The 57671-nt window shown below is 68.0% G+C and carries 52 protein-coding genes and 3 pseudogenes (2 of these 55 only partly in view); 32 read left to right on the plus strand and 23 right to left on the minus strand.

Going from position 1 to position 57671, the window contains the following annotated elements; genetic code table 11:
• Positions 1 to 479: the start of an AI-2E family transporter gene (locus ACYR7D_RS05010; protein ID WP_459548451.1), read on the minus strand. The gene continues 856 nt to the left of window position 1, outside the view; the window shows 479 of its 1335 coding nt (coding positions 1-479); the start codon lies at positions 477 to 479; its stop codon lies off the left edge, out of view.
• A gap of 168 nt (positions 480 to 647) precedes the next feature.
• Here ACYR7D_RS05010 and ACYR7D_RS05015 point away from each other — a divergent pair, with 168 nt between their 5' ends.
• The 3 genes from ACYR7D_RS05015 to ACYR7D_RS05025 all read left to right on the plus strand — a co-directional run bounded on the left by ACYR7D_RS05015 (position 648) and on the right by ACYR7D_RS05025 (position 3762).
• Positions 648 to 2132 (plus strand): adenylate/guanylate cyclase domain-containing protein, encoded by a 1485-nt coding sequence (locus ACYR7D_RS05015; protein ID WP_459550028.1) that lies wholly within the window; start codon positions 648 to 650, stop codon positions 2130 to 2132.
• Between the two features lie 94 nt (positions 2133 to 2226).
• A complete protein-coding gene (locus tag ACYR7D_RS05020; protein WP_459548452.1) occupies positions 2227 to 3330 on the plus strand; it encodes a lysylphosphatidylglycerol synthase transmembrane domain-containing protein in 1104 nt (367 codons plus the stop codon).
• Positions 3331 to 3393: 63 nt separating this feature from the next.
• Entirely contained in the window at positions 3394 to 3762 is a 369-nt protein-coding gene (locus ACYR7D_RS05025) for a DUF3054 domain-containing protein (protein ID WP_459548453.1), read from the plus strand.
• A gap of 14 nt (positions 3763 to 3776) precedes the next feature.
• Here ACYR7D_RS05025 and ACYR7D_RS05030 read toward each other — a convergent pair whose 3' ends face one another.
• Entirely contained in the window at positions 3777 to 5450 is a 1674-nt protein-coding gene (locus ACYR7D_RS05030) for an NTF2-like N-terminal transpeptidase domain-containing protein (RefSeq protein WP_459548454.1), read from the minus strand.
• Positions 5451 to 5760: 310 nt separating this feature from the next.
• Between ACYR7D_RS05030 and aroQ the strand changes: the two genes are divergently transcribed.
• Positions 5761 to 6234: a type II 3-dehydroquinate dehydratase gene (gene aroQ, locus ACYR7D_RS05035; protein ID WP_459548455.1), complete on the plus strand. Its 474-nt coding sequence runs from the start codon at positions 5761 to 5763 to the stop codon at positions 6232 to 6234.
• A gap of 6 nt (positions 6235 to 6240) precedes the next feature.
• Here the strand turns inward: aroQ and ACYR7D_RS05040 are convergent, their stop codons facing one another.
• Positions 6241 to 6696, minus strand: coding sequence for a nitroreductase family deazaflavin-dependent oxidoreductase (locus ACYR7D_RS05040; RefSeq protein ID WP_459548456.1), 456 nt, complete (start codon positions 6694 to 6696; stop codon positions 6241 to 6243).
• 198 nt (positions 6697 to 6894) lie between these two features.
• On the opposite strand from ACYR7D_RS05040, the gene ACYR7D_RS05045 reads away from it, so the two are divergent.
• Positions 6895 to 7992, plus strand: a complete 1098-nt coding sequence (locus tag ACYR7D_RS05045) for a zinc-binding dehydrogenase (protein WP_459548457.1) — start codon at positions 6895 to 6897, stop codon at positions 7990 to 7992.
• A gap of 81 nt (positions 7993 to 8073) precedes the next feature.
• Positions 8074 to 8385: a GNAT family N-acetyltransferase gene (locus ACYR7D_RS05050; RefSeq protein ID WP_459548458.1), complete on the plus strand. Its 312-nt coding sequence runs from the start codon at positions 8074 to 8076 to the stop codon at positions 8383 to 8385.
• A gap of 10 nt (positions 8386 to 8395) precedes the next feature.
• Here ACYR7D_RS05050 and ACYR7D_RS05055 read toward each other — a convergent pair whose 3' ends face one another.
• Positions 8396 to 9157, minus strand: coding sequence for a lysophospholipid acyltransferase family protein (locus ACYR7D_RS05055; protein ID WP_459548459.1), 762 nt, complete (start codon positions 9155 to 9157; stop codon positions 8396 to 8398).
• 127 nt (positions 9158 to 9284) lie between these two features.
• Here ACYR7D_RS05055 and ACYR7D_RS05060 point away from each other — a divergent pair, with 127 nt between their 5' ends.
• Positions 9285 to 9944 (plus strand): YqgE/AlgH family protein, encoded by a 660-nt coding sequence (locus ACYR7D_RS05060; RefSeq protein WP_459548460.1) that lies wholly within the window; start codon positions 9285 to 9287, stop codon positions 9942 to 9944.
• Here the strand turns inward: ACYR7D_RS05060 and ACYR7D_RS05065 are convergent.
• Positions 9941 to 10348 (minus strand): hypothetical protein, encoded by a 408-nt coding sequence (locus ACYR7D_RS05065; RefSeq protein WP_459548461.1) that lies wholly within the window; start codon positions 10346 to 10348, stop codon positions 9941 to 9943. The genes ACYR7D_RS05060 and ACYR7D_RS05065 overlap by 4 nt on opposite strands.
• 37 nt (positions 10349 to 10385) lie before the next feature.
• Positions 10386 to 11060 carry a GAP family protein gene (locus ACYR7D_RS05070; RefSeq protein ID WP_459548462.1) on the minus strand — a complete coding sequence of 225 codons (675 nt, stop codon included), beginning with the start codon at positions 11058 to 11060 and terminating at the stop codon, positions 10386 to 10388.
• Between the two features lie 253 nt (positions 11061 to 11313).
• Between ACYR7D_RS05070 and ACYR7D_RS05075 the strand changes: the two genes are divergently transcribed.
• Positions 11314 to 12144, plus strand: a complete 831-nt coding sequence (locus ACYR7D_RS05075; protein WP_459548463.1) for a glycoside hydrolase family 25 protein — start codon at positions 11314 to 11316, stop codon at positions 12142 to 12144.
• 59 nt (positions 12145 to 12203) lie between these two features.
• Here the strand turns inward: ACYR7D_RS05075 and ACYR7D_RS05080 are convergent, their stop codons facing one another.
• Together ACYR7D_RS05080 and leuS are read right to left on the minus strand one after the other, a co-directional pair.
• A complete protein-coding gene (locus ACYR7D_RS05080) occupies positions 12204 to 14243 on the minus strand; it encodes a PhoX family protein (protein WP_459548464.1) in 2040 nt (679 codons plus the stop codon).
• Between the two features lie 130 nt (positions 14244 to 14373).
• A complete protein-coding gene (leuS, locus tag ACYR7D_RS05085; RefSeq protein ID WP_459548465.1) occupies positions 14374 to 17268 on the minus strand; it encodes a leucine--tRNA ligase in 2895 nt (964 codons plus the stop codon).
• 348 nt (positions 17269 to 17616) lie between these two features.
• On the opposite strand from leuS, the gene ACYR7D_RS05090 reads away from it, so the two are divergent.
• Positions 17617 to 18039, plus strand: a complete 423-nt coding sequence (locus tag ACYR7D_RS05090) for an SdpI family protein (protein WP_459548466.1) — start codon at positions 17617 to 17619, stop codon at positions 18037 to 18039.
• A 7-nt stretch (positions 18040 to 18046) separates the two neighbouring features.
• On the opposite strand, the gene ggh is transcribed toward ACYR7D_RS05090, so the two are convergent.
• Complete coding sequence (gene ggh, locus ACYR7D_RS05095; RefSeq protein WP_459548467.1) at positions 18047 to 19384, minus strand: glucosylglycerate hydrolase; 1338 nt, start codon at positions 19382 to 19384, stop codon at positions 18047 to 18049.
• Between the two features lie 224 nt (positions 19385 to 19608).
• Between ggh and ACYR7D_RS05100 the strand changes: the two genes are divergently transcribed.
• On the plus strand, positions 19609 to 20307 hold the full coding sequence (locus ACYR7D_RS05100) for an SDR family oxidoreductase (RefSeq protein WP_459548468.1): 699 nt from the start codon (positions 19609 to 19611) through the stop codon (positions 20305 to 20307).
• A gap of 34 nt (positions 20308 to 20341) precedes the next feature.
• On the opposite strand, the gene ACYR7D_RS05105 is transcribed toward ACYR7D_RS05100, so the two are convergent.
• Positions 20342 to 20641: a hypothetical protein gene (locus ACYR7D_RS05105; protein WP_459548469.1), complete on the minus strand. Its 300-nt coding sequence runs from the start codon at positions 20639 to 20641 to the stop codon at positions 20342 to 20344.
• Between the two features lie 487 nt (positions 20642 to 21128).
• Between ACYR7D_RS05105 and ACYR7D_RS05110 the strand changes: the two genes are divergently transcribed.
• On the plus strand, positions 21129 to 21767 hold the full coding sequence (locus ACYR7D_RS05110) for an ammonium transporter (protein ID WP_459548470.1): 639 nt from the start codon (positions 21129 to 21131) through the stop codon (positions 21765 to 21767).
• Positions 21768 to 22000: 233 nt separating this feature from the next.
• Here ACYR7D_RS05110 and ACYR7D_RS05115 read toward each other — a convergent pair whose 3' ends face one another.
• Entirely contained in the window at positions 22001 to 22795 is a 795-nt protein-coding gene (locus ACYR7D_RS05115) for an LLM class F420-dependent oxidoreductase (RefSeq protein ID WP_459548471.1), read from the minus strand.
• Positions 22796 to 23062: 267 nt separating this feature from the next.
• Between ACYR7D_RS05115 and ACYR7D_RS05120 the strand changes: the two genes are divergently transcribed.
• Positions 23063 to 23890 carry an alpha/beta fold hydrolase gene (locus ACYR7D_RS05120; protein ID WP_459548472.1) on the plus strand — a complete coding sequence of 276 codons (828 nt, stop codon included), beginning with the start codon at positions 23063 to 23065 and terminating at the stop codon, positions 23888 to 23890.
• Between the two features lie 88 nt (positions 23891 to 23978).
• On the opposite strand, the gene ACYR7D_RS05125 is transcribed toward ACYR7D_RS05120, so the two are convergent.
• From ACYR7D_RS05125 to ACYR7D_RS05140, 4 genes are read right to left on the minus strand one after another with little or no spacing between them, the layout of a single operon-like run.
• Positions 23979 to 25406: an MmgE/PrpD family protein gene (locus tag ACYR7D_RS05125; protein WP_459548473.1), complete on the minus strand. Its 1428-nt coding sequence runs from the start codon at positions 25404 to 25406 to the stop codon at positions 23979 to 23981.
• On the minus strand, positions 25403 to 26242 hold the full coding sequence (locus tag ACYR7D_RS05130) for a cyclase family protein (RefSeq protein WP_459548474.1): 840 nt from the start codon (positions 26240 to 26242) through the stop codon (positions 25403 to 25405). The genes ACYR7D_RS05125 and ACYR7D_RS05130 overlap by 4 nt, the downstream gene beginning before the upstream one ends.
• The gene (locus ACYR7D_RS05135; protein WP_459548475.1) at positions 26239 to 27081 is read right to left on the minus strand and encodes an HpcH/HpaI aldolase/citrate lyase family protein; all 843 of its coding nucleotides are present in this window, start codon (positions 27079 to 27081) and stop codon (positions 26239 to 26241) included. The genes ACYR7D_RS05130 and ACYR7D_RS05135 overlap by 4 nt, the downstream gene beginning before the upstream one ends.
• Entirely contained in the window at positions 27078 to 27869 is a 792-nt protein-coding gene (locus ACYR7D_RS05140) for an IclR family transcriptional regulator (protein ID WP_459548476.1), read from the minus strand. The genes ACYR7D_RS05135 and ACYR7D_RS05140 overlap by 4 nt, the downstream gene beginning before the upstream one ends.
• A 241-nt stretch (positions 27870 to 28110) precedes the next feature.
• Between ACYR7D_RS05140 and ACYR7D_RS05145 the strand changes: the two genes are divergently transcribed.
• The 8 genes and pseudogenes from ACYR7D_RS05145 to ACYR7D_RS05180 all read left to right on the plus strand — a co-directional run bounded on the left by ACYR7D_RS05145 (position 28111) and on the right by ACYR7D_RS05180 (position 36000).
• Positions 28111 to 29478 carry an FAD-dependent oxidoreductase gene (locus ACYR7D_RS05145; protein ID WP_459548477.1) on the plus strand — a complete coding sequence of 456 codons (1368 nt, stop codon included), beginning with the start codon at positions 28111 to 28113 and terminating at the stop codon, positions 29476 to 29478.
• 37 nt (positions 29479 to 29515) lie between these two features.
• On the plus strand, positions 29516 to 30976 hold the full coding sequence (locus ACYR7D_RS05150; RefSeq protein ID WP_459548478.1) for a dihydroorotase: 1461 nt from the start codon (positions 29516 to 29518) through the stop codon (positions 30974 to 30976).
• Positions 30977 to 31032: 56 nt separating this feature from the next.
• Positions 31033 to 32202 carry a CaiB/BaiF CoA transferase family protein gene (locus ACYR7D_RS05155; RefSeq protein ID WP_459550029.1) on the plus strand — a complete coding sequence of 390 codons (1170 nt, stop codon included), beginning with the start codon at positions 31033 to 31035 and terminating at the stop codon, positions 32200 to 32202.
• Between the two features lie 31 nt (positions 32203 to 32233).
• A complete protein-coding gene (locus tag ACYR7D_RS05160; RefSeq protein WP_459548479.1) occupies positions 32234 to 33535 on the plus strand; it encodes an MFS transporter in 1302 nt (433 codons plus the stop codon).
• 106 nt (positions 33536 to 33641) lie between these two features.
• Positions 33642 to 33769, plus strand: a pseudogene (locus tag ACYR7D_RS05165) (hydroxylase); the annotation flags it as partial.
• A pseudogene (locus ACYR7D_RS05170) lies at positions 33760 to 33921 on the plus strand (hydroxylase); the annotation flags it as partial. The pseudogenes ACYR7D_RS05165 and ACYR7D_RS05170, both read left to right, overlap by 10 nt.
• 174 nt (positions 33922 to 34095) lie before the next feature.
• Positions 34096 to 34623: a hypothetical protein gene (locus tag ACYR7D_RS05175; protein ID WP_459548480.1), complete on the plus strand. Its 528-nt coding sequence runs from the start codon at positions 34096 to 34098 to the stop codon at positions 34621 to 34623.
• Between the two features lie 303 nt (positions 34624 to 34926).
• Positions 34927 to 36000 carry an ABC transporter ATP-binding protein gene (locus ACYR7D_RS05180; protein ID WP_459548481.1) on the plus strand — a complete coding sequence of 358 codons (1074 nt, stop codon included), beginning with the start codon at positions 34927 to 34929 and terminating at the stop codon, positions 35998 to 36000.
• Between the two features lie 39 nt (positions 36001 to 36039).
• Here the strand turns inward: ACYR7D_RS05180 and ACYR7D_RS05185 are convergent, their stop codons facing one another.
• Positions 36040 to 36525, minus strand: coding sequence for a winged helix-turn-helix transcriptional regulator (locus ACYR7D_RS05185; RefSeq protein ID WP_459550030.1), 486 nt, complete (start codon positions 36523 to 36525; stop codon positions 36040 to 36042).
• Between the two features lie 115 nt (positions 36526 to 36640).
• Here ACYR7D_RS05185 and ACYR7D_RS05190 point away from each other — a divergent pair, with 115 nt between their 5' ends.
• Complete coding sequence (locus ACYR7D_RS05190) at positions 36641 to 37846, plus strand: thiolase family protein (RefSeq protein WP_459550031.1); 1206 nt, start codon at positions 36641 to 36643, stop codon at positions 37844 to 37846.
• Between the two features lie 35 nt (positions 37847 to 37881).
• Complete coding sequence (locus tag ACYR7D_RS05195) at positions 37882 to 38862, plus strand: o-succinylbenzoate synthase (RefSeq protein ID WP_459548482.1); 981 nt, start codon at positions 37882 to 37884, stop codon at positions 38860 to 38862.
• Between the two features lie 104 nt (positions 38863 to 38966).
• Here the strand turns inward: ACYR7D_RS05195 and ACYR7D_RS05200 are convergent, their stop codons facing one another.
• Together ACYR7D_RS05200 and ACYR7D_RS05205 are read right to left on the minus strand one after the other, a co-directional pair.
• Positions 38967 to 39479 (minus strand): TIGR04338 family metallohydrolase, encoded by a 513-nt coding sequence (locus tag ACYR7D_RS05200; RefSeq protein ID WP_459548483.1) that lies wholly within the window; start codon positions 39477 to 39479, stop codon positions 38967 to 38969.
• Positions 39480 to 39570: 91 nt separating this feature from the next.
• Positions 39571 to 40440, minus strand: a complete 870-nt coding sequence (locus ACYR7D_RS05205; RefSeq protein ID WP_459548484.1) for a DUF2786 domain-containing protein — start codon at positions 40438 to 40440, stop codon at positions 39571 to 39573.
• A gap of 171 nt (positions 40441 to 40611) precedes the next feature.
• On the opposite strand from ACYR7D_RS05205, the gene ACYR7D_RS05210 reads away from it, so the two are divergent.
• From ACYR7D_RS05210 to ACYR7D_RS05240, 7 genes and pseudogenes are all read left to right on the plus strand, one after another.
• On the plus strand, positions 40612 to 41895 hold the full coding sequence (locus tag ACYR7D_RS05210; RefSeq protein ID WP_459548485.1) for an ABC transporter substrate-binding protein: 1284 nt from the start codon (positions 40612 to 40614) through the stop codon (positions 41893 to 41895).
• A 43-nt stretch (positions 41896 to 41938) separates the two neighbouring features.
• Positions 41939 to 42973 carry a carbohydrate ABC transporter permease gene (locus tag ACYR7D_RS05215; RefSeq protein ID WP_459548486.1) on the plus strand — a complete coding sequence of 345 codons (1035 nt, stop codon included), beginning with the start codon at positions 41939 to 41941 and terminating at the stop codon, positions 42971 to 42973.
• Complete coding sequence (locus ACYR7D_RS05220) at positions 42970 to 43863, plus strand: carbohydrate ABC transporter permease (protein WP_459548487.1); 894 nt, start codon at positions 42970 to 42972, stop codon at positions 43861 to 43863. Before ACYR7D_RS05215 ends, ACYR7D_RS05220 begins: the two co-directional genes overlap by 4 nt.
• 62 nt (positions 43864 to 43925) lie before the next feature.
• Positions 43926 to 46262 (plus strand): transglycosylase domain-containing protein, encoded by a 2337-nt coding sequence (locus tag ACYR7D_RS05225; RefSeq protein WP_459548488.1) that lies wholly within the window; start codon positions 43926 to 43928, stop codon positions 46260 to 46262.
• Positions 46263 to 46439: 177 nt separating this feature from the next.
• On the plus strand, positions 46440 to 46901 hold the full coding sequence (locus ACYR7D_RS05230; protein WP_459548489.1) for a GyrI-like domain-containing protein: 462 nt from the start codon (positions 46440 to 46442) through the stop codon (positions 46899 to 46901).
• A gap of 8 nt (positions 46902 to 46909) precedes the next feature.
• Positions 46910 to 47335, plus strand: coding sequence for a GyrI-like domain-containing protein (locus ACYR7D_RS05235; protein WP_459548490.1), 426 nt, complete (start codon positions 46910 to 46912; stop codon positions 47333 to 47335).
• Between the two features lie 71 nt (positions 47336 to 47406).
• Positions 47407 to 47808, plus strand: a pseudogene (locus ACYR7D_RS05240) (ATP-binding cassette domain-containing protein); the annotation flags it as partial.
• A gap of 447 nt (positions 47809 to 48255) precedes the next feature.
• Here ACYR7D_RS05240 and ACYR7D_RS05245 read toward each other — a convergent pair.
• From ACYR7D_RS05245 to ACYR7D_RS05260, 4 genes are all read right to left on the minus strand, one after another.
• Entirely contained in the window at positions 48256 to 49347 is a 1092-nt protein-coding gene (locus ACYR7D_RS05245) for an inositol-3-phosphate synthase (protein ID WP_459548491.1), read from the minus strand.
• Entirely contained in the window at positions 49340 to 49900 is a 561-nt protein-coding gene (locus ACYR7D_RS05250) for a PadR family transcriptional regulator (protein ID WP_459548492.1), read from the minus strand. Before ACYR7D_RS05250 ends, ACYR7D_RS05245 begins: the two co-directional genes overlap by 8 nt.
• 150 nt (positions 49901 to 50050) lie before the next feature.
• On the minus strand, positions 50051 to 50860 hold the full coding sequence (locus tag ACYR7D_RS05255) for a DUF1707 SHOCT-like domain-containing protein (protein ID WP_459548493.1): 810 nt from the start codon (positions 50858 to 50860) through the stop codon (positions 50051 to 50053).
• 11 nt (positions 50861 to 50871) lie between these two features.
• Positions 50872 to 51969: a DUF1707 SHOCT-like domain-containing protein gene (locus tag ACYR7D_RS05260; RefSeq protein WP_459548494.1), complete on the minus strand. Its 1098-nt coding sequence runs from the start codon at positions 51967 to 51969 to the stop codon at positions 50872 to 50874.
• Positions 51970 to 52213: 244 nt separating this feature from the next.
• Between ACYR7D_RS05260 and ACYR7D_RS05265 the strand changes: the two genes are divergently transcribed.
• From ACYR7D_RS05265 to ACYR7D_RS05275, 3 genes are all read left to right on the plus strand, one after another.
• Entirely contained in the window at positions 52214 to 52672 is a 459-nt protein-coding gene (locus tag ACYR7D_RS05265) for a DUF5318 domain-containing protein (RefSeq protein WP_459548495.1), read from the plus strand.
• 538 nt (positions 52673 to 53210) lie between these two features.
• Positions 53211 to 55676, plus strand: a complete 2466-nt coding sequence (locus tag ACYR7D_RS05270) for a transglycosylase domain-containing protein (RefSeq protein WP_459548496.1) — start codon at positions 53211 to 53213, stop codon at positions 55674 to 55676.
• A gap of 113 nt (positions 55677 to 55789) precedes the next feature.
• Positions 55790 to 57586 (plus strand): glycosyltransferase family 87 protein, encoded by a 1797-nt coding sequence (locus ACYR7D_RS05275; protein ID WP_459550032.1) that lies wholly within the window; start codon positions 55790 to 55792, stop codon positions 57584 to 57586.
• A 45-nt stretch (positions 57587 to 57631) separates the two neighbouring features.
• Here ACYR7D_RS05275 and ACYR7D_RS05280 read toward each other — a convergent pair whose 3' ends face one another.
• Positions 57632 to 57671 carry the 3' end of a TerD family protein gene (locus tag ACYR7D_RS05280; protein ID WP_459548497.1) on the minus strand. Its footprint extends 1556 nt past the window's final position, so 40 of the gene's 1596 nt are visible here — the last part of the coding sequence; its start codon lies beyond the right edge, outside the window; the stop codon is at positions 57632 to 57634.

Here is a 57671-nt window from a genome sequence, read left to right on the forward strand (position 1 = left end):
GCGGTGGTGAGCGCGCCACTGGTGAGCGTGTCCTGGTTGGACTGGATGGCGCGGATCGCGGCGTCACCGGCGGTGCGGATCTGCTCGTCACTCAGGTGCAGCGGGCCGTTGATGAGCCAGTCCTGCACCTTGTGGATACTGTTGGTGAATTCGTCGGACAGCTGGGGGACACCCACCACGAACTGTTCCACCACGAAGGTCACCACACCCGCGACCAACCCGAGCGAACCGACCAGCGCGACGAAGACGCCGATCCCGCGCGGCACTCCGCGGCGCTGCGTCCAATCCACCAGCGGGCCCAGGAGCGCCGCCGCCAGCAGAGCGATGGCCAGGGGTATCACCACGGTATCGAGCCGCCGGACCGCCGCCGCGACGACCGCCACCAGGGCGAAGATCACCAACAGCCGCCAGGCCCATTCCGCTGCTTGCCGGACGATGGGGTGAACGGCGTCTGCGGCGGATGGTTTCGGCTCGGTCACCCGGCCGAGCCTACTGAGCGCGGCCGGGCAAAACCCATACCCAGGCCACGCACGGCCGGAACGGAGGCGCGGATACTCGGCGGCCCCCAACCCGGGCACGCCGGTGCACCGGTGCCGGACGCTAGATTGGTACCCGTGTCAGCGCCATTGGAAGCGGTCAAACAGACCATGCATACGCGCTGGCCCCTGTACCTGACCTCGATGCTGCTCACGAACGCGTTCGGCGCGGTCCTCGTCTGGGCGTTCATCCAATACGGTCTGCCGGTACCCGAAGGCGAAGAGCCGGGGACCCGCCGGATCGGGTTGCTCGTTCCCGCCGTGGTGTTCCTCACCGGCGGGGTCCTCAGTGTGCTCGCCTCGGCGCTGATGCTGCGACCGGTGATGCGCTGGCAGATGCGCGGCGGACCGCCGAGCCGCCAGGAGCAGATGGCCGCTCTGCACGCCCCGCTGCGGCAGGCGATTCTGCATCTGGCCCTGTGGATCCTCGGCGGCGGTGTGCTGGCCACGGCCATCATCTCCGAAACACCGGCCCTGGCCGGTACGGTGATCATCACCGAATGTATGGCCGCCACCATCGTGTTCGGTTTCACCTACATGCTCGGCGAGCGGATTCTGCGCCCGGTGGCGGCAGAGGCGCTCACCGCCGGCCGGTTCGACCACACCCTGACCCCCGGTGTCGGTACCCGTATGGCCATGACCTGGGGTATGGGCACCTTCGCCCCCACCATCGCGATCGTGCTGCTGTGCGTCACCCAGATCTCGTCGGAGGTCAAATTCTCCGCGCAATCGCTGGCGGTATCGATCCTGTTGCTCTGCGGGGTCGTGATCATGCAGGCACTGGCACTGTCCATGCTCACCGCCTCGAGTATCTCCGATCCGGTGCGCCAGCTCAGCCAGGCCATCGATCAGGTGCAGAACGGTGCGCGCGATGTGCAGGTCGAGGTGTTCGACGGTAGTGAGATCGGGCTCCTGCAGGTCGGTTTCAACCGGATGATGGAGGAGGCCGCCACCCGGCAGCGGTTACAGGAGCTGTTCGGTCAGCACGTCGGGGCCGAGGTGGCCCAGCGCGCGCTCGACTACGGCACCGAGCTCGGTGGGGAGACCCGGTTCGTGGCGGTGCTCTTCGTGGACATGGTCGGTTCCACGGCTACCGCGGCGGAGCATCCGCCGACCGAGGTGGTGAGCCTGCTGAACGAATTCTTCCGGGTGGTGGTCGATGTCATCGACCACCACCACGGATTCGTGAACAAATTCGTCGGTGATGCCGCCCTCGCGATATTCGGCGCCCCGCTGGATCGGCCCGACGCGCCGACCGCCGCGCTGGCCGCCGCCCGGGAGCTCCGCGAGGCACTGCGGCCGATTTCCGGTCTCGATATCGGTATCGGGGTTTCCGCCGGGTTGGCGGTCGCGGGCAATATCGGGGCGGCGAATCGTTTCGAATACACGGTTATCGGCGACCCGGTGAACGAGGCATCCCGGCTCACCGAACTCGCCAAGGATCATCCGGGCCGGGTGCTGGCCTCGGGTTCGGCACTGTATTTCGCCGAGGAGAGCGAGCAACGTCACTGGACCTCCGGTGACGAGGTGGAGCTTCGGGGGCGACGCCGCAAAACCCGGCTGTCCTGGCCGCGTGACTCCACTGATCAGGCCTGAGACCACCCACTTCGCCGGTGGCGAGCGCGAGCGGGGGTGGCCGCGGCCGAGCAGGTGACGGACCGCGGACCCCCACGTCCATTAGGCTGAGCCCGTGACGGCCAACGGTGATCCAGCGGAGACTTCTGCTGCGCGCCCGGCCGGGGAAGCGGCACGCCGCATCGGCCGCCGCCGGAAATTCCGCTGGATCAAATGGCTGGCCGTTTCGATCGTGCTGCTCCTCCTGATCGGTGAAGCCGTCTATCTGTGGCCACGATTACACGAATCGTGGCGCAAGCTCACCGAGATCCACTGGGGTTGGGTCGCGGCCTGTATCGCCTTGCAGATGCTGTCGATGGCGGGTTTCGGCCGGGTCCAGAAACAGCTGCTGCACGCGGGCGGTGTCCGAGTGGAACAGCGTAGATCGGTGGCCGTCGTCTACGGCGCCACCGCCATGTCGGTGACCCTGCCCGCCGGGCAGGTGTTCTCCACGGCCTTCACCTACCGGCAGACCCGGCGCTGGGGCGCCAGCCCGGTGGTCGCCTCGTGGCAGCTCGTGTTCTCCGGCGTGGTTTCCGCGGTTGGCCTGGCACTGGTCGGTGTGCTGGGCACCGTGCTGGCGGGTGGCCGGGTCGGTCCGGTCAATCTCGTCGTATCGGTCGCCGCGGTGGTCGCGCTGGTGTGGGCGGGCAACTACGCGTCGCGGCATCCGGGCACCCTCGAAGGTACGTTGCGCCGGGGCCTGGCCCTGGTCAACCGGGTACGCAAACGTCCGGCGGCCACCGGAGCGGACAAACTGCGGGAAATGCTGGACCAGGTCGAATCGGTGGATCTGAGTTCCCGGGACGGCGCCTGGGTGACATGGTGGGCGGTGATCCACCGGTTGGCCGATATCGCCTGCCTGGGGGCGGCCTGCTACGCGATCGGCGGCGATCCACGCTGGGCGGGGCTGCTGATCGCCTTCGCCGCGGGTAAGGCGGTGGGTTCGATTCCGTTCGCTCCGGGCGGCATCGTCTACGTGGACGCGACGCTGATCTACGGGCTGACCGCGGCCGCCGGGCTGCCCGCGGCCCAGGCCGTCGCCGCCGCCTTCGTCTATCGGCTGGTGAGCTTCGTCCTGATCGCGATCATCGGCTGGATCGTCTTCGCCTTCCTGTTCCGCACCCGTAACGCCGAGGACGACGAATACGAGCGGGAGTTCTCTCAGCGCAACGGGTGAGCCCACGCCGGTGGAACCGCCGGGACCGGAGCTCCGCCGGCCCCGGATACTAGGCTGCGACGGGTGAGAAGGTTCGGGCCGATCGCCGTCGATGTGCTGCTGGTGGTGCTGTTCTGCGTTATCGGACGGCGCAGTCATGAGGAGGCGGTGTTCACCGGCCTGCTGCATACGGTGTGGCCGTTCGCGGCCGGGCTGGCGGTCGGGTGGACCGCCGCCGTTCTGCTGGATCGCCGCCGGCCCGGTGATGAGCCTTTCGACGGAACCCGGCTCCTGCCGGCCGGAGTGCTGATCTGGGCGAGCACCCTGGTCGTGGGCATGCTGCTGCGGGTGGTCGCGGGGCAGGGCACGGCGATCAGCTTCATCGTGGTGGCGGGCCTGGTGCTGGCATTGTTCCTGCTGGGCTGGCGGGGGGCCGCCCGGGTGTTCGGGTGAAACCTCTCCGTCGCTCATTCGTCCGGTTTCGCGAGAGTCTGCAGCATCCGTTCACCCATCCGGACGACCATATCGCCGCTGTCGACATCGGCTATATGGATCGCGAAGGACAGATCGCCCATGTTCGCGATGAGCCAGCCGTCGTCCCCTGCCCTGGCCGAGAAGCCGGTGACATCACGGAACCCGCGCAACCGCGCCATATGCGGCGCCTTCATCCCCTCGCGCAATACCGCGCGCAGGGCATCGGTTACCGGTGCCGGTAGCGGACCCACGGGCGCGTCCGTTTCCGCGGGCCGGCCCCGTTCGAGCATCGGGGGGCGCAGGGCACCGTCGGTGATGGCCGCCGCCGCGATGGCCATACCGAAGGGGCTGACCAGCAGGGCATCCGAGGCACCGCCCTGACGGACCGGTTCGGCACTGCCCGCGCCCACGGGGCGGCCGGTCACCTCCTCGAGGCCGGGTACCCGGAAGTCCACACCGACCCCGAGCGCGGCCGCCGCCTCCACGACCTCCTGATCGGTGACGTCCTGGGGCGCTTTGCCTTTGGCCGCCGCTGCCGCCTTGCGGAAGAGGTCGATGGCGCCGCCCACGGGGTACAGCCCGGTGAAGGCGACCGGCCCCTGGGCGGTGGAGTAGTTGTTCTGCGCGGCGGCCACCACGGCCCCCGTGGACGGTTGGGTCACCACGATCGAGGCCGGTGTCCCCACGCTGACGACCGCCTCCTCGGCGGCGCGTTGCAGCCGTTGGTCCATGGTGCCGGCGATATCGGGGCCGGCCGGGCCCTGATGGCCGGCCAGCTGTTTGACGAAGCGCCCGTCCTCGAACAGTTGTACGGCCCAACCGGAATGCTTGTCCTGGCTCTCCTCCCAGACATTACGCAGGGCGTCCAGCATGGGTGAGAAGATCCGGCGATCGGAAACGATGAGCCGCGGTTCCTTCTCCATCACCACGCCCGGGATGGGCGCCATCTCCGGTTCCAGGATCGCGAAATCGCCCTCCCGCAGGCTGACCGCCGTGATCGGCTTCCCACCGGCTTCCGCCAGATCCTCGCGCAGCGTTTCCCCGGTGATCAGCGGGGCCACCGGTTCGATCGCCCGGGCGAGAGCGTCGGTGGAGGCCACTTGATCGGGCATACGCGCCGGATCGAGTTTGATGACGTTGATGATCTGCTGGGTCATCAACGGTTTGCCGATATTGTCCACCACTCGCGGGGCCGGGTCGGGGGTGGTGCGCACCAGCTGAACCGAGCGGTTCTGCGCGAGTTGCGGCATCACCACCGCGGGGTCCCAGGAGATCCGCCAGCCGTTGGCGAGTTTGCGTACGGAACCCTCCAGTCCGTACGACCAGGTCTTCCGCTCGCCGAAACTCCATTCCACATCGAGACTGAAGATTCCCGATTCGGCATCGAGTTCGATGAATTGCGTTTTCTCGTAGTCGACCGTGCCGGACTCGAGTCCACTGAACATTTGCTCGAGCGTTGCCGAGGCCGCGGAGGGGTAGGAGGTGAGTTCGGCCGCACCCGCGTGATCATGTTCGTCGAGCAGTTCGGTGAATTGGTCGACGACCTTTTCGGGGCCGGCCGTCTCGGTACCGGACCCGCACGCTCCCATCGCGATCACCAGAGCCGCCACCCCCGTAAGGGCCAATGCGCCCCGGAAGCGAAAGCGGCGGGATCCCCACACATCCATGTCGCCCACTCTTCACTCTTGCCACTCCAGTAACAAGACCACCGTACCTGAAAAAAGCCTGCTTGCGACTGATCGCAAACCCGAAACCATACCCGGCACCACCGTGTGCAGTTGTGTCCGTACCCAACTCACCGCGAGGCGGGCCGTGATCGTTCGTCGGGGCGTCCGCGGACACCCGGCGTCGCTACGCTACCGATCGATCCGAACCGGTGCGCCGTTACCCCGGAAGTCCGCATTCGATGAAGAAATACCCCGTAACGGTAACCCAGAACCCTTCGGCCGTGCGGGAGGTGTCGGTAGGGTTGCTGCCATGTCAGATGCCGCCGTCCCGCAAACCTCGAGCAGCCCGATTCTGGTTCTGAACGGGCCGAATCTGAATATGCTCGGCACTCGGCAGCCCGAAGTCTACGGGTCGGAAACCCTCGACGATGTAATCGAATTGTGCCGTATGACCGCGGCCGCCCACGGCCGGAAGATCACCCATTTCCAGTCGAACTCCGAGGGCGCGCTCATCGACCGTGTGCACGAGGCGCGCGGTGCGGTTTCGGCGATCGTCGTGAACCCCGGCGGACTCACCCACACCTCGGTCGCGCTCCGTGACGCGCTGGTCATTCCGGAGGTGCCGATCGTCGAGGTGCACATCAGCAATGTGCATGCCCGCGAGGAGTTCCGGCACCGCTCCTATATTTCCCCCATCGCCGAGGCGGTGATCGCCGGAATGGGCAGCTACGGCTATGCGGCCGCCATCGAGTTCCTACTCACCCGGACGTTGGCACCCGCCTGAGCGCCGTCAGTTCGCGCGTTCGATACGGAAGACCGGAAAGCCGGGGGCCGCCTCGGCGAGCTGCGCGTCGGAGGCGTTCGCGGTGATTCCTTCGAAGAAACGACCGACCTCCCAGCCCCAGCGTTTCAGGTAGAGGCGCAGCAGCGGCACCTTGTCGGCATCGGCGACCTCCGCGGCGGTGAAGGCTTCGGCCCGGCGACCGAGCCGCAGCTCGCCCGCTCCGGCCGCTCGCAGGTTGCGCACCCACTGGGTGTGCCCACGCGGGGCCACGAGATAGCGCTGCCCGTCCGCCGCGGTCATCACGTTCACCGGGACGGTCCGCCATTCTCCGGATTTGCGGCCGCGTACCGCCAGCAACCGGGATCCGGCGACGCTGATACCGAGGCGGGACAGCGCCGTCATGAACCGGCCGAAAACCGAATCGAAGCCGGCGGGAGCGAGGTAGCGAGTGGTGGCGGACATCTTCTTACTCCTTTGTGAGCAGTGCTCTCTACTGTGAACAACGATCGCACCCTTCCCCACGCTTGTCAAGAGCAGTGCTCTCTCTTCTTGGGGTCCGATTCACGATCCGCCGGCGGAACCACCGAACGGAGACGGGAATTTCTGAGACGGTGGTCGGGCGCACCGGAAACCGGTGACCGCAACGGCGAAGGAGAACGCATGCTGGCCGCGATTTTCGACGGAAACGAACCCCGGCTCGTCGTCGAGGACATCCCGGTGCCCGTCCCGCGGCGCGGGGAGGTGCTCCTGCGGGTCACCGCCTGCGGGGTATGCCACACCGACCTGCACGTACTCAGATCGGAAGTGAAGTTCCCAGCACCCGCGGTACTGGGTCACGAGGTCTCCGGAATCGTCGAACGACTCGGCGACGGAGTCGACGATATCGCCGTAGGCGACAGCGTGGTGTGCAGCTTCATCATGCCGTGCGGGAGCTGCCGCCACTGCGTACGCGGCGCGGAAGACCTGTGCGAGAAGTTCTTCGCGCACAACCGGTTGAACGGCACCCTGTACGACGGGACCACCCGGCTGGCGCGCGCCGACGGAACCCCGCTGGCCATGTACTCGATGGGCGGGCTCGCCGAATACTGCGTGGTGCCGGCCTCCGATGTCTTCGTGGTGCCCGACGGCGTCGGCCTGGAAGCGGTATCGATCCTGGGCTGCAGTTCGTTCACCGCCCTCGGCGCGGTACGCACCGCCGAACTCGCCCTCGGCGACCGGATCGCGGTGGTCGCGGCGGGCGGTGTGGGATCCTCGATCGTGCAGTTCGCGGCGGCGACCGGGGTCGCGCAGATCATCGCCATCGATATCAGCGACGAGAAACTGTCCGCCGTCGCCGGGCTCGGCGCCACCCATACGATCAACTCCCGGACCGAGGACGTCGCGACCCGGGTCCGCGAACTCACCGGTGGACACGGTGTGAACGTGGCCTTCGAGGCACTCGGCAGCCCGGCCACCTTCGCGACCGCGCTGGACATCCTCGACGACGGCGGACGAGCCGTGGTGGTGGGTATCGCCCCCGCGGGTTCCACCGGGGCGATCGACCTCGCCCGCCTGGTCCGCCGCAAACTGGAGATCCGCGGCTCCTACGGCGCGAAGGCCCGCACCGATATGCCCGCCCTGCTCCGCATGGTCGCGGCGGATACGGTACGACCGCAGGATGTGATCACCCGCCGTTACCCCCTCGACCGGGTCGACGAGGCGTACGGAGCGCTGGCGCGCGGCGAGATCGTGGGCCGCGCGATCATCGAAATGTCTTGAAATCGCTACGGAATCCGACTCGCCGGGCCGGGCCGGGCGGATGGATGCGAAAAATCGGGGCCGACCGAGTAACGTCGAGCCATGCCGACGGAGGTCCGCAACAACACCGCATTGGAACGCTTCGAGATCACGGTCGACGGCGAGGTCGCGGGCTACACCGAGTACCAGGAGACCGTCGGTGAGCGCGCGTTCGTACACACCGAAATCGACCCGCGCTTCGACGGGCAGGGCTATGCCCGCACCTTGGTCGAGGCCGCGCTGGAGGCCACACGCGCCGACGGCTTCGGCGCGCTGCCCATGTGCCGGGTGGTCCAGCACTTCATCGAGACCCGGCCCCAGTACCTGTCGATGGTGCCGCACTGGGCGCGTGACAGGCTCGGGCTGCCGCAGTAGCCGGCCGGCCTCAATAGGCGGCGACCGCTCCGTCCAGCGCCTGCTGCAGCTCGAGGCGCACCATACGGGCGATCTCCGCCGGACGGGCCGGTAGCTCCGTGCGCGGCATACCGAAGTGGAAACTCGCCCCCTTCGCCTCGTCCTTCGTCGGCTCGACCGCCGGGTCGGGCCGGCGCCCGTAGCTCAGGCCCAGAGCGAGCAGCACGGGCCGGACGCCGAGTTTGGCGGTCCGGAACGCGATATGCCCGATACCCGTACCGATCGGCTGCACCTGGGCCGGGTCCACGTCGTTGCAGGTTCCCTCGGGGAATATGGCCAGGCTGTCGCCATCGGCCAGCCGCTCGGCGCAGATATCCATCATCCGCTGCCCGGCCGCGTTCACCGCCCGCACACCGTGATCACTGCCGCGGAACACCGGGATACCGCCCATCATGTCGATACGGCGGCGCAGTTTCTCCTCTTCGAACAACTCGTCCTTGGCCAGTACCCGGGTCCGCCCGATGAGGGGGCGCAGTTCGCTACGCCAAGCCGCCGCGGCGAGGGTGTAGGGATCCAACCGGGAGAGGTGGTTGACCGCGATGAGCAGCGGGGTACGGGCCCGGACCAGCTCGGCGATCGCGGCCCGGGCACCGGCGGCGTAGCTGATCCGCGGCCGGTAACGCCGCCCCAGTAGGGCGTAGGCCCCCATGGCCTGGATCCGGTTCTGCCGGTGCGCACGGTAGAAGTCGTAGACGTCGTCGCTGTTGCCGAGGAGCACCTCAGGGGATCGCATACGGATGACTCTACGAGGCTCTTCCGCCGTGTCCAGGCAGCCGGGAACCGTCGACCGCGTGAACTCCGCGGGAACCGAAGAGACGATCGGAGCGGCGTAATCGGCGGATAGCTGCGATGATGGCCTGGTGGCGCAGGCAGATGACCCCGATGATCGCAAGACCCGGGGCGGCCGCGGTGACGGGAACGATCCCGGGCCGGGTCGTCGCGGCAACCGGCAGGGTGAGCAGGTGGTACGGGCCGGTACCCTGCTCGTCTCCTCCACCGAACTGGCCGAGCCCACGTTCCGCCGCACCGTCGTGTACATCATCGAGCACAACGACGCCGGAACGCTGGGAGTGGTGCTGAACCGCCCGAGCGATACCGCGGTGCAGGACGTGCTGCCGCAGTGGACAGAGATATCCGCTCAGCCGCGCACCCTGTTCGTCGGCGGGCCGGTCAAACGCGATGCCGCCCTCTGCCTGGGAACGGTACGGGTCGGGTGCTCCATCGACGAGGTACCGGGACTGCGCCGGGTGGACGGCCGCGTGGTGCTGGTGGATCTGGACGCCGACCCGGAGCGCATCGGCCCGCTGGTCGAGGGTGTGCGGATCTTCGCCGGATACGCCGGCTGGACCTTCGGCCAGCTGGACAGCGAACTGGCCAACGACGACTGGATCGTGGTCTCCGCCCTGCCCAACGATCCGATCGCCGGCCGGCGCACCGATATGTGGGCTCAGGTGCTGCGTCGTCAGCCGTTGCCGCTTTCCCTGCTGGCGACCCACCCGATCGAAGTGGAACGCAACTAGGGCGGCGGGGCCGGACAGCCGTGGAGACCTTCGGACCGGCGGGGTTTCCCGCTCCGTAGGTTCCGGTATCCCGGCGCGTGGGCCCGCCGGGCCAGGATGCGCAGCAGGCTGGTGGTGAACGCGCGATCGGCGTCCGCGCCTGCCAGCCGGCCGCTACCGCGCTCCTCGCTCGCGGCATGGGCGAGATGGATGGCGACGACGAGCAGCCAGCCGGTGGGAAGCCGGCTGTCGAATTCGCCCGCGTCCTGTCCGCCTCCGTCACGGTGACGAGTACCGGCGATCTCGACCCCGCCGAGGTCCGTACGGCCCTCGAAGCCGCCGGGTACGAGCCGACCGGCCCCTGACAACCCCGGAGAGCGCTCGAAACATGTGCGGGTGCGGGTTTCCCACCGAACGACGAGCACGATCGACACCGCTCGGGCCGGCCGGACCACGAGGCGGTTACGGCCGCGCGTTGACGAAGGCGTCGAAGATCAGGGCCGCACCCAGTACGGCGAACAGGATCCGGACCGCGAGGGGTCCGTAACGGGCGAATACGCGCACCACCCGCCGATAGGTCCGTTGCGCCCGGCGCGTACGCCGCAGCGACAGCGCGAGCACCAGCAGCGGAGGCAGTAGCGCCAGCGCACAGTAGGCCAGCACTATCAGGAGCCAGCCCGCGGGTAGGGGCCGGTGGGAGGAGAGCATGGCCAGCGCCGTGAGATACGGAATGGCGGTAGGGGCCTGCGCCAACCCGATCACCGCACCCGCCAGCGCGAGCATCGACTTACGCCGGCGCAGCGCGGTGGCCCAGGCCGGCGGGGTGGTGGGACCGGTGGCGCGAATACCCGCCAACGCGAGCAGAATGCCGCCGCCCGCCAGTTCACCCCAGAAGCGGATCCTGGGAGTGACACGGAAATCCAGTAATTCGGTCAGCCAGGTCAGCCCGAGCACCGTGGCGATTCCGAAAGCCGTGGTGACGAGGAACACTCCGCCGATGAACGCCAGCCCGCTCGGTAGCGGTGAGCGGCGCGCCATCCGGCTGTCGACGATCACCGCAGTGGTAACCCCTATCAGCAGCACATCGAGGGAATCCAGGAACGCGAACCCGGCCATCGCAAACAGAAGAGTCACCATGTCACGAGGGAGTTTATTGACGGCGCCGCCGATGAACACAGCCGCGAAACAAACACCGACACGCGCGCGCGGAAAACTCCGATCCGCAGGCCGGGGCGGCCACACTGTCAGTGCTCGAAGGCCTCCCGGCCACTGAACCGCGCCGCAGAAGAGCCGTCGGTCCGGATCCGGGACGAGCCTGGCACCACGAAAACCAATCATCCGGAGAAGCGCACCACCCGTACCCCGTGACCTGCCCTGGAGGCACACAGCGATGAGAGTGCTCTTTGGTTTTCCGTCCGCGTCCGAACTCGGCAGAAGCTTTTCCGTTCCGGCCCGGGTACGTGCCGCGTGCCGCCTACGCGGACCTGCCCGTAGGCGGCCGGCCGCCAGGCTGGCGGCGGTCGCGATCGCCGCGGGGCTGGGTTTTTCTCCCATCCCGGCGGGAGCCGAACCCACCGGCCCCGACGTATCGTCCTGGCAGCACGGGGGCGGACGGCCGATCGACTGGTTCGCGGTACGTGCCGCCGGGCACCGTTTCGCCGTGGTCAAGGCGACCGAGGGACTGAGCTATATCAACCCGTACTTCATCCAGGACAGCCTGCAGATGCGGCTCGCCGGAATAGCGCGGGGCACTTACCATTACGCGCACCCCGATCTGCCACCCGAACCGCAGGCCGCCCTGTACGCGGCAGTGGTCCTCGGTCAGAACGGCCCGCTGGACCTGCCACCGGTTCTGGACCTGGAACATTCCGGAGGGCTGCCGCCGGATGCGCTGATCGCTTGGACACACCGCTACCTCGATACGGTGGAGGCGCTGACCGGCCGGGTACCGATCATCTACACCTATCCGCATTTCTGGCGCACGGCCATGGCCGACAGCCACCGGTTCCACCGATACCCGCTGTGGATCGCCGATTACCGCGGCCGGCCCGCGCCCGAGGTGCCCGGCGGCTGGCCGGCCTGGACTTTCTGGCAGCAAACCGATTCGGGATCGATTCCCGGCATCCACGGCAACACCGATGTGAACGTCTACAGCGGAGCACAGGGAGATTTCGCCCGATTCGCCCGGATGAACGGGCTCACCGGCAGTGGCAGCGGCTGACGGCTCCGATCCGGCGCGGCGCCGGCTGAGGACACGGCCGGCGGCGCACCTCCCCGCGCCTACACCCCGATCCGGCCGCCGCCGGACTTCCAGACCGCCACCACAGCGGGCCGCGGCTGGGCGGTGCCACCGTCCGGCCAGTGTGAGGCGGGCCGCTCCACCGAGGCGTCGTCGGTTTCGCCCGGATGCTGCACACACACCACGACCCGTTCCTCGGTGATCACCGGGCCGCAGGTTTCGGCACCGATCGGCACCGACAGGAACTGTTTGGTTTCGCCCCGGCGATCGCCGTCGAGGACCACCGCGAACAGCCCGTCGTTGGCGTCCAGGGCATTGCCGTCGGTGCTGATCCACAGATTGCCGTAGGGATCGAACGCCAGATTGTCCGGGCAGGAGATCGGGCTCACCCCGGTTTTGTCGTACCCGGCGAAATAAGTGTCGGCGGCTGCCGGGTCACCGCACACCAGCAGCAGCGACCAGGTGAAGTCGGTGCCGGCGTGGTCGTCGGTGATCTCGAGCACCTGACCGTTCTTGTTCTCGTTGCGCGGATTGGCCTCGTCCGCGGGGGCCGCGCCGTCGGTACCGCGCCGGGTGTTGTTGGTCAGCGCCACATACACCTTGCCGGTTTTCGGGTTGGCCTCGAAATCCTCGGGCCGGTCCATCTTGGTGGCGCCGACCCTGTCGCCGGCCAGCCGGGTGAACACCGCGACCTCCTCGGCTGTCATCCCGTCCACCAGCGATTCACCGCGACCGTCCGCACCGGTACGCAGAATGGGGATCCACTGCCCGGTACCGGTGAAGCCCCGGTCCGACGGCACGGCACCCGAGCCGTCGATCCGGTCGGGGTGATCACCGGACAGTTTCGCCACGTAGAGGGTGCCGGCATCCAGGATGGTCAGATTGTGGCGGCGGGCGGCCGCACCGGTACCGGGCTCCATCTTGCGCGAGGAAACGAACTTGTACATGTAGTCGAAGCGTTCGTCGTCACCGCTGTAAGCGACCACGGTGCCGTCAGCGGTCACGTGGATATTCGCGGCCTCGTGCTTGAACCGGCCGAGCGCCGTGTGTTTGACGGGGGTGGAAGAGGGATCCCACGGGTCGATCTCCACCACCCAGCCGAAACGGTTGGATTCGTTGGGTTCGGCGGTGATATCGAAGCGCCGGTCGAACTTCTCCCAGTGATGCGGGGCATCGGATTCACCGATGCCGTACCGTTCCAGCCGCGCGGCGGTCACGGGATCGGCCGCTTCGCCCACGAAGTAGGCGTTGAAGTTCTCTTCGCCCGAGAGCACTGTGCCCCACGGGGTGACGCCGCCGGAGCAGTTGCTGATCGTGCCCAGCACCTTGGTCCCGGTGGGGTCGGCGGAGGTCCGCACCAGGGCACTACCGGCGGCCGGGCCGGTCAGGCGGAACTCGGTGGTGGCGGTGATACGCCGGTTGTACTTCCCGAAAACGGGCGTGAGCCGGCCGGTACCGGGCTCACCACGCACCTCGACCACGGAAAGCCCGTGCGCGGCCATCGCGATATCGACCTGTTCCCGGGTGATCGCCTCGGGGCGGTATCCGGGAAACATGAATTGTTCGGTGGTGTACTCGTGATTCACCACCAGCAGATACCTGCCCGGCTGTCCCTCGATCGGCAGCAGTCCGGCGAAATCGTTGTTGTAACCGAACTGCCTGGCCTGGGCGCCGGAGGTCTGCCGGAAGAAATCGAATTCGGGGGCGTCTTCGAACAGCGGATCACCCCAGCGGATCACCACGTCCTGCTCGTAACCCTCCGGCACGACCAGAGCGTCCTCGGTGTTCGGCGCGACCGGCGGGAACCCTGTTCCCATATTCTCCGTGTCCGCGGCCGTCCCGGCCTCGGCGCCGTCGCCGCAGGCGGCCAACGCCCCCGCCGCACCGATGGCGACCACCGCGGCGGCCCCGCCCCGCAACAGGCGGCGCCGCGAGATCCCGGCCACGATCTCACCGAAATACGTATTCGGCGAGGTATTGGGCACACCGTGGAAGCAGGCGTTGCCGCATTTGTACCGGCAGGTCACGCGCGAGCGGGAACCGGCCGGCTCGCCGGCGACGAAGAGCGCTAGAGGTTTCACAGTGGACTCCTGTTCCGGTCTGAACGCACGCACGCTAACCGACGCAGGCAAGACCCAGGAGTCCACCGGATTAACTACCGGCCAACAGGTTGCCCAGGGATTGCCCGGCAACCGGATCACCGGCGCCGGTTCACGCCACGATGTTCACCAGCCGGCCCGGCACCACGATCAGCTTGCGCGGCGCCTTGCCGTTCAGCAAAGCCGTGATCTTCTCGTCAGCCAGCGCCGCCGCCTCGATCGCCGCCTGATCGGCCTCCGGATCCACCTGGATCCTGCTGCGGACCTTCCCGTTCACCTGGATCGGATATTCCACGGTCTCCGCGGTCAGCAGCGCGGGGTCGGCGACCGGGAACGGACCGTGCGCCAGCGAATGGGTGTGGCCCAGGCGTTCCCACAGTTCCTCGGTCATATGCGGAGCCAGCGGGGCCAGCATCAGCACCACCGGCTCCACCGCGGAACGCGGGGCTCCCTGGGGATACGCCTTGGTCAAATGGTTGGTGAGCTCGATCAGTTTCGCGCCGGCCGTATTGTCACGCATGGCCGCCAGATCCTCGTCCACACCGGCGATGGTGCGGTGCAGCAGCCGCAGCGTCTCATCGGTGGGATTGTCCTCGGTGACCCGGACCGCACCGGTCTCCTCGTCCACCACCAGCCGCCAGACGCGCTGCAGGAAACGATGCGCGCCGATGACATCCTTGGTCGCCCACGGCCGCGAGGTGTCCAGCGGGCCCATCGACATCTCGTAGAAACGGAAGGTATCGGCACCGTACAGATCGCAGATCTCATCCGGGGCGATGGCATTCTTCAGCGATTTGCCGATCTTGCCGTACTCCTGGTTCACCTCCACCTCGGTACCCGAGGCGTCCGTCCAGTAGAACCTGCCGTCGCGTTCGGTCACCTCGGCGGCCGGGACATAGGCCCCCCGCGCATCGGTGTAGGCGTAGGCCTGGATGTAGCCCTGATTGAACAGGCGGCGATACGGTTCGCTGCCGCTCACCTCACCCAGGTCGAACAGCACCTTCTGCCAGAACCGGGCGTACAGCAGGTGCAGCACCGCATGCTCCACACCACCCACGTACAGATCCACACCACCTGGATCGGCGGCGCCGTGCTCCGCGGGGCGCGGCCCCAGCCAGTAGTTCTCGTTCTCCTTCGCGCAGAACGCTTCACCATTGGTGGGGTCGGCGTAGCGCAGCTGATACCAGGAGCTACCCGCCCAGTTGGGCATCACATTGGTATCGCGCCGGTAGCGCCGCGGACCGTCGCCCAGATCCAGCTCCACCTCGACCCAGTCGGTGGCCTTGGCCAGAGGCGGCGAGGGCTCGGAATCCGCGTCGTCCGGATCGAAGGTGACCGGAGCGAAATCGTCCATTTCGGGCAGCTGGACCGGCAGCATCGACTCCGGCAGCGCATGCGGGGCGCCGGATTCGTCGTAGACGATCGGGAACGGTTCACCCCAGTACCGCTGACGGGCGAACAGCCAGTCGCGCAACTTGTACTGCACCGTGCCCGCGCCGCGTCCGTCGGCTTCCAGCCGGGCGATCACCGCGGCCTTGGCATCCGCGATGGACAGACCGTCCAGATAGTCGGAGTTGATGGCCGGGCCGTCGCCGGTGTAGGCCGCACCGTCGAACCCGGCGGGCGGCTGCACGGTGCGGATGATCGGCAGGCCGAAGGCGGTTGCGAAATCCCAGTCGCGCTGATCCTGACCCGGTACCGCCATGATCGCGCCGGTACCGTAACCACTCAGCACATAGTCGGCGATGAAAACCGGGATTCGGGCGCCGTTGACCGGGTTGGTGGCATGGGTGCCCAGGAAAACGCCGGTCTTCTCCCTGTTCTCCTGCCGTTCCAGGTCCGATTTGGCGGCAACGGCCTTCCGGTACGCCGCGACCGCGGCCGCCGGTGTCGCGGCGCCGGCGGTCCAGCGGGGGTCGGTGTCCTCCGGCCAGGCCGCCGCGGTCAACCGGTCGACCATCTCGTGCTCGGGAGCCAGCACCATATAGGTGGCGCCGAACAGGGTGTCGGGACGTGTGGTGAAAACCTCGACATCCCCCGCATCGGTGGCGAACTCCACCCGGGCACCACGCGAACGCCCGATCCAGTTGCGCTGCATGGCCTTCACGTTCTCCGGCCAGTCCACGTACTCGAGATCGTCGATCAGCCGGTCCGCATAGGCGGTGATCCGCATCATCCACTGCCACAACCGCTTCCGGAACACTGGGAAATTGCCGCGTTCACTACGGCCGTCGGCGGTGACCTCTTCGTTCGACAGCACCGTCCCCAGACCCGGGCACCAGTTCACCACCGAATCGGTCTGGTACACCAGCCGATACGAGTCGAGCACGGCACCGCGTTCGGCAGCGGTCATACTCGCCCAATCCTTGCCGTCCGGGGCCGGGCGGGCGCCCGTGGCGAACTGCCGCTCCAGCTCCGCGATCGGCCGCGCGCGATCGGCCTCCTGGTCGTACCAAGCGTTGTAGATACGCAGGAAGATCCACTGTGTCCACCGGTAGTACTCGGGGTCGGTGGTGGCGAACGAGCGCCGCCGGTCGTGCCCCAGGCCCAGCCGATCCAGCTGCCGCCGCATGGTGGCGATATTGGATTCGGTGGTATCCCGCGGATGCGCGCCGGTCTGCACGGCGTACTGCTCGGCGGGCAGACCGAAGGCGTCGTAGCCCAGCGCGTGCAGCACATTGCGGCCGCGCATCCGGTGATAGCGGGCGAACACGTCGGTGGCGATATAGCCCAGCGGATGACCGACATGCAGCCCGGCGCCCGACGGGTAGGGGAACATGTCCTGGACGAACAGTTTGTCCGCGGGAACCTCGCCGGCGAGCGGACCGACCGGGTTGGGCGCGTGGAAGGTGCCGCGCTCGTTCCAGCGCTGCTGCCAGCGTCGTTCGATCTCCCCCGCGAGTGCGGCGGTATACCGGTGGGCAGGTGTATCGGCGGCCCGGCCCTGGGTGGCGCCGTTGTCTACCGAGCTCTGCCCGGCGGTCTCGGTTGCGCGGGTGTCCTGCACGGTCCTGCCTTCTCTAGCTGCCGATGGGGGGAGAAATCCGTCGTCGAACAGCGTAAGACGTAGCCCCTGACTAGCCCAAAAGGTGGGGGCGTGGGCAGGTGAGGGGCCCGGAAGGAAAGAGAGTCGGCTCGATCACAAGGGGGTGTGGGTACAGGGGATCGCGGCGCGGGTGCGCTCGTCTCATGGTTTCCGTTTTTCCGATGGTCCGCCTACGTGGTTCGGGGCCCGTCTCGGGTCTGGAGCGAAGGAGCGCAGCGACTGAGCGAAGGAGTGAAGACCCGAGACACAAGGGGGCCCCGAACCCGCGGCGCCGCAGGCGCCGCAAATAAACACTGCTAGGCTGACCTGGTGTTTGTTGTCGCGATACTGCTCTTCGTCTTGGCCGTGGTAGCCCTGGCGACGGGCGTGCTGGGCCTCCTCGGTCGTCTTCCCGGTAATCGCTATATCGGGGTGCACACCGAGGCCGCGCTGCGCGACGAGACCGCGTTCCGTACCGCCAACCGGGTGGCCGCCCCTACCTCGATCACCGCCGGTGCGTTGCTGGCCGCGGGCGCGCTGGTCGTGCTGGCATCGGGCGGGCTCACCGCTGTGCTGGTGGCCGTGGGTGTGTTGGTGATCGCGCTGTTCACCCTCGGTGCCGGGGCCACCGCGGGCGCTCGCGCCGCCGAGGCCGTGGCCCCGCCGGTGGAGACCGGTGGCTGCGGTGGCTCCTGCGGGGGTTGTTCGCTGAAGAACACCTGCGAACCGGCCGCGAATTCGCAGCCGGCCTGACGGCCGCTCAGCCCAGCCAGTCCAGGACCGAGGCTGCCGTCCACGACTGCTGCATACTCCCCAGTGGTTCCCCGGTGAACGGTTCGTAGTACTCGGCGAAGCTTCCGTCGCTGGCTTGCCGCAGAGCTTCGGCACGCAGCATGAAGGCGCGTTCGGCCCATCCGCGGTGGGCGAATACCCAGGAGAACAGCCAGCTCATCACGGGCCAGACCGGCCCGCGCCAGTATTCGCGCGGCCGGAAATCCTTCGAGACCGGGGAAGTGGACGGTGGCAGCGCGTAGCGCAGGTCCGGGTGGCCGCAGAAACGCGGGCCCTCGAACAGGCGCAGCAGGTTGCGTTCGGTGGCTCGGGGCAGGCCACCGCTGATGAGCGGCGCGAACATGGCGAGGGTCTCGGTGGTGATCCAGCGGTTCAGGCGCGTGTCGTAATCGCGGGCCGCCCCGGTGCGCGCGTCCGTGGTGGCCACGACCCCGGCGCGGAACCGCTCGGCCCAGCCGAACAGTTCGCGGGTATCGGCTTTGGGCTGGTGATACTCCTCACCGATCTGTCCCAGCACTTCGCAGGCCAGGGAGAAGATCGCGGTGACGAACACGTCCTCGACCGCGAAACTCATCACCGAACTCAATGTGTCGTCGTCGTAGCGGGACCGCCGCATCTGTTCCACCAGCCACAGGTACCGGTCGTATTCCCGGTCGGTGGGCCGCTGGGTCGGGTCGGAGACGACGAGCACGTCCTCCCGCCGGTAGGGCGGCAGATCACCGGGTACGACGTGCTCGTAGGCCCGGTCCCAGCGCGGCGAATTGTCCATACCCGATTCCCACCCGTGGTAGAGGGTGATCCGGCCGCTACCCCGGGGGTCGCGGGCGTGGGCGAGCCAGCGGTGCCAGCGCACCAGATCGGGCCAGCGGCGGTTGAGGAATTCTTCGGCGACCGCGCGGGTGGTGCGGCCGTGCCGTCGCGCATGGTCGAGGATCCGCTGGACGGCGATGGCATGTACCGGCGGCTGGGTGATACCGGAGGTGTCCGGTCCGTCCGGGGCGTTGGCCGCGAGCAGCCGGCATTCCCAGCGGGCCGGGCCGGGGAAGTAGCCGTCGACCCCGTTGGCGAAGACGATATGCGGGATCATCCCGTTCTTCCATTGCGCCGAGAGCAGGGTGTCGAGTTCGATCACCGCGCGTTCGACGCTCAGCGGTGCCAAGCCCACCGCCACGAATGCCGCGTCCCAGCTCCACATATGCGGATACAGCCGGGGTGCGGCGCTGGTCATGGTCCCCAAATCGTTGCCACGCAGCAGATAGGCCGCGCGGGCGGCGAGCTGCGTAGGGGTGAAACCCGGGTGTGCCATGGCTATATCTTGCTGGTTGGGGTGGTACCACGTCCGTTCGGTGCGGATGATCGCCATATCTACCGGTTTCCGGTTTCGGCGTGATGTGCCCGGTATTTCCGCCGCGCTACGACATCGGGTGGGCCTCGCGTCCGGCGGCCGATGCAGACGCGGGTGTGGTAGGCCATATCAGCGGAGGTGCGGTATTCGTTCCGCGGACCCGGGTGAGAAGGAGGAGTGGCGATATGCGGGACAGCGCGCCGCGAGGGGCGGACCGGCCCCTGGCATTGATCACCGGCGGTGGCCGGGGCCTGGGCGCCGCGATCGCCCGTGAGCTGGCCCCGGATCACGCCTTGTTACTGGGCGGGCGGACGGCCGCGGGTTTGGAACCCATCCTGTCCGAACTGCCGGATGCCACCGGCTGGCCGGTGGACCTCACGGACTATCCGGCGGTCGCCGCGGCCGCGCAACCCATCGAACGGCTCGAGGTACTGGTGCACAATGCGGGTATCGCCGATCTGGGGACGATCGCCGAGTCCACGGTGCGGCAGTGGCGCGAGACCCTCGAGGCCAATCTGATCGCCGTAGCCGAGCTCACCCGGGTGCTGTTACCGGCGTTACGGGCGGCGAACGGACATGTGGTGTTGATCAATTCGGGGGCGGGGTTACGCGCCAACGCGGGATGGGCGAGCTATGCGGCCAGTAAGTTCGGATTGCGCGCTTTCGGGGACGCGTTGCGGCTGGAGGAACCCTCGATCCGGGTGACCTCGGTCCATCCGGGCCGTATCGACACCGATATGCAGCGCGCGATCGTCGCCGGTGAGGGACGCCCTTACGAACCGGATCATTTCCTGCGACCCGAGACTGTCGCCCGCGCGGTGCGTACGGCGATCGATACGCCCCGCGACGGGCATCCGACCGAGATCGTGCTCCGGCCTCGCTGACGGTGTGCCCGGCGCGTCCGGCACCGGGCATCGGTCAGTGTTCGTCGTAGTGGCCGTCGTGGGGGGCGTGCCGGTGGCCGTCGTGGATGTAGTCGACGTGGTCGCCGTGCGGGACCGCGACATGCCCGCAGCCCTCACCGTGCACGTGTTCGTGGGTCCCACCGTGCTCGTGATGCTCCGCGGCTTCGCATTCGTCGTAGTGGTCCGCGTGCTCGCGATGCAGGTGACCGTCGTGGACGTAGTCGACGTGGTCGCCGTGCGGGACCGCGACATGCCCGCAGTCGGGGCCGTGCACATGGGTGTGATCGGTGTGCTGAGCGTGTGCCGTTGCCATCGGTGTTCCTTCTTTCCTCGGAGCGGGTCAGCGGGAACTACGCACTCCCTCACATTACCAAGTGCGCATCAATGCAGATAGCTATGAATTCACCGAGGTCACCGTAACGTCGATGGGATACGACCCCCGGTACAGTGGGGACGACGCGCCGAGGGCCGTGATACCTCGCCCCGGCAGCTTGTTCCCCGGCCGGGGTTCCCGCCGGGCAGGATCGCCGCGCATTCCCGCGCGATCATGCGCGAGCCTTCTCCGGCGCATCTCCCCGAGCAACCGCGGCGCAGCAGAGTACCCGAAACATCCCATCATTAAACATTTCCGGGAATAAATTACTTCATTCCCGTGTCGTTCCAGTTCCGGGCGCGTAACGTCCGTGTCGTTCGAAACCACCGCCCCCCGAACAGCTTCGGGTCCGGCGGCATCAGATGACGCGTTTGTTCTGGCCGGAAACCTCTGGCAATACCGTGATGAAGATCGGACATACCTACCCATGATGATCCGCAAGATCGTTGCGGCCGTTGTGCCGCTGCTGGCCACCACCACCGTCGGTGCTGCGGTCGTGCACGCAGAGCCCCCCACACCGGATATCGGTTACCGCACCGAGTTGGTCGGCAGCACCGTGGTCACCACGCTCACCCACGGCACCTTCGAATCGGCCGGCGAAAACGTCGATATCCTCGACGAATCCGGCGCCACCGTGATGTCGCTACCCCTGGCCGTACGGGAGGGCGGCACCGAATACCCACTGCCCCACGCGATCCGAGAAGACGGCCGGGTGCTCGAACTGACGGCGGTCAAGGACGTCGCCGCGGCCCGGCCGGCCGCCGAACCGGTGGCCTCACCGCAGGAGAACTATGCCGCCCAGGTGAACTTTGCCTCGCAATTCGGACTCGCCTCCGCCGTCGGCGGTTTCATCGGCACGGCCATCGGCGCCCTCGTCGGCCTCACGGGCATAGTCGGCGGCCCGACCGTGGTCGCCAGTGTGATCGCGGGAGCCACCATCGGTGGCATCATCGGCACCCTGGTGGTCGGGGGTCCGACGCTGATCATCGCCGGTATCGACCTGATCAACACCCTGGTCGCCGCCCCCGGGACCACTCAGTGGGCGGCGAATCAGCAGGGCCGCTGATCGTTTCGGTATCGCACCGCGGGCCCCGGAGAACGCAAGCCCGCGGTAACCGGTCCACCGAGCCGGCGTGCGGGCGGCACCTCACGCGCACGCCGGCTCATCGGGGCGACACCTCGTAGGACCCGGAAACATTGCCGCGGAGAAACTTCCACGCCTACGGGTGTGCCCGTTCGAGGGGTCGGGCAGCACGGCCGGACACTGTTCCTTCGGTGCCCGGCCGGACGGAAGAACGCTCAGGCGATACCGGTGACCGGTTCCGGATTCGTCCGGTCCCGCCAGGCCAGCGCCTCCCGCACCTGGCTGAGGTCGTAGTCCGGGCCGGTGATCCCCACGGTGAACAGGGTCGCGCCCGCGTCCAGATAGGCGGGGGCGGCCTCCGTGCCGGGCCAGGCGACCGACCGCTCGATCTTCTGGGGGGCGGTGCCCACCCGAGCACAGTGCTCGTCGAGCACCTGGCTCTTGTGGGTGAACACCTCCAGCTCGCCGAAGCTGTGCCAGATATCGGCGTATTCGGCCACCAGTCGCAACGTCTTCTTCTCCCCGCCGCCCCCGATGAGGATCGGGATCTCCCGGACGGGCTGCGGGTTCAGCTTCGTCAGCCGGCCGGTGATCCGCGGCAGGTACTCCTTCAGCAGATCCAGCCGGCTCCCGGCGGTGCCGAACTCGTAGCCGTACTCCTCGTAGTCGCGCTCGAACCAGCCCGACCCGATACCCAGGATCAGCCGGCCGCCGCTGATCCGGTCGACGGTGCGGGCCATATCCGCCAGCAGATCGGGATTGCGGTAGCCGCCGCCGGTCACCAGCGCACCGATCTCGACCCGTTCGGTCTGCTCGGCGAACGCGCCGAGCATGGTCCAGCATTCGTAGTGGGCGCCGTCGGGGTTCCCGTACAGCGGGTAGAAATGATCCCAGTTGAACACGATGTCCACCCCGGCGTCCTCGGCCCGCAAAACCGCGTCGCGGATGAGTCCGTAGTCGGGGGCGTGCTGGGGCTGAAGTTGGACTCCGATCCGAACCGGTCGGCTCATTCTCTCGACTCCTCGTCGTCGGCTTGATCTCCCGGATCCGAGGCTACCGGCGCGAACTCCCCCGGGTGCGGTGGAAACGGCACCCGACCTCGCACCGGCCGAGGAGTCCACGCCCGGTTTCTTTCCGAAATTCCGTTAGCGCATGGATTGCGTAACGGATGAATACATTCCTTCGCGGCGAGTTTTTCGTCGGTAGCATTTCGTCAGCAGCTCGTTGTCACGACCTGGGGCAGGTCGGCGATCACGCACAGAAGGAGAACCCCGCTCATGCCTGTGTGCACGACTCGCGACGATGTGAAAATCTATTACAAGGATTGGGGCCACGGCCGCCCGGTGGTGTTCCTCCACGGCTGGCCGCTCGACGCGGACGCCTGGGACGAGCAGATGAAATTCGTGGCCGATCGCGGGTACCGGGGTATCGCACACGACCGCCGCGGACACGGGCGATCGGACCAGCCGTGGCGCGGCTACGATTTCGATACTTTCGCCGACGATCTGAACGACCTGATCACCGGCCTCGATCTGCGCGACGTAACGCTGGTGGCGCATAGTATGGGCGGCGGTGAGCTCGCCCGCTACATCGGCCGGCACGGCACCGGGCGAGTGCACTCGGCGGTGCTGCTCTCGGCGATTCCACCCCTGATGATCCAGAAGGAAAACAATCCCGAAGGCGTCCCGGAAAAGGTTTTCGAGGAAATCAGGACCGGAATTCTCAATGAGCGGTCGCAATTCTGGAAGGACACCTCGGAGGTTTTCTTCGGCGCGAACCGGCCGGGCAACAGGGTAACTCCGGGAAATCGCGACGCGTTCTGGTTCATGGCGATGCACGAGAGTATCGAGGCGGGCGTGAAATGCGTCGACGCGTTCGCCTATACGGATTTCACCGAGGATCTGCGGAAATTCGATGTCCCCACGCTGATCGTGCACGGCGACGACGATCAGGTGGTCCCTCTCGAGGCCACGGGCCGCAAAGCCGCACAGCTCATCCCCGAGGCCACGCTGAAGGTATACGAGGGTAGTTCGCACGGTATCGCGCTCGTTCCCGGGGACAAGGAGCGCTTCGACGACGACCTACTGGAATTCCTCGACCGCTGAGCGGGCAGCGGACCGCGTTCCGTGGCCACTCCACGGGAACACGGTCCGGCCCACAGCGCCGGGAACGCGGCGGAAAGGTCGCGGCTCGTCAACCACGCACGAGCGACATGAGCGGTTCGAGCGAATCGGCCGAAGGCAGTGCGAGGGCCTGCTCGGCGACCGCGCCCGCGGTCTGCGTGGCCAATCGCCCGTCGACGTTGAGATCGAACTTCAGGGTGAGTTCGGCGTCGGAGAGCGGGTTGGCCGGACCACCGCGATTGTGGTCCACCCGGGCCTCGTGCCAGGCACCGTCGCGGGTGCGTACCCGGAGTACAGCGGGAAACTGGTGCGGGTAGATCTCGTCGCACCGATCGTCCCGGCGGCTCACCACGCGGGCCGCCAGTTCCAGCGTGCGTGGGTCCCGGGCCGCCTCGTCGGTGAAATCGGCGTGGCCCACGCCCAGGCCGGAGCCACCGAGCAGGGCGCGCGCCACGGTGAACGGTCCCGAGAACGCGGCGTGATACCCGGATTCCGGAGCCGCCTTGGCCGCGGGCGGTTCGGCGATGGTGCGCAACACCGGCCCCGGCACACCGAGCACGATTTCCTCGATCTCCGCCGGGTCGAGCCCGTTGCCGCGGAGCGCGCGGGCGGCATCGATCCCGGCATGGGTGAAGTGGTTGCACGGATAGGGCTTGAAGAAGATTCCGGGCAGTTCCCAGTGCTCACCCAGCTTCTCGACCACTTTCGCGGCATCGGCCCGCTCCCCGCAGAACGCGTACAGGAAACCGAACCGGCCCTCGATCACCGTCGGCGGGCCGGTGAGCCCGTGCCGGGCGAATTCCGCCGCCGTCACGCCCGAATGCGCCGCCCAGCCGCAATGCGCGCGTTTGACCGTGCCGCCGGTCCGGTTGGCTTCGAGCAGACCCGCGCCGAAACTGGCGGCGATACCCATGGCATCGGCGATACCTTCGGCGTCCAGGCCGTACAGCATCGCCGCGGCGGCGGCCGAGCCCACGGCACCACAGATCGACGTAGCGTGCTGACCGCGTTCGAAGAATTCGGAATTACCGAGTTCTTCGTCGTAACCACCCATACCCAGGCGCACCGCGATCTCGATGCCCACACCCGCCGCGTCCAGTACGGCCGCGCCCGGCGCGCCGGTGGCCTCGCCGACGGCGAGCGCGGCGGGGACCACCGACGCGGACGGATGCAGGACGGACGGCAGATGTGTGTCGTCGGAATCCATCGAATGCGCGAGCGTGCCGTTCACCAGAGCGGCGGTCGCCGCCGGAAAACGCTCCCCGGTGCCGATACCGGTGGCGGCGGGGGCGCCGGCCCAGCCGCGCGCTACCGCGGTGACGGCACGAGCGGACGGCTGCCCCTGCGCGGCGAGTGAGTTGCCGAGGACATCGAGCACGCGGCGGGCCACATCCTTGCGCAGTTCCGCGGGCAGTCCGTCGACGCGGATCCGCTGCGCCAGGGCAGCGAGGCGACCCACGACGGTACCCTGCAGATCGTGACGGGTAGCGGTGCTCATGAGGTCACCACCGCGACAGGACGCACCGGCGATCCGGTACCGCCGGTGATCCGCAACGGCGCCATGACGAAGGTGAACTCGGTGAGTCCGCGGGCACTGGCATCCTCGAGGTTCAGATGTTCGATGATATGGATTCCGTTCTCCACCAAGAGAACCCGGTGCACCGGCAATACACTGTGCCCCTTGCCCGGCGGGATGTGCTCGAAGGCGGTGGTATCCGCGCCGGCGGCCACGATTCCCGCGGCGGCCAGCCACTGTGCCGCGCTCACATCCGCGCCCGGTACCCCGTCCTGCTGCCCGAGGTAACGCTGCGCGTCCTCGAAATGCCGGGCCCAGCCGGTGCGGATGAGCACGACGTCGCCGCGGCGCGGGCTCACTCCGGCGGCGTCGGCGGCGTCACGCAGATCCTGCTCGGTGATCGCGCGACCCGCCTCGAGCGAATCGACCCCGCGCACCCGCGCCACATCCAGGAGCAGGCCCCGGCACAGCACGAACGGGATGGTTTCCGCGCCCAGCTGCGTGAACCGGCCACCGCGCTGGGCCTCGTCGGCATCGATACCGCCGTGCAGCTTGCCCTCGTGACTCACATGCGAAAGGGCATCGACATGTGTGCCGACGTGGCCGCCGGTCACGATGATCTCGTTGGAGGCCGATCCGCCGTCCGGGCGGACCATATCGCCGTGCCGGCGGATGAGGGTCATCCGGAAGCCCGGATGGTTGGGGGAACACGGCATCCCCGTCGTATGCGGATGCCCCAGCTCGACGATATCCAGCCGGTTGCCCACCACGGCGTTCAGCAGGGCGTCCGGGCCTGTGGTAACGGTCTGTTCGGTCATGCTCTCACTCCTCGTACTGCGGTGGCCCGAGCCCGTTCGAGAACCACCCGGGCGTTCGCGACGACGGCGGGATCGATGAATCTGCCGTCGTCGTCGAGGACCGCGGATTCCCCCGCCGCCGTGGAGGCGGCCGCGCGGTCCACGATCCGCCGGGCCCGTTCCTGTTCTTCCGGCGCCGGCGTATAGGCCTGATTGACGATGTCTATCTGCTTCGGGTGGATAACGGAGCGGCCGAAGAACCCTTGGGCGCGCCCGGCGCGTGAAGTACTCGCCAGTCCCGCCGGATCGTCGACGGCGGTCCAGACACTCTGTACCGGCGAGGACAGCCCGGCGGCCCGCGCGGCGGTGACGATCCAGCCGCGCGCCCACGCCAACCCGTCCGCCTCGGTGCGCATATCGGCCGCCAGGTCCGCTTCACCGAGCGCGATACCGGTCACCCGCGGATGGCATCGCGCGATACGTGGCGCCGCCAGCAGGCCCGCCGCGGATTCGATGATGGCGTGTACCGCACAGGTGAGCCGCTCCGCTGTCGCCGCCACCGTGGCGGGGTCCTCGGCTTTCGGCAACCGGACCCCGGCGGGCGCTACGGCGGCCCCGGCCAGGGCGGCCGTTTCGTTCTCGAGCCATTCGGACCCGATGGCGTTGAGGCGCAACCAGACCTTTCGCTCCGGGGGCGCGGTCCGCAGCGCCTCCAGCGCGTTGAGCAGGGCGCGTTCCTTGGCCCCGACCGGGACCGCGTCCTCGAGATCGATGACCACCGCGTCGGCGGCGCTGTCGAGGGCTTTGCCGATGCGGTCGTCGCGATGGCCGGGAACATAGAGCCAGGTGCGTGGCGTCACTGTGACTTCACCGCCGTGGTGGCCGGGCGGTACCCGAGGGCGCGCGATACCCGCTGGGCGGCCTCGCGCAGCGCGCTCTCGTGCCGCTCACACGCCTCGGCGGTCATCCGATAGGCGGGACCGCAGACCGAGACCGAACCGACCACCGATCCGTCGGCGCCGAAGACCGGGGCGGCGATCGATCCCGCGCCTTCCTGCCGTTCCCCGCTGGACCGGCACACTCCCCGCTCACGTGTCCGGCGCAGGGCGGCGCGCAGGGCATCGGGGTCGACGATCGTACCGGCGGTCAGCCGTGGCAGCGGCCGGGACAGCAGATCCTCCTGCTCCTCCTCGGAGAGATGGGCCAGGATGACCCGGCCCGAGGACCCGCTGTGCAGTTCGAAACGCCTGCCCAGCTCGACGGTCATTTTTATTTCCTGGGTACTCTCGACCTGATCGAGGTACACGCGGCCACCGGGCAGGCGTCCGCTCACCGTCGCCGTTTCGCCCGTGGCCCGTTGCAGGTCCACCAGGGCCTCCCGTGCCATCCGCCGCAGCGGAGACACGTCCAGGGCGCGGGCGCCGAGCGTCGCGGCCGCCGGCCCGAGCAGGTACCGCCGGGTCGAGGGCTCGTACAGCAGCAGTCCGCATTCGACGAAGGTCGTGAGGATGCGGTGGGCGACGGCCTTGGACATCCCGGTCGAGCGGGCGATCTCCGAGACGCCCAGCGCGCTCGACCGGCGGCCGAACTCGAGCAGCACCTCCGCTGCCCGCGCGGCAGACGTGGTGCCTCCACTGGAGGGCTCCATCGTGGCTCCGTTCTGCGGGTCGATTCGTGGTTCGGTCGGCGGAATACGCCGAAGCACCACCCTAAAGCTGAACAAGTTGTACCGCTTAGCGAAACGATTGTCCAGTGACCCTCGGCGCACTGGTTGACGTTTCCGTGGAGTAAATCCAAGCTACAGGCACTTGTGCACAGATGGCCGAACGTGCATAGTGCAGAGGACCACATTCTTGCGTTCCGCTTAGCGGAACAAGATAGGAGGAAGCGTGGACGGTCCGGATTTCGATCTCGTCGTCGCCGGCGCCGGCGGCGGACTGGTCGCCGCGCTACGCGCCGCCGAACTCGGTTCGAACGTGCTGGTGATCGATGCCGACGAACATTTCCAGCGCGGCAACAACACCTCGATGTGCACCGCGATGATTCCCGCCGCCGGTACTCGCTGGCAGGAAATCGCCGGCGTATCCGACAGCCCGGACCGATTCCTCGCCGATATCGACCGCAAAACCGGCGGCACCGCCGATCGTCGAGTAGCTCGTGCCCTGGCCGAAGCGAGCGCGCCGCTGGTCACCTGGCTGGCCGACGCCCAGGAACTCGACCTCGAACTGGTCACCGATTTCCGCTACCCCGGCCATACCGCCGACCGCTGCCACAGCATCCCCGGCCGCCACGGCTCCCGCCTGCTGCGCCACCTGGTGCACCGCGCCCGGGTACACCCCCGGATCGAACTCATCGCGCCGATGAGCCTGCGCGCGGTGCACACGCACGAAGGACGGGTGTCCGGGGTGGAGATCGCCACCCCGGACGGGAACACCGAACACCTCACCACCCCCGCGGTACTACTGGCGACCAATGGGTTCGGCGCCGACCGCGAACTGGTCCGCCGCTGGATTCCCGAGATCGCCGACGCCCACTACCACGGCGGACAGTTCAGCCGGGGCGATGCCCTGCGCATCGGCCGCGCGCTGGGCGCGGACAGCGCCTATCTCGACGCCTACCAAGGCCACGCCGCGCTGTCCGCGCGCAGCCAGACGCTCATCGGCTGGGCCACGGTCGTGCACGGCGGCCTGATCGTGAACACCGAAGGCCGCCGCTTCGCGCCGGAAACCACCGGCTACTCGGAATTCGCCGCCATCCTCGCCGCGCAGCCCGGCGGCACCGGCTGGATCGTCATCGACGAGCACATCGAGCAGCTGTGCTCGGTTTTCGACGATTTCCGCGCCGTAGCCGAGAGCGGATCGCTGGTCCGGGCCGCCACCGCCACCGAACTGGCCGAGCGGATCGGAGTCCCGGTGGAAACACTCGACGACGAACTCGCCGCCGCCCGGCGCGCCGCCACCGGAGCGGAACCGGACCGGCAGGGTCGTACCGATACCCGCCATCCGCTGACCGCGCCCTATATCGCGATCGCCGTCACCCCCGCCCTTTTCCACACCCAGGGAGGTCTCGTCGTCGACGAACACGCCCGGGTGCTCGCCGGCGGAACACCGATTCCCGGTCTGTACGCCTCGGGCGGCGCGGCCATCGGCATCTCCGGCCACGGCGCCGGCGGCTACCTCGCCGGCAACGGCCTCATCACCGCGCTCGGGCTGGCCTTCCTCGCCGCCGAGCACGTGAACAGCGCCGTCACCGCGTGACCAACGATCTCTGTCCAGATATTCGCCAGGAGAAGAAGTGACCAATTATCTGATCAAGAACGGCACCGTCGTACGCACCGACAACACGGCCCCCGAAGAGGGTGAGACCGCGGATGTCCTCGTCGTCGACGGCAAGATCGCGGCCATCGGGCCCGATCTGAGTGCCGAGGGGGCAGAGATCGTCGACGCGACCGGCAAACTGGTCTTTCCGGGCGTGGTGGACGCACATCAGCACTGGGGTATCTACAACCCGCTGGCCGAGGACACCCACACCGAATCCCGCGCGAGCGCGCAAGGCGGTGTCACCACCGCGCTGACCTATATGCGGACCGGACAGTACTACCTCAACAAGGGCGGTGCCTACGCCGATTTCTTCCCGGAGGTGCTCGACGCCTCGGCGGGCCGCAGCTATATCGACTACGCCTTCCATCTGGCGCCCATGTCCAAGCAACATATCGGGGAGATCCCCGCGCTGGCCGCGGACCAGGGCGTCACCTCGTTCAAGATCTTCATGTTCTACGGCAGCCACGGACTGCACGGCCGCTCCACCTCGCAGAGCGACTTCCTGATGATCCCGGAGGACGAGCGCTACGATATCGCGCACTTCGAGTTCGTCATGCGCGGTATCCAGCAGGCCCGCGAACAACTTCCCGAGCTGGCGCCGCACATCTCGCTCTCGCTGCACTGCGAAACCGCCGAGATCATGAGCGCCTACACCAAGATCGTCGAGCAGGAAGGCAAGCTCAGCGGGCTCGCCGCCTACAGCGCCTCCCGGCCGCAGCACTCCGAGGGCCTGGCCGTGACCATCGCGTCCTTCCTGGCCGACGAGACCGGCCTGCCGAATATCAACCTGCTGCACCTGAGTTCGGCGAAGGCGCTGAAGGCCGCCATGAAGATGGCCGAGGCCTTCCCCCATGTGAACTTCCGGCGCGAGGTCACCATCGGGCATCTGCTCACCGATATCGACAACGCGAACGGCTTGGGCGCCAAGGTGAACCCGCCCATCCGCCCACGCGAGGACGTCGAGGCGCTGTGGGAGCATCTGCTCGCCGGAAATATCGACTGGGTGGTCTCCGACCACGCCTGCTGCAAGGACGAGGTGAAGTTCGGTGCGGACCGCACGGATGTGTTCGCCGCGAAGTCCGGTTTCGGCGGCACCGAATACCTGCTGCCCGGCCTGATCACCGAGGGCCGTAAGCGCGGTCTGTCGCTGCGCCGTATCGCCCAGCTCACCGCCTCGAACCCCGCCGACCGCTACGGTCTGCCCGGTAAGGGCCGCCTCGCCGAGGGCCTCGACGCCGATATCGCCATCGTCGACCCGGATCGCACCTGGACCGTACGCGCCGCGGACTCCGAATCCACCCAGGAATACACGCCGTTCGAAGGCTTCGAGCTGACTGCCGCCGTCACCGACACCTTCGTGCGCGGTAACCGGGTACTGGCCGACGGCGCCGTCACCGGCGAGCCCGCGGGCCGCTACCTCTCGCGTCCGTACTGAGGAGACCGGTGGTGAACGACGCGACAGCTGAACAGCCGACCGGGCCACTGCGGGGGATGAAGGTCCTGGATGCCTCCACCATCCTGGCCGGGCCGCTGACCGCACAGATCCTGGGGGATTTCGGCGCCGAAGTCATCAAGATCGAACACCCGCGGAAGCCGGACGGAATGCGCGGCCACGGCCTCGAGAAAGACGGTGTCCCGCTGTGGTGGAAGATGGTCAGCCGCAACAAACAGACCATCACCTTGAACCTGGGAACCGAAGACGGACAGGCGATCTTCCGCGAGCTGGCCGCCGAGGCGGACGTCGTGGTGGAGAACTTCCGCCCGGGCACCTTCGAACGCTGGGGCCTGTCCTACGCGGAACTGTCCGCCCGCAATCCGGGCCTGGTGATGCTCCGGGTCACCGGATTCGGACAGCACGGCCCCTACTCGAAGCGGCCGGCGTTCGGCACCCTGGTCGAATCCATGAGCGGCTTCGCTTATCTCACCGGCCAGCCCGACGGCCCGCCGACCCTGCCCGCCTTCGGTCTCGCCGACTCCATCGCCGGAATCGCCGGCTCCTCGGCGATCTCGATGGCACTGCTGGAACGCGAACGCAACGGCGGCACCGGCCAGGAGATCGACCTCGATCTGCTCACTCCGATCATGACCGCGGTAGGCCCCGGCGTGATCTACGCCGACCAGCTCGGTATCGATCAGCAGCGCACCGGTAACCGGTCGCAGAACAACGCCCCCCGCAACCTCTATCGCACCAAGGACGACCACTGGGTCGCGATCTCCACCAGCGCTCACGCGATAGCCGAACGGGTGATGCGCCTGGTGGGGCATCCCGAAGTGATCGAGGAGGAGTGGTTCGCCACCGGGCGTACCCGCGCCCAGCACGCGGACCTGCTGGACACCTACGTCGGCGGCTGGATCGCCGAACGAACTCGTGACGAGGTCACGAGCGCCTTCGAAGAAGCCGGCGCGGCAGTCGCGCCGGTCTACCGGCCGAGCGACCTGCTCACCGATCCGCAGGTCGTCGCCACCGACATGGTCACCACCGTCGAGGACAGCGAACTCGGTCCGATGCGTATGCAAAACGTCATGTGGCGCATGACGCAGACCCCCGGTGCGATCCGTCATACCGGGCGACCCGCCGGTGCCGACACCGACAAGGTCCTCACCCACCTCGGGCGCACTCCCGAGGAAATCGACAACCTGCGGGCACGCGGGGTCATCTGATCCCGCGACAGCTTCATCCGAGGAGTTCGCTATGAAATCGCGTTGGTGGACGATCGCCATCATTCTGGGCCTGGTGGTGGTGAATTACGTCGATCGCAGCGCCATCTCGTTCGCGGCCGGTGATCTGCGGGCCGAATTCGGGATCACCCCCGGCCAGTACGGCATCATCAGTTCCGCATTCTCGATCGGCTATATGCTTTTCGCCCTGCTCTCCGGGCCGCTGGTCGACCGCTACGGCTCACGCCGCGTCCTCATCGTGGGCATGTTCATCTGGGCCGCGGCCACGGCGCTGACTCCGTTCGCCGGCGGGTTCATCGGTCTCATCCTGCTGCGTATCCTGCTCGGAGCCGGTGAGGCCCCCTGCTTCCCGGCCGCGACCCGGCTGGCGAGCCGGTGGCTGCCCGCCCACGAACGGGGTAAGGCGCTCGCCCTCATCGGCGGTGTCGCCGTCTCCGGCAGCCTGCTGGTAGGCGGTCCGATCCTCACCCAGCTGATCGCGTCGACCGGCTGGAAGGGCATGTTCTGGGTGCTCGCCGTCGCCGGGATCGTCTGGGTCGTCGTGGCCTACCCGTTCCTGAAGAACTCGCCGAACGAGGCCTCGTTCGTCTCCGAGGAGGAACTGCGCTACATCCGGGCGGGCCAGACCGACGGCGAGGACAGCGGCCACCAGGAGAAGGTCGACTGGGGTGAGATCCTGCGCAACCGCAACCTGTGGCTCGTAGGCCTCGGGTACTTCGCCTGGGGATTCATGTTCTGGGCATTCATGTACTGGCTCCCGCAGTACCTGGAGCACGAGTTCGGTCTGTCCATCAAGGCGGTCGGCGGTTTCTCCGTGGCACCGTGGGCGGCCGGTGTGGTGGGCGCTCTGCTCGGCGGCATCCTGGTGGACCGCGTCTACAAACGCACCCGGAGCATCCGCTCACGGTTCGTGATCATCGGTGTCGCGCTGCTGCTGGCCGGCGCCTCGATCGTGCCCATTCTGTTCGTGCCCGGCAATCTCACGGTCGCGCTGATCTGTATTTCGGCGGGTGTCGGCTTCGGCTTCGTCACCGGCGGGATCTGGTGGGTCGCCTCCATTGACGCCGCCCCGGCACAGCCCGGTACGGCAGCCGGATTCGCGGACGCCTGCTTCGCCCTGTCCGGCATCATCGCCCCGTCGGTAATGGGCTTCATCGTGGGCCGCACCGGCACCTACAACGGTGGTTTCATCGTCATGACCGCTCTGTGCCTGATCGGCGCGACGGCCATGCTGCTGTTCACCGAGGAACCCGAGCGGGAGCCGGCCGGACCGCTGCCGGAGGAGCCCGAGGGGGAACTCACCACCGCGAAATAACGACCGCCGGTGTTCACACCGGGCGAATCAGGTGAGCACCGCGTAACTCGATGAGGGGGTTACGCGGTGCTTCCGTGTTTCCTGGCCGGCCCTTGTCCGGGAGCAGTGGGTGGCCGGAATCGTCGGAGTGCACTCGTGGGAGCTGGCATTCTTCGATCCGAAAGCCCAGGAGGAGGTCTGGGGCAGGACCCGGACACCTGGATGGCTTCGCCCTACGCGCCCATGGGAGTGGCGCCCTGCAATTGGACACGCCGCTGCAGCGTTTCCGGCGCGACGCCCACGCCGGGCTCTCCCATGCCATCCACACCCCCGATTCGATTTTCCACGTCTCGGCGCTGACCCAGTCGGGCGGCGAACCGCAGGGCATACACCGAGTGATGATCTGAACGTCCGCCGCCCGGCCGGGGCTTCGATCCCGGCAGGGCGGCGCTCGCCGCCGTGGCGTTTTTGCCGACCACCGGCGAAAACGCCGGGCCGAACGGATATACCGGGCGCTCCGGGCGACTTGCATACCGTTTCGCTGTACCGCTTCAAACCGAACGAACACGGGAGGTTGGACAGTGGCAAACAGCATGCGCGCCGTGGTGATGGCCGTCTTGGCGGCCGCGGCGGTGACCGGACCGGCCGCCGCGACCGCGTTCGCGGCACCCGGCTTCGGGCCGGACGCCGACGCGAGCTACCGGTCACCCCTGGGGGACCACACCCGGCTGGCGCCGCAGGACGAAGCCGAGCAGGACGTGACCCGCTGGTTCCGCGGCCTGCCGTGGGGATTCGGCGGCAGCCGGCAGGACGACGTCGACACCGACGAGCAGACCAACCCCGGCAACACCGACCAACAGACCAACCCCGGCAACACCGACCAACAGACCAACCCCGGCAACACCGACCAACAGACCAACCCCGGCAACACCGACCAACAGACCAACCCCGGCAACACCGACCAACAGACCAACCCCGGCAACACCGACCAACAGACCAACCCCGGCAACACCGACCAACAGACCAACCCCGGCGCCGTCGACGAGGACCAGGGGACCGAGTCGAGCGGTGCCACAAGTGCAGGGCAGGACCTGGCACAGCGCCGGTAGCCGCCACGCGGGCGGGTGTCTCCGCCCGGCGGGCCCCTGCGCGGCCCCGGGCGGAGACCCTGGGGGAGGTCGCGGAATTCTTCACCTACCCGGCGGGAGAGCGCGGGTGCGCGCTCCGGCCCACGGGTCCGGCCCGGCACCGGGTGGACAGTCGATCCGTTCGCTGGCACGATACGCAGCGGAAAAGTACAGATCATGCGAAGCTCGAGAACACCAGCGGTAGCCTTCGACGCCATGGCCACGCACATGTTGCGAATTCGCTCCACTTCGCGTGTTCCAACCGGTGAAGGGAAGTGAACAGCCGTGGCCACGGTGACCTTCGATCGCGCTACCCGGCAGTATCCGGGGGCCGGGACGCCCGCCGTCGATCAGTTGCAGCTCGAGATCGCCGACGGGGAGTTCCTGGTTCTGGTGGGGCCGTCCGGTTGCGGAAAGTCGACCTCGCTGCGGATGCTGGCCGGGCTCGAGGAGGTCACCGGGGGGCGGATCCTGATCGGTGATCGCGATGTCACCCATACCGATCCCAAGGACCGCGATATCGCGATGGTCTTCCAGAACTATGCCCTGTACCCGCATATGACGGTGGCCGAGAACATGGGTTTCGCGCTCAAACTGGCCAAGATCGGCAAGGACGAGCAGAAACGGCGGGTGCTGGAGGCGGCTCGTCTGCTCGATCTGGAGCCGCTGCTGGACCGGCTGCCCAAGGCGCTGTCCGGTGGCCAGCGGCAGCGGGTCGCCATGGGGCGGGCGATCGTACGCGACCCGCAGGTCTTCCTGATGGACGAGCCGCTGTCCAACCTGGACGCGAAACTGCGGGTGCAGACCCGCACCCAGATCGCGCAGTTGCAGCGCCGGCTGTCGACGACCACCGTGTATGTGACCCACGATCAGGTCGAGGCCATGACCATGGGCGACCGGGTGGCGGTGATGCGGGACGGCATCCTGCAGCAGTGTGCGGCTCCGCGCGATCTCTACCGCGATCCGGCGAACGTTTTCGTCGCCGGGTTCATGGGGTCGCCGGCGATGAATCTGTTCACCCTGCCGGTGACGGAGGGCGCGGTCCGGATCGGCGGATTCTCGCTACCGCTGCCGCGGGCGGTGGCGGACGCGGCGGGCGATTCGGTGACGGTGGGTATCCGCCCCGAGCATCTGGACACCGGCGAGTCGGGGATCGAGATCGAGGTGGACGTGGTGGAGGAACTCGGTTCCGACGCCTTCATCTACGGTCGTCCCGCCGACCACACCCCGGGGGTGGAGAGCATTGTCGCCCGCACCGACTGGCGCAACCCGCCGACCAAGGGCAGCCGGGTGCACTTGGCTCCGGGTCCCGATCAGATCTATTTCTTCGGCGTGGACGACGGCCGGCGCCTGAACTGAGCGCGGCGACGGACCGGCCGCCGGGATACGCCCGGTGCGCTATCGGCGGCGGAGCGAGGTGCGCCATTCCTCGTTGAGGCGTATCCCGAGCTCGTCGACACCGAGCTCCCGGCCGGATTCACTGCGCACCTGTACCCGCACCGGGGCGCCGGTCGCGGCCTCCACGAGATCCAGCGGCGGCGGACCGGGCTGCAGGTGCGCATTGCCCCACTGCATCAGGGCGAGGACCACCGGTAGCAGGTCTCGCCCCTTTTCGGTGAGCACGTATTCGTGGCGGGTGCGTTTGCCCTCCTCCTGGTAGGGCCTCTTGGTGAACAGCCCCGCGGCGGTGAGCTTGCGCAGCTGGGCGGCCACGGCGGCGTCGGTGAGACCCAGCCGGGATGCGAAACCGTCGAATCGAGTGGTCCCGTAGTACGCCTCGCGCAGGATCAGGATCGCCGAACGGGTGCCGACCACGTCGAGCGCCATGGCGATCGAGCAGTGGTCGGGTTTCCATGAATCGAGATCGGCCAGGGGTCCTTCCATCACGGCTGCCACGGGGCAATTGTAAGCGACTCTGACTTGCGTTCACTATTGCCAGCACCTACCCTAGCTATAGATAACTGGAGCCAGATGCGATCTGGCGATGAAAGGAATCAACATGCGAGACGCGGTCATCGTCGACGCGGTACGGACCCCGATCGGCCGGGGCAAACCCGACGGCGCCCTGCACTCGATCCACCCGGTGGACCTCATGGCGCACAGCCTGCGCGAACTCATCGCCCGCACCGGCATCGACCCCGCCCTGATAGACGATGTGATCGGCGGTGTCGTCGGCCAGGTCGGCGAACAGGGCGTGAATATGACCCGGCGCGCCGCGCTGGCCGCCGGGTTCCCGGAATCGGTACCGGCCACCACCGTCGACCGTCAGTGCGGCAGCAGCCAGCAGGCCGTCCATTTCGCCGCACAAGGAGTCATCGCCGGGGCATACGACGTGGTGGTGGCGACCGGCGTGGAATCCATGAGCCGGGTACCCATGGGCGCGAGCGCCCGTATGCCCGCAGGCGCGAGCGCCCACATATCCGGTGGGGACGCCGGGGACATCTCCGGCGAAGGGTTCACGCGGCGATACCCGGAGGGGCTGGTACCACAGGGGATCAGTGCCGAACTGATCGCCGCGAAATGGGGACTGTCCCGCGGGCAACTGGACGAATTCGCCCTCGCCAGTCATGAGAAAGCCGCCCGGGCCACCAAGGACGGCCGGTTCGCCGCGGAGCTCGTCCCCCTGGCCGGGCTGGAAACCGACGAGGGCATCCGCACCGGCTCCACCCTCGATACCCTCGCCGGGCTGAAACCCGCCTACTACGACCCGGGCACGGCACAGCGTTTCCCGGAAATCGGCTGGCACATCACCGCGGCGACCGCCAGCCAGATCAGCGACGGCAGCGCCGCCGTGCTGATCACCACCAGCGAGCGGGCCCGCGAACTGGGGCTGCGCCCGCTGGCCCGGTTGCACAGCTTCGCGGTGGCCGGTGACGATCCGCTGCTCATGCTCACCGCCGTCATCCCGGCCACCCGCAAAGTGCTGCACCGGGCCGGGCTCACCCTCGCCGATATCGATCTCGTCGAGATCAACGAGGCCTTCGCCTCCGTGGTGGCGGCCTGGGCACACGAGACCGGTGCCGACCCGCGGCGCGTGAACGTCAACGGCGGCGCCATCGCGCTGGGGCATCCGCTCGGCGCGTCCGGGGCCCGGCTGATGACCACCCTGGTCCACGCCATGCGCGACCGCGGCGCGCGTTACGGCCTGCAGACGATGTGCGAAGCGGGCGGATTGGCCAACGCCACGATTCTGGAACGTCTCTGAGCCGCCGTCGCTCACCGGCGCCTAGGGTGGTGCCGGTGAGCGAGCTACCGGAGATCGACGCGGTCCACGTCTACGCGATCCCGATGCGAGCGAGGTTCCGCGGAATCACCGTGCGTGAGGGTGTGGTGTTCCGCGGGCCCCGCGGCTGGGGCGAGTTCTGCCCGTTCCCGGAATACGACGATCGTGAGGCGGCACACTGGCTGGCCACCGCTGTCGAACAGGTGACCGCGGGCTGGCCCGAGCCGTTACGCGACCGGATCCCGGTCAACTGCACGGTTCCCGCGGTACCCCCGGAACGGGCATACGATCTGGTCGCCGGTTCGGGGTGCCGGACCGCCAAGGTGAAAGTCGCCGACCATCCCGATGCACTACCCGAGGATCTGACCCGGCTGGAAGCCGTCCGGTCGGCATTGGGCCCGGACGGGGCGATCCGGGTCGACGCCAACGCGGTATGGGACGTGGACACCGCGGTACGCGGTATCCGGGAGATGGACCGCGCCGCGGGCGGCCTCGAATACGTCGAGCAGCCGTGCCGCACCATCGGCGAGCTCGCCGCGGTACGGCGCCGAGTCGAGGTGCCGATCGCGGCCGACGAATCGATCCGCCGGGCCGAGGACCCGCTGCGGGTGGCGGTGGCCGGCGCCGCGGATATCGCGGTGATCAAATGCACCCCACTCGGCGGCGTCCGGCGCGCACTGGAGGTAGCCGAAGCGGCCGGCCTGCCGTGCGTGGTCTCCTCGGCGCTGGAAACCAGTATCGGACTCTCCGCACAGCTCGCCTTGGCCGGTGCGCTACCGGAACTCACCCACGCCTGTGGTCTCGGCACCGTGACGCTGTTCGAGGGCGATCTCGTCGGCGAATCGCTGCGTCCGGCGGACGGCTTCCTCCCGGTTCTCCGCACCGCCCCCCATCCGGATCCCGAGCTGCTGGAGAAGTACCGTCACCCGGACCCGGAGCGCACCACTTGGTGGACCGAGCGCTTCCACCGCGTACTCACCCGGCTCCGCGCCGAGTAACGGCACCGGCTTCGCGGGCAGGAGCCACAGGTCCTGCGGCGATGCGGGAACCGGCGGATCCCCTACCGGCTCCGATGGCCCGCGTAGCCGCCACCGGCACGGGATCAACCTATCCGGGCACCACAGTCGTGCAGAGTTGTACGCAGCAGGAGCCCGGCCTCCGGGCCGACCACCCCGTCGACCAGTTCGAGGTACCGGCCGCAGAATCGCGGACCGTGTGCCGCCACCGCGTCCGGAGCGGGCTCCAGATGATGGGCCAGTTCGTGCAGCACCACGAGTTCCCGTAACGCCCATGCGGCGCCGGCACGCACGGGCACCGCCAGCACCGCCCCCTCGGCTTCGTAGTGCGCGGCCACCGTCCCGGCACGAGACCGCACCCGGATCGCTACGCCCGCCCGCGACCACTTCGCCGCGACCCAGCTCAGCGCCAGCACCCGGTCGCAGTACCGCTGCACCGAGTCCACCGAGGCGAATTTCCGTTCCACCGGCAGGGTCAGGGTAGAGCCGTGCATCTCGACGGTGCGCCGCCCGAACTCGTCCGCACGGTCGAATACCGCGCGTACCAGCTGTTCGGCGTCGTACACCCTGCCGCGCTGGGTATCCCGCACGGTCGTCACCGCCGCGCGCCCGCGCGGGCACCACCCGCTGTCGCGCGCCTGCGGGACCGGCCGGTACCCGCGGTCGGGCCGCACCACGCCCCCGGCACGACTACTCCGCACCGTCGGTGAGCTGCCCCCGCGCCGCGCCCAGTTCCGGAGCGATACCCAGCCTGGCCTTCCGGCCGGCCAGGTCCCCCGCCCGGCGGGCGTCCGGAGCGTAGCCGGTGGAGGTATGCGGTCCCCGCCAGTTACCCCGCGCCACGGAAGTACGGGCGTAGAAATCGGCCAGCTCGAGCTCCTTGCCCCGTAGCGCCAGTGCCGCGCTCTCGGCTTCTTCTCTGGAGACGGATGCGCCGGCGGCCCCGTCCCGCGTGGTGGCGGCCCGCCGCACCTCCGCCTCGGCTTCCGCGAGGCGGGCACCGATCCGTGCCGCGAAGGCCATCTGGAAATTCAGCCGTGCGGTCACTCCCGCCACCGGAACCCGGACCACCCGGCGCACCCGCCGCCCGCCGCGCCGTTCGACGACCACCTTCTCCATCGTCGACGACCGGTGGGCACCGGATTCGAGGTAGCGGCCCGAGGCCCGCACCATCTGCACCAGCAGACTGGAGTACAGAGCCTCGCAGACCGAGATATCGGCGGCGAAACCGTAGGCGTACACCTGGGTGGAGGTGCGCGCGACATCGCAGCGCACATCGTTGGCGTCGGCGATGGCGACGAAGAGTTGCACATAGGTGCGCAGCCCTTTGCGGCCGGGTTCACCGATCGGGATGATCCGCTGGATCGGCACCGCGGGCCGCGCCCTGTCCCGGGTGTGCGCCCGCGCCACCGCCAGATCTATCGACGAGCGGGTCGCCAGCCGCTGCGCGGCGGCCAGAAAGGCCTCGGCCTCGTGTTCGTTGTCGGTGGACTCGGCCTTGCGCAGCAATCCGCCGATCCTGGTGAGCAGGCGATCGGATACCGCGTTCGGGGTGGACACCGGGCTCAGCCTAGTCTCGGTACACCCGCCCGCATACGTGGCCGCGGTGCCGCCGGGTATCGGTGCCGGGTCTGCCGGTCCGGGTCCGATATCCGAGAACCGGGCACGCAACGTGCACACCATGTATGTTGCCTTGTGCTGCCGCTCACGTGTCTACCTTGGAGTTCCGCGATGGCTTTGAAGAAGGTGCCGTCTCTACGTGCCGCGCTCGTGCTATGGCCGATCGCGCTGCTGACCGTTACCTTCGCCACCGCATGCACCTCCACCGACACCGACGAACAGCTCAGCAGGAACCAGGACGGACGCGGCCCGATCACCTACGTCGAAGGTAAGGACACCACCGAGACGGGGGCGGTGAAACAGCTGATCGACCGCTGGAACGCCACCCATCCGGACGAACAGGTCACCTACAAAGAACAATCCAACGACGCCTCGGCCCAATACGACGACCTGGTCGAACACATGCGGGCGAAATCGGCGGACTACGACGTGGTGGCACTGGACGTCCCGTGGACCGCGGAGTTCGCGGCCAAGGGCTGGATCCAGCCCCTCGAGGGCCGGTTCGCCATCGACACCTCTCCGCTGTTGTCTCCGCCGGTAGCCAGCGCCACCTACAACGGCACCCTCTACGCCGCGCCCCGCAACACCAACGGTGGGCTGCTGTTCTACCGTAAGGACCTGGTGCCCCAGGCTCCCCGCACCTGGTCGGAGATGCTGGCGAGCTGCCCGCTGGCCCGGGAGAACCAGATGGGCTGCTATGCCGGACAGTTCGCCCCGTACGAAGGCCTGACGGTGAACGCCGCGGAGGTGATCAACGCGTTCGGCGGCACCTTCGTCGGTACCGACGGCCGCACTCCCACGGTCAACAGCCCCGAATCCCGGGCCGGCCTGCAGCAACTGGTGGACGCCTACCGCAGCGGCGATATCCCTCGCGAAGCCGTCACCTTCCAGGAACCGGAGAGCGGGGCCGCGTTCACCCAGGGCAAGCTGATGTTCCTGCGCAGCTGGCCGTCCACCTACGGGGACGCCTCCTCGGAGGCGTCCGCGGTGAAGGACAAGTTCGGGGTCGCGCCGCTGCCCGGCGACACCGGTATCGGTGCTTCGACGCTCGGCGGTTACAACGCCGCCATCAGCGCGTATTCCAAGAACAAGGCCACGGCACTGGATTTCTTGAAGTTCCTGATCAGCGAGGAAGCCCAGCACATCATCGCCTCCGGCGCTCTGCCGTCGGTGCGGGCGTCGATCTACGACGATCCCGCCCTGATCGCCAAGATGCCGTACCTGCCCGCCTTGAAGGATTCCATCGCCAGCGCGGTGCCCCGACCGGTCACCCCGTTCTATCCGGCGGTGTCCAAAGCCATTCAGGACAACGCTTATGCTGCCCTGACCGGAACAAAGTCCGTGAACGACGCGATCATCGGCATGCAGAAGGGCATCGAAACAGTCGGATCGTAGTCAAGGTTCAACCGGACCCGGCGAGCCCGTAGGAGAGAGAACGGTGTCGGATCCTTCCGGAACAGACGCGCAGGCGTCGGTCCGTACAGAAAAGCCCGCGAACGCAGCGCGTAGCCGCGGGACGGCCACCAGGCTGCGCGACGAGGCGCGTGCGTCGGGCAGGGCGTGGCTGTTCGTCGCGCCGGTTCTGATAGCGCTCGCCGTGGTCATCGGCTATCCGGTGATCCGGGCCCTGTGGATGTCGTTCCACTTCGACGCCCAGCTCGACGAGGTCACCGGCCGATTCGTCGACAACGGCGAGAGCACCTTCTACAACTACCTGCACTGGCTGGCCGGTGAATGCCGGGTGATAACCGGGGGCACCACCGAATGCCCCACCGGTAACCTGGGCGCGGAATTCTGGGGCGCCGTCGGGGTGACCCTGTTCTTCGCCGTGATCACCGTGGCACTCGAGGTCGCCATCGGCCTCGGTATGGCGATCGTGATGGGCAAGACCTTCAAGGGCAGGGCACTGCTGCGAGCGGCGGTGCTGATCCCGTGGGCCATTCCCACCGCGGTCACCGCCCGGCTCTGGGAGTTCATGTTCCAGTACGACGGTTTGGTCAACACCGTGTTCGGCACGGAGATCCTGTGGACCTCCGACGCCTGGCCCGCCCGGTTCGCGGTGATCACCGCCGATGTGTGGAAAACGGCGCCGTTCGTCGCCCTGCTGCTGCTGGCCGGTCTGCAGGTGATCCCGAACGATGTGTACGAGGCGGCCCGGGTGGACGGTGCCTCGGCCTGGCAGCGGTTCACCCGCATCACGCTGCCGCTGTTGAAGCCCGCGCTGCTGGTGGCGGTGCTGTTCCGCGCCATGGACGCGCTGCGCATGTACGACCTGCCCGCCATCATGACCGACAACCTGCCGGCCACCCGCACTCTCTCGGTGCTGGTGGTCGAACAAACCCGGCAGGGCCCCAACAGCGCGGCCGCACTGTCGACGATCACCTTCCTGTTGATTTTCGCGGCGGCCTTCGTACTGGTGAAGATATTGGGCGCGAACGCGGTGCGGACGCAGGAAGAGCAGCGGAAGGCATGATGGCCGCGGTGACAACACAGCAAACCGGTACCCCGGCACCCGTCGCCCAGCGGACCTGGCGGCGCCGGCTGGGCTCGGTGCGCGTCTATATCGGCGCGCTGATCGTCCTGTTCTGGGGCCTGGGCCCTTTCTATTGGATGGCGGTGACCGCGTTCCGCGACCCCGCCCACACCTTCGATCCCGTACCGTGGCCCACGCACATCACCCTGGACAACTTCCGCGACGCTTTCGACACCAGCCGCGGTAACGATTTCGGCAGAGCCCTGCTCAACAGCGTGCTGATCGGCGCGGCCAGTACCGCCATCGCCCTGGTCATCGGGATCATGGCGGCATACGCGCTGGCGCGGCTCACCTTCCGAGGGCGCTATCTGGTCTCCGGGCTGATCCTGAGCGCGTCGATGTTCCCGGTGGTCGTGCTGGTGACCCCGCTGTTCCAGCTGTTCACCGATATCGGCTGGATCGGCAGATACCAGGCACTGATCCTGCCGAACATCTCGTTCGTACTGCCCCTGACCGTCTACATCCTGGCCGCGTTCTTCGCGGAACTGCCCTGGGAGCTGGAGGAGGCGGCGCGGATGGACGGCGCCACCAAATTCCAGGCCTTCCGGCTGGTGATGCTGCCACTGGCGGCACCCGCCGTGTTCACCACCGCGATCCTGGCGTTCATCGCGGCGGTCAACGAGTATCTGCTGGCCCGGGTGCTCTCCGGCAGCGACACCGAGCCGGTGACCGTGGCCATCGCCCGTTTCTCCGGTAACAATCCCCTGGTGGAGCCGTATGCCGCGATCATGGCCGCGGGCACGCTGGTGACCGTTCCGCTGGTGATCCTGGTGCTGATTTTCCAGCGACGCATTATTTCGGGACTCACCGCTGGAGGGGTCAAGAGCTGATCACTGGGTATCCTGGGAGCCGGCGGTGGTGCGCCTGAGTTTTTCCGACGCTCCGGGAGGAGATGATCGTGAGCTCGTTCCGTTCCCAGCATGACCGCAATACTTCGAAACCGCCACAGTATGCCTCCATCGCGGGGTGGAGACAGCTCGACCCCGAGGGCGGCCGCCCGCCGCGGCCGCCCCGACTACCCCGGCCGCCGGTCTTCCGGCGGCCGCGGCGCAGCCGCGCGCAGCGCATCAGGCATCTGCTGATCTGGCTGTTCACCATTCTGGTCGCGATACCGGCGCTGCTGGTATCGCTGGTCTACTGGGGTTCGGAGATTCCGGCTGCGGGCACGGTACCGGTCGCGCAGACCGCCACCATCACGGCATCCGACGGTACGACCGAACTGGCCAGGGTGGTGCCACCCGAGGGCAATCGCACCCCGGTACCGCTGTCCGAGGTTCCGGTCCATGTGCGCAACGCCGTCCTTTCCGCGGAAGACCGCAACTTCTACACCAATCCCGGTTTCTCGCCGACCGGGCTGCTGCGCGCCCTCCGGGACAACGTACTGGGCCGGGCGAACGCCGGTGGCGGTTCCACCATCACCCAGCAGTACGTGAAAAACGCGTTCCTCGGCTCGGAGCGCACGGTGAGCCGCAAAGTACACGAACTGATCATCTCGGCGAAGATGGCGCAGGAGTGGAGCAAAAACGACATTCTCACCGCCTATCTCAACACCATCTACTTCGGGCGGGGCGCCTACGGGATAGCGGCCGCCGCCGAGGCCTATTTCGGAAAACCGGTCCGCGATCTCACCCTCGCCGAAGGCGCGGTACTGGCCGCCCTCATCCGTTCCCCTTCCGCCTCGGACCCCGAAACTCGGCTCCCCCAGCTGCTGCAACGCTGGAACTACGTGCTCAACGGCATGGTGGAGATGAAAGTCCTGGCCCCCGCCGACCGCGGCGCGGCGACTTTCCCACCCACTGTCGCCCCGCCCCCGCCGGACGATACCCGCGCCACCCGCGGCCCGGAGGGGCATATCAGAACCCAGGTGCTGCGTGAACTGGCGGAAGCCGGGATCACCGAACAGGAAGTGAACACCGGCGCCTTACGGATCACCACCACCATCGATGTGAAAGCGCAGCAGGCCGCGCAGGAAGCCGCCGCCGGCACCTTGGACGGCCAGCCCCCGGAACTGCGGGCCGCGGTGGTGTCCGTGGATCCCCGCTCCGGTGCCGTACGCGCCTACTACGGAGGCGCCGACGGGATCGGCTTCGATTTCGCCCAGGCCCCGGTACAGACGGGGTCGGCATTCAAAACCTTCGCGGTACTCGCGGCGCTGCAGCAGGGCATCCCGCTGTCCCGCGCGTTCGACAGCGCGCCCGTGGACGTCAACGGTGTGCTCGTACGCAATGTCGAGGACGAATCGTGCGGTGTCTGCCCGTTGAGCGAAGCCTTCAAACGGTCGCTCAACACCAGCTTCTACCGGCTCACCCTGGCGATGGACAACGGACCTCAGGCCATAGCGAATGCCGCCCACCAGGCCGGGATACCGCATGAGATCCCCGGCGTGCCGGGACGGTCGCTGACCGAAGCGGGCGCCCCGCCCATGCCGTCCATCGTGCTCGGCACCTATCTGGTCCGGCCGTTGGACATGGCTTCCGCCTACGCCACCATCGCGGGCGAGGGCCGGTACCACCGGCCGTATTTCGTGCAGCGGGTGGTTCGCGGCGACGGCCGGGTCCTGCTGGATCGCGGCGGCGATCCGCAACAGCGCGTCGGCGCCCAACTGCCGCCGGGTGAGCAGCGCATCGCACCGGATATGGCGGCCCGGACCGCCGCCGCCATGCTCCCGATCGCGGGTTACTCCAACGGCCACGAACTGAACGGCCGTCCCTCTGCCGCCAAAACCGGCACCACCCAGCTGGGCGATACCGGGCAGAACAAGGACGCCTGGATGGTCGGGTTCACCCCGTCGTTGTCGACCGCGGTCTGGGTCGGCACCGAACAGAATCTGCCGATAGTGACGGCCGGCGGCGGCCGTATCTACGGTTCCGGCTTCCCTTCGGATATCTGGAAACGAACCATGGACGGCGCGCTCGCCGGCACGCCCGCCGAACAGATCGGCACGCCCGCCACCGCGTCGGCACCGCTCATCCCCGCCGCGCCGGCACCGCAGCAGCCCTCGCGCAACCCCTACGACATCCTCAGCCCCCCGCCCCGGACGGAACCGCAGGAGCAACCTTTCATCGTGATCCCCCCGGCCTCCGAGCCCTATACGCCCGAGCCGGTGCCGGAAACCGAACCTCAGCTACCCATCGGACCGCTCCCGCAGGTGGTACCGCCGATCCCGCCTCTCCCGCCACCGCCCCGCGTCGTCGAAATCCTGCCCGGGGTCCCCGTACCCATACCGTGATCCACGGATTTCCGTTCGTGATCCCACCGAAGGAACGGTCGGCATGGCAGCATCGTTGGCCAGAGTAGATGTCGCCCATCCGACCGACCGGCACGGGCCGACGCCCGTGCCGGGACGGGCGTGCGGGAGGATATGCGCTGGAGCGACGACGTATGACGAGACATAGGGGCTACGCCGGTGGAATTCAATGTCGTTGACCGCCCGGAAACGCTGGTGGCGGGTACGGTGCTTCGCAGCCCGGCACTCGCCGTGGAAGGACCGCGCCGGGCCAGGGTGGAGGCAGCCTGGAAACGAAATCTGGCCCGCCAGTTACCCGGCCATCCGGCCAGCGCCTTCGTCGACCACGCCCCCGAGATCAACTCGTATCTGACCCATATCATCGGCTACCGCTGCCGTACCCTCGACGACCTGCTACCCGGTGATGTCCTGGCCCGTATCCCCGCCGGTCGCTACGCCCGGTTCACCCTCAGCGGCGATGATCTGGGCGAAACCATCGTCACACTGTGGCGTGCCATCTGGGACGCCGAAGCCGCCGGTCGATTGGTGCGCTCCTACACCGGGGATTACGAACGCTACCCGGACGAGCACACGGTGGAAGTCTTCGTGGCGATGGCAGACGACGATTCGGCGAGCAGGTAGGAACAGCTGTGGACTTCGAAATAGTCACTCTCGGCGAAAGCATGGTCGCCGGTCTCACCGTGCCGCTGGCCGGTCGCGAAGTGAGTGCCCGCGATCTGGACCTGGTCAACTTCACCTGGGACCGCTATCTGAGCCGGGAGAAGAACGTCCCCCGCGTCGCCGCCTACATAGGCCAGGACGATCACGCCGTAGCGGTACTGGGTTACGAGGTCACCGGTCTGGCCGAGCTGGACTCCGGCGATGTCCTCACCCGGGTACCGACCGGCCGCTACGCGAAGTTCGTGGTCACCGAGAAACCGTACGATCTGCTCCGCACGGCCTGGGCACGGGTCCGGGAGGCGGAAAAGGCGGGCACGATAACCCGCTCGCACCGGGCCGAAGTAGAACGCTACATCGGGCCGACATCGGTGGAGGTCTACGTTTCGCTGGACTGAGAAGTGCGCGCTGCCGGGCCGGTGTTCCGTAAGCGGGTACTTCGCTCCGATCATGTGACGACACTGGAGCCATGGCAGCCGAACTGCGTTCTCTCACTGTCGACATCGATACCGGCCGCTGGCGGGAGACAGTACTCACGAAGGTGGATCTGAACGTACCGGCCGGGCAGATCACCGCTCTACTCGGCGGTCCCGGCGCCGGGAAGACGATGATCGCCCGTGCCCTGACCGGCCGCCTGCCCGAATCGGCCCGGACCACCGGGGAGGTCCTGGTCGACGGCAGCGTGGGCTACATCCCCCAGGACGGTATCGATGCCTTCGCACCCGAGCGCACCGTCGCCGCACAACTCCGCCGGCTGGAGCAGCGGCACGGCTCCTGGACCGTTCGGCAAGCCTGCGCCGCGGCTTACTATCCGCCCGATGCTGTGAATCTTCTTCCGCGGCAGAACTCCGCGGGCCAGATCCAGCGCGCCGCCGTTGCCGCCGCCCTGCTCACCGCCCCCGATATCCTCGTGGCGGACGGCCCGACCGCCTCCCTGGATCAGGGCACCGCCTTCGGCGTGTGGAGATCACTCCGCGAATACGCGGACGCCGGCGCCGCCCTGCTCGTCATCACCCACGACCTCCCCCTGCTCACCACCACCGGCTTCGCCGACCGCGTGGTGATCATGGAAAAAGGACAGATCATCGCCGACGGGACAGCGGCGGAACTGCCCGCCTCCGCCGATCCTCGAGTACGAATGTATTTCCGAGGTTTCCGACCACCGAGGCCGTACGCCCCCGGAGAACGTGACAAATCGCGAAAAGTGGTACGGGAGGGCAGTAACCACCGCCCTCCCCAACCGGTCCGCACCGTACACCGCTCCCGGCGACTCGTTACGAGCCGCCGGGAAACGCCTCGTGTCCCCCCGCACATCCGATCAAGCGTCGATGATGAACGCTTCCAGCTGCGCCCGGGCGATATCGTCGGGCAGCTGCTGCGGCGGGGACTTCATCAGGTAGGCCGACGCCGGGATGACCGGTCCGCCGATACCGCGATCCTTGGCGATCTTGGCGGCACGGACGGCGTCGATGATGATGCCCGCCGAGTTCGGCGAGTCCCATACCTCGAGCTTGTATTCCAGGTTCAGCGGCACATCACCGAACGCGCGACCTTCCAGCCGGACGTAGGCCCATTTGCGGTCGTCGAGCCAGCCGACGTGGTCGGAGGGGCCGATATGCACATCGTTGGCGCCCATCTCCTTCTGGAGGTTGCTGGTGACGGCCTGGGTCTTGGAAATCTTCTTGGACTCCAACCGCTCCCGTTCGAGCATGTTCTTGAAGTCCATATTGCCGCCGACGTTCAGCTGCATCGTGCGGTCGAGCTGTACGCCGCGGTCCTCGAACAGTTTCGCCATGACCCGGTGGGTGATGGTCGCGCCGACCTGGCTCTTGATGTCGTCACCGACGATGGGTACGCCCGCGGCACGGAACTTCTCGGCCCACTCCGGGTCCGAGGCGATGAACACCGGCAGCGCGTTGACGAAGGCGACGCCGGCATCGATCGCGCACTGAGCGTAGAACTTGTCCGCTTCCTCGGAGCCGACCGGCAGGTAGGACACCAGTACGTCCACCCGGGCATCCTTCAGCGCCTGGACGACGTCGACCGGTTCGGCCTCGGACAGTTCGATGGTCTGCGCGTAGTACTTACCGATACCGTCCAGGGTCGGTCCGCGCTGTACCGCGACATCCAGCGGCGGTACATCGGAGATCTTGATGGTGTTGTTCTCGCTGGCGAAGATGGCTTCGGAGAGGTCGAAGCCGACCTTCTTGGCGTCCACGTCGAAGGCGGCCACGAATTCCACGTCGCGGACGTGGTAATCGCCGAACCGCACATGCATCAGTCCGGGCACCGTCGTGGAATCGTCGGCATCCCGGTAGTACTGCACACCCTGGACGAGCGAAGAGGCGCAGTTGCCCACACCTACGATGGCGACGCGAACACTGGACTTGTTGGTGTCTCCACTACTCATGACCGGTATTTCCCTCTTTCTGTGGTGCCGCCTTCGTCGATTGCTCCGCCGCAATCAACTCGTTGAGCCAGCGCACTTCGCGCTCGCTTGATTCGAGTCCGAGTTGATGGAGCTGACGGGTATAGCGATCCAGCGATCCGCTCGCCTTCTTGATCGCTTCCCGCAGCCCCTCTCGGCGCTCCTCGACCTGACGCCGCCTGCCCTCCAGGATCCGCATCCGCGCTTCCGCGGGGGTGCGACTGAAGAAGGCGAGGTGTACGCCGAAGCCGTCATCGGTGTAGTTCTGCGGACCGGTGTCCGCCAGGAGCTCGTTGAAACGCTCCCGGCCCGCCGGGGTCAGCTGGTAGACCCGGCGCGCCCGGCGTGTTGTCGCGAGTCCGTCGGGTACTTCCTCCGCGATCAACCCATCCGCCCGCATGCGCTTGAGGGTCGGATACAGCGATCCGTAGGAGAAAGCCCGAAACGCCCCCAGCAGGCCGGTGAGCCGTTTTTTCAACTCGTAGCCGTGCATGGGCGATTCCAGGAGCAGCCCGAGGATTGCCAGTTCGAGCATCGGGCGTCACCCCCTGACTTCCGTACAGACCTAACCAATGGATGCGATTACCCACTATATCGGAGCGATATAACCACGCATAGTTCAGTCAGGTACGGCACCAGTTGGCGCAGGTGGGGACACACCGTACGGGGGACCGGCCCCGGTTCGTCAGCCGACCGGGTGGACTTCCCGGGGAGTCCCGTCGAGCGAGACCTGCACCGTACCGGTGTGGTCGGCCCCGGTACCGACGTAGATATCGATCACCGGACCGGCGTCGGCGGGAGCGATGAGTTCGAAGCCGATACCGAAGTGGGCGACCTCGCCGTCCGGCAGCCGTACGGTGGCGGGCGCACCCGCGAGGACCGCGGCCACCGCCGGTAGATCGATGGTCGCCAGATCGATCGGGCGCCCCTTCGAATAGCTCGGCAGCGTGAGGCTGCGGCCGGTGAAATCCTCGCCGTCGAATTCGTAGAGTTTCGTCTCGCCCCGCTCCACGCGCTGGACGAGAGCCCTTCCGGGGTGGACCGTCGCCATATCGATGATCGTGTCACCGAACTCGCGGCGGTAGCTGTCGACGAGAAGGGCCAGCCCGCGTCCGCTGACCAGGTTCACCGCCGCGGCCTCCCCGGTCTCCACGGCCTCGACCCGGGCGCCCTCCGCGCTCGCGGGGTCACCGGAGGTCCCGAGCCCCACCACGGCGCCGAGGATCGCGGCCGATCCCAGCACGGCTACAGCCATCCACCAGGGGCGGGCCGGCCGGTCGCGGTGCAGGACCGCGGCATCGGCGAGCTCGCCGGGGATCTGCAGGTCCGCGATGAGTGCGTCCAGGCCGGTGGCGTATTTCGCCTGCATCGCCGAACGGGTGCGGGCGGTGTGCTCCGCCTCGGAGAGCTGGCCGTCCGCTCGCGCCGCATCGAGCAGCGCGCATACCTCGACCCGATCGCTGTCGCGTGCTCTGATCTGCTGGTTTCTCGCCACGGTCGCTGCTCCTATCCGTCGAACGGCCAGACCCTCAGCACCGCACCGGCCGGGGTGAGCATGAACCAGCCGGATTCGTCGAAGGAGTTCTTCACATGGATGCCGACGACGGGCCGATTCGGAGCCGGGTCGATGGAGGAGATCTCCACTTCGATCATCGAAACCATGCCGTCGGGCACCCGGGCGACGGCCGCGGCGCTGTCGGCGGCCGCGCCGATGGCGGCGCTGTCCACCGCCGCCAGATCGATGGTGGGGGTATCGGACGCACGGGTGGTCACCTCGCGGTCCTGACGGAAACCGCCGCGATAGGTGTAGCTCACCTTGCGGTTCGGCTGTCCCGGCAGCGCCCGCACCACGCTGGCGTGGTCGGAATAGAGCGTGACCTCATCGGCGATGGTATCCCCGAACGTGGCGCGGTAGGTCGCGATGAAATGGGCCACTCCCGCGCCGGTTACCAGGTTCGGGGTGGCGATCACCAGCGGTTCCACCGTATCCGGAGCGGCGTAGGGCGCCGGCTGCGCGGCCTCGGGCGGCGGCGGTGGGGCGGCGGCCGCGGGCTCGGCTTCGCGATGGGCGAGCGTGAAAGTACCGAAGGCCACCGCGAGCGCGGCGGCGCCCAGCACGGCGAAGTACCGCCCCCGGCCGCGTGAGCGCACGGGCCGGGGCACCACCGGGCCGGGACGCGCGCCCTGCAGATCGGTGGTCAGTTCGGCCACATCACCCAGGGTGACCGCTTCGGCGAGCAGTTCGGCGCGGGCGGCGTACTCGTCCTCCGCGAGCTGACCTTCCCCGAAGGCGCGGGTCAGTACCTCGCCGGCGGCGTCGCGGTCCGCGTCCCGGGCGCGGGTATCGGGCCGATATCCGGACACCGCCGGGCGCGGCGTGGCGGCGACGCGGGGACCGCGGTCGCTCCCGCCCGCCGGCGCCTGCAGGTCCGCGACCAGCTCGGCCAGCTCGCCGAGCGTTCGCGCCGCCCGGGCCCGCGCGAGGCGATCGTGGTATTCGTCCGCGCCGAGCTGCCCTTCCGCGTACGCGGCGTCGAGCACGGTCGCGGTTTCGGCGCGATCGATATCACGTGCGCGCATACGGCCGGGCATCACTGTGGACACTCCCGAATCGTACGGCGACAGGCGTCGTTATGGTGGGCACCAGCACACTTCGATCGGCGGTGACCCGAACAGCACGGGCAAGACGATATGTCGCATATGCGCCACCAGGCGTCACCGAATCCGCCGTCGCGCAACTCGGTACGACCCCCGTGCCCCGGTGCGCACCCGGGAATCCACGGAGGTGGAGGGTTGCGGCCGCGAGCGGGCCGGAGCAGCGAAGGCTCGTGGCTCCGGAAGGAATCCAATGCGGCCATGGGCGGCGTCATTACATCACGGCTACTCTGGGAGCGTGCGAATTCAGCGGCAAGTGGTGGACTACGCGCTTCGGCGCAGGTCGCTGCTGGCTGACGTCTATGCGGGCCGTGTCGATGTCGCCGAGGTATGTGACGCCAACCCCTACCTGCTGCGTGCGGCCAAATTCCACGGCCGGGGTAGTGAGGTCACATGCCCCATCTGCCGGAAGGAACAGCTCACCCTCGTATCCTGGGTCTATGGCGACGGCCTGGGGCCGATCGCGGGTTCCGCGCGCAGCCCGGAAGAGCTGGCACGCCTGGCCGAGTCCAGGGAGGAATTCTCGGTCCACGTCGTCGAGGTGTGCCGGACGTGCAGCTGGAATCATCTGGTGCAGTCCTATGTGCTCGGGAAACCACCGGAGCGCCGGCGCTCAGGTACCCGGGTGAACCGGCGCACCGCCGCGGAATGACACCGTCCGGCCCGATGCCGGAGCTCGCGCCGCATCCCCCGGGGCGGCGGTGCGCGAGCCCAGCAGACCGATACGAGCTTTGGAGACCTTGTCAGTGACTTCGCCCTACGAGACCCCACCCGGCGATGACCCGCGCGGTGGTCGCACCCAGCGCGGGCCACTTCCGGGCCGGGATCCCCAGCAGCGTCCGGGCGCACCGAACCGCGGCCCCGCTCCGAATGCGAACATCCCGCGCCCCGGGCCGGGCGGACGTCCCCCGGGCCCACCCGGACCGCGGCCCGGTCCGGGTGGGCCGCGACCGGGGCCGGCGAGCGGTCCCCGACCGGCCGTGAACGGCCCCCGGCCCGCGCCGGGCGGTCCGCGCCCCGGGAGCACCGGTGCCCGGCCCGCCGTCCCCGGCCCACGGCCGGGCCCCGACGGCCGCCGGCCGGGCCCGGCCGGCGGTATGCCCCCGGGTACGCCCCGCGGACAGCAGCCGCCGCAGCGGCCGGGCCCCCCGCCGGGGCGCCCACCGCAGCCGAATCAGTCCACCCAGCGGATGGGGCGACCGGGCGAACAGGGCACCGCCAGGATGGCGGCTCCCGGTGCACCCGCCGAGGCACCGCGCCGGGACCGCCCGGCGACCGGACATCCCGGCGCGAATACCGGGGAACGCCGGGCCCAGGCCCGCTCCGGTCCCGGTCCCGGCGGCGGCGCGCCACCGCGCCGGCCCGGTGGCGGCCGGACGGGCGGCCCGGGTGGACCGGATGGCCGGAGCCCGGCGCAGAAACGCAAGAACCGCTGGAAGATCGCGCGACGGGTGGCGTATGTTCTCGTGGCGCTGGCCATCGTGGTGCCGAGCACAGCCTTCCTGATCGCATACTCCACGGTGTCGGTACCCGAACCCGGTGATCTCAAAACCAACCAGGTTGCAACGATTCTCGCGGCCGACGGGGAAACCGAGATCACCCGCGTGGTACCCCCGCAGGGCAACCGCACCGACGTGACCATCGATCAGATCCCGCCGCATGTGCGCAATGCGGTGATCGCCGCCGAGGACCGCGATTTCTACAGCAACCCCGGTTTCTCGATCTCCGGTTTCGCCCGCGCCGCCCGCGACAACCTGCTCGGCAAGGAAAGCGCCGGTGGTGGTTCCACGATCACCCAGCAGTACGTGAAGAACGCGCTGGTCGGTGACGAGCGCAGCTATACCCGTAAACTCCACGAGCTGGTGATCTCGGCGAAGATGGCCCGGCAGTGGAGCAAGGACGAGATCCTCACCGCCTACCTGAACACCATTTACTTCGGGCGCGGCGCATACGGTATCGACGCGGCCGCCAAGGCCTATTTCGGTAAACCGGTGCAGGAGTTGAGCGTCGCCGAGGGCGCCGTCCTCGCCGCCACCATCCAGCTCCCCTCGCTGCTGGACCCGGAATCGAATCCGGAAGGCGCCGAAACGCGCTGGAACTACGTCCTCGACGGTATGGTCGCCGGCGGGAATCTCGACGCGGCCGAACGCGCGAGCCTGACCTACCCGCAGGTGGTGTCGTCGGCGACCACCGGTCAGCAGACCGATTCCACCGGCCCCGAAGGGCATATCAAATCCCAGGTACTGCGCGAACTGTCCGAAGCCGGTATCAGCGAACAGCAGCTCAACACCTCGGGCCTGCAGATCACCACGACCATCGACGCCAAGGCACAGCAGGCGGCGCTGGACGCAGTGCACACGAATATGGAGGGCGAACCGGACAAACTGCGGACCGCGGTGGTCTCCATCGACCCCAAATCGGGTGCGGTACGCGCCTACTACGGTGGTGAAGACGGCTACGGCTACGACTTCGCCAATGCCGCCCTGCAGACCGGATCCTCCTTCAAGGTGATCGGCCTGGCCCAGAACCTGGAGATGGGTATTCCGCTGTCGCAGATGTACGACAGCTCGCCGATCACGGTCAACGGTATCGAGATCACCAATGTCGAAGGCGAACAGTGCGGTATGTGCACTATCGCCGAGGCCCTGAAACGGTCGCTGAACACCAGCTTCTACCGGATGCAGCTGGATATGCCGAACGGCCCGCAGAAGATCGCCGATATGGGCCACAAACTCGGTATCCCGAAAGAGCTCCCGGGACTGGGGCCCACGCTGACCGAACCGGGCGGCGCCGGACCGAACAACGGTATCGTGCTGGGCCAGTATCAGGCCCGGCCGCTGGACATGGCCTCGGCCTACGCCACACTGGCGGCCTCCGGTATGTACTACAAACCGCATTTCGTGACCAAGGTCGTCACGGCGGACGGTCAGGTGCTGCTGGACCGCGGTGATCCGGCCGGGGAGCGCCGGGTCTCCGCGGCGGTAGCCGACAACGTCACCGCGGCCATGGAACCCATCGCCGCGTATTCCCGCAATCACGGCTTGGCCGGGGGCCGCGCGTCGGCCTCCAAGACCGGTACCGCCCAGCTGGGCGACACCGGCGAGAACAAGGACGCCTGGATGGTGGGGTACACCCCGTCGCTGTCCACGGCGGTATGGGTCGGCACCACCGACAACTCACCGCTGCGCAACTACGGCGGCGCGATGATCTACGGTTCGAGCCTGCCTTCCGATATCTGGAAGGACACGATGGACGGCGCCCTCGAGGGCACGCCCAACGAGAAATTCCCCAAACCCGCGCCGATCAAGGGGCAGGCGGGTGTACCGAAGTGGACCGCCCCCTACACCGCGCCCTCCACGACGATGCCGACGTTCGAGCCGCCGGTGGTGATCCAGCCGAGCCAGGTGGAGATCCTGCCCGGTATCACCATTCCGGTGCCCGGAGTGCAGCCGAATCCGCGGAGCCAGAATCAACCACAGGGCCAGCCGCAGGGCGGTAACGGCGAGGGGCCGCTACCGGGGCAGCCGACTGCCGGCCCAGAGGGTACGGCACCCACCGTCGCCCAGACGCCGAGCGCCGGTCCGGACACCGACGGTAGCGGCACCGATTCCGGTGACGAAGGCGGCGGCGACAGCGGCGAAGACAGCGAGGAGTAGACCCCGCATCCGTTACCGGGGGTCCGGCTCGGTCCCGGCCGGGCCCCCGGTAACAGGTAACCTCGGGTGCCGTGAGCGAGCAGCGACTGGTGGGCGGGCCGGACGACGGAGACGTGCCCGGAAACGAGCGGAACCGACTCGCCGCCGCTCTCGGATACGATTCGCCCGCACCGCTCGCTCCCGATCTGCGCTCGGCCGATGCGCGGGACAAACCGAGTCGCAACGATTCCATGACCGCCCAGCTGTGCACGGTCATCGGCGGGCCGGTCGGCGATCACGCACTGATCGGACGCACCCGATTCTGGACCCCGATGCGGGTACTGCTGGCCTGCACGGTGCTCTTCCTCGCCCTCGGCTGGTTCGCCAAGGCGGGTTGTATCCAGCAGACCACGACGACCAGCGGCGCACTCACCCTCGACTGGAACAACGGTCGGCAGTACACCGCCATGTGCTACTCCGACACCGTGCCGCTCTACGGCGCCGAACGACTCAACGAGGGCGCTTTCCCGTACAAGAAGTCCTGGGTCGAGGAGACCCCGAACGGCGATACCGAAGTCCGGCATATGGAATATCCGGTGTTGTCCGGCCTCTACCAGTACATCTCCATGCTGGTGGCCAAGAGCTGGGATGCGAGCCCTCTCCCGGGTGCGTTACAGGTGGTCTTGTACTTCAACGTGGTCGCCCTAGGGCTCGCGGTGGCCTGGCTGGCCACCATCTGGGCCACCGCGCTGCTCTCGGGGCGCCGGATCTGGGACGCGGCGCTGGCAGCGTGTTCTCCGCTGGTCATCGTGCACGCATTCACCAATTTCGATTTCCTCGCCACGGCTTTCGCCGCGCTGGGGCTGCTGGCCTGGGCCCGGCGCCGCCCGCTCCTGGCCGGGGTTCTGCTGGGGCTCGGTGGCGCGGCGAAACTGTATCCGCTCCTGTTGCTGGGCCCGATTCTGGTGCTCTGCCTGCGGGCCGATCCGATGCATCGCACGCCACGCGGCCGGCTGGCGATACGGTTACGCGATATCGACAGCCTCGCCGCACTGGGCGTCTGGCTGGGCGAACTACCGGTGCGGACCCGGCTGCTGGCTACCCGGCCGCTCGGCGCGGCCGGTCTCACCGCCGGCGGCGCCCTGGCGACCTGGGGCCTGGTGAATCTGCCGATCGCACTGCTGTATCCGGACGGCTGGCGGGAATTCTTCCGGCTCAACACCACCCGGCACGCGGACCCCGATTCGCTCTACAACGTGGTGATGTCGTTCACCGACTGGACCGGTTTCGACGGGCCGCTGCGGCACGGCGAAGTACCGGCCCTGCTCAACTCGATCTCCCTGGTCCTGTTCGTCACGGCCTGCCTCGGTATCGCCTATATCGGGCTCACCGCACCGCGCCGGCCCCGGCTGGCCCAGCTGTGTTTCCTGGTGATCGCCGCGTTCCTGCTGACGAACAAGGTGTGGAGTCCGCAGTATTCGCTGTGGCTGGTACCGCTCGCCGTACTCGCGCTGCCGCATCGCCGGCTGCTGCTGGCCTGGATGACCATCGACGCACTGGTCTGGGTGCCGCGTATGTTCTACTACCTCGGCACCGACCGCAAGGGCCTACCGGAACAGTGGTTCACCGGCACCGTGCTGGTGCGTGATCTGGCGGTACTCGGTTTGTGCGCGCTGATTATCCGGCAGATCTACCGGCCCGACGAGGATCTGGTGCGCCGGGACTGTCTGGACGACCCGGCCGGCGGAGTGGTCGATCGCACTCCCGATCCGCTGCTGCCGTGGTTACCGGAATTGCTGCGCCCCCGGTTGTCGCTGGACACCCACTGGACCGGTGCGACCGCCGGGGCACGACGAAGCACCGGCGCCCCCGCTCCGGTGGAGGGGACGCGAGTGCCGCTCGATGCCACCCCTCCGGCGCGTTCGGGCTGATCCGGAACCCGGCCCGCGACGCGGATCCCGGATCCGCGTCGCGGGTCAGGTGGCCCGGAGAATGCGCGCCCGCTGTTCCGGTTCC

It is taken from the genome of Nocardia sp. X0981 (assembly GCF_977089955.1).

Coding starts and splice junctions, on each gene's coding strand:
- ACYR7D_RS05125 (WP_459548473.1), bottom strand. CDS start 25,406: ATGAGCACCGCTACCCGTCACGATCTGCAGGGTACCGTCGTGGGTCGC.
- ACYR7D_RS05110 (WP_459548470.1), top strand. CDS start 21,129: ATGATGATCCGCAAGATCGTTGCGGCCGTTGTGCCGCTGCTGGCCACC.
- ACYR7D_RS05050 (WP_459548458.1), top strand. CDS start 8,074: ATGCCGACGGAGGTCCGCAACAACACCGCATTGGAACGCTTCGAGATC.
- ACYR7D_RS05120 (WP_459548472.1), top strand. CDS start 23,063: ATGCCTGTGTGCACGACTCGCGACGATGTGAAAATCTATTACAAGGAT.
- ACYR7D_RS05220 (WP_459548487.1), top strand. CDS start 42,970: ATGATGGCCGCGGTGACAACACAGCAAACCGGTACCCCGGCACCCGTC.
- ACYR7D_RS05115 (WP_459548471.1), bottom strand. CDS start 22,795: ATGAGCCGACCGGTTCGGATCGGAGTCCAACTTCAGCCCCAGCACGCC.
- ACYR7D_RS05040 (WP_459548456.1), bottom strand. CDS start 6,696: ATGTCCGCCACCACTCGCTACCTCGCTCCCGCCGGCTTCGATTCGGTT.
- ACYR7D_RS05225 (WP_459548488.1), top strand. CDS start 43,926: ATGATCGTGAGCTCGTTCCGTTCCCAGCATGACCGCAATACTTCGAAA.
- ACYR7D_RS05210 (WP_459548485.1), top strand. CDS start 40,612: ATGGCTTTGAAGAAGGTGCCGTCTCTACGTGCCGCGCTCGTGCTATGG.
- ACYR7D_RS05190 (WP_459550031.1), top strand. CDS start 36,641: ATGCGAGACGCGGTCATCGTCGACGCGGTACGGACCCCGATCGGCCGG.
- ACYR7D_RS05015 (WP_459550028.1), top strand. CDS start 648: ATGCATACGCGCTGGCCCCTGTACCTGACCTCGATGCTGCTCACGAAC.
- ACYR7D_RS05155 (WP_459550029.1), top strand. CDS start 31,033: ATGAAGGTCCTGGATGCCTCCACCATCCTGGCCGGGCCGCTGACCGCA.
- ACYR7D_RS05265 (WP_459548495.1), top strand. CDS start 52,214: ATGCGGCCATGGGCGGCGTCATTACATCACGGCTACTCTGGGAGCGTG.
- ggh (WP_459548467.1), bottom strand. CDS start 19,384: ATGGCACACCCGGGTTTCACCCCTACGCAGCTCGCCGCCCGCGCGGCC.
- ACYR7D_RS05160 (WP_459548479.1), top strand. CDS start 32,234: ATGAAATCGCGTTGGTGGACGATCGCCATCATTCTGGGCCTGGTGGTG.
- aroQ (WP_459548455.1), top strand. CDS start 5,761: ATGTCAGATGCCGCCGTCCCGCAAACCTCGAGCAGCCCGATTCTGGTT.
- ACYR7D_RS05105 (WP_459548469.1), bottom strand. CDS start 20,641: ATGGCAACGGCACACGCTCAGCACACCGATCACACCCATGTGCACGGC.
- ACYR7D_RS05100 (WP_459548468.1), top strand. CDS start 19,609: ATGCGGGACAGCGCGCCGCGAGGGGCGGACCGGCCCCTGGCATTGATC.
- ACYR7D_RS05045 (WP_459548457.1), top strand. CDS start 6,895: ATGCTGGCCGCGATTTTCGACGGAAACGAACCCCGGCTCGTCGTCGAG.
- ACYR7D_RS05070 (WP_459548462.1), bottom strand. CDS start 11,060: ATGGTGACTCTTCTGTTTGCGATGGCCGGGTTCGCGTTCCTGGATTCC.
- ACYR7D_RS05075 (WP_459548463.1), top strand. CDS start 11,314: ATGAGAGTGCTCTTTGGTTTTCCGTCCGCGTCCGAACTCGGCAGAAGC.
- ACYR7D_RS05140 (WP_459548476.1), bottom strand. CDS start 27,869: ATGGAGCCCTCCAGTGGAGGCACCACGTCTGCCGCGCGGGCAGCGGAG.
- ACYR7D_RS05030 (WP_459548454.1), bottom strand. CDS start 5,450: ATGGATGTGTGGGGATCCCGCCGCTTTCGCTTCCGGGGCGCATTGGCC.
- ACYR7D_RS05055 (WP_459548459.1), bottom strand. CDS start 9,157: ATGCGATCCCCTGAGGTGCTCCTCGGCAACAGCGACGACGTCTACGAC.
- ACYR7D_RS05245 (WP_459548491.1), bottom strand. CDS start 49,347: ATGAGTAGTGGAGACACCAACAAGTCCAGTGTTCGCGTCGCCATCGTA.
- ACYR7D_RS05130 (WP_459548474.1), bottom strand. CDS start 26,242: ATGACCGAACAGACCGTTACCACAGGCCCGGACGCCCTGCTGAACGCC.
- ACYR7D_RS05185 (WP_459550030.1), bottom strand. CDS start 36,525: ATGGAAGGACCCCTGGCCGATCTCGATTCATGGAAACCCGACCACTGC.
- ACYR7D_RS05250 (WP_459548492.1), bottom strand. CDS start 49,900: ATGCTCGAACTGGCAATCCTCGGGCTGCTCCTGGAATCGCCCATGCAC.
- ACYR7D_RS05270 (WP_459548496.1), top strand. CDS start 53,211: ATGGGGCGACCGGGCGAACAGGGCACCGCCAGGATGGCGGCTCCCGGT.